The sequence below is a fragment of the Erythrobacter sp. RANMB8 genome, assembly GCF_056848235.1.
Map to the genome: position 1 here is coordinate 110,490 of NZ_JBREHG010000002.1, position 54,964 is coordinate 165,453.

The window sequence follows — 54,964 nt, forward strand, 5'->3', positions numbered from 1 at the left end:
TTGATCCACAGATCCTTCTCGGTGGACTTCTTCTCGGGCGCGAAGCCCAGCGAATTGCGGACGCGGGTGAACCAGTTCATGGGCGGTGTCCTAGAGTATTTCGCTCGTCATTGCGAGAAGCGCAGCGACGAAATTCTAGCGGGCGTTGTGAACCGCTTCGGCAAGCGCAGCGGTGAGTTCGCGAAGGTGTGCCGGAGCCTCGGCGCCATACTGCCCGCAAATCTCGACCAGCGCGCTGCCGACGACCACCCCATCAGCCACCTTGGCGATTTCCGCGGCCTGTTCGGGCGTGCGCACACCGAAGCCCACCGCCACCGGAATGTCGGTCGATTGCTTGATGCGAGCGACGTTCGCCTCGATGCTGGCGATCTGCGCCTGCTGCTTGCCGGTGATCCCGGCGACCGAGACGTAGTAGAGGAAGCCCTCGCTCCCCGCGAGCACCTGCGGCAGGCGCGCGGCGTCGGTGGTGGGGGTGGCGAGGCGGATCGGGGCGATGCCCTTGGCGCGCAAAGCCGGGCCGAGCGCGTCGTCTTCCTCGGGCGGAATGTCGACGCAGATGACGCCGTCCACGCCTGCAGCCGCCGCGGCCTCGGCGAACCATTCCGGCCCGCGGCGGACCATCGGGTTGGCATAGCCCATCAGCACCAGCGGCACTTGCGGGTGCCGGGCGCGGAACTCGGTGGCGTAGCGCAGCACGTCGGCGGTGGTCGTGCCCGCGCCGAGCGAGCGCAGATTGGCGCTCTGGATCGCGGGGCCATCGGCCATCGGATCGGTGAAGGGCATTCCCAGCTCGATCACATCCGCGCCGCCTTCGACCAGCGCATCGAGATTGGCCGCGGTATCGCCATCGCCTGCGGTGATGAAGCAGACGAGCGCGGGGCGGGGCTGGGCGAAGGTGGTGGAGAGGCGGGTCATCGACGAACTCGCAATGCAGCTAGAATAAGGAATCCTATGGCGCAAACCGGGAGCGCCAAAGTCAACGCTTCGAGGATCATGCCAAGCGAGGTCGTCAGGTCATCGATACATCCGATGCACGTCTTGATCCCGTCGCTTTCGAAGCAGTTGTCACCGGGCAAGAATTGGCCGTTGCAGGAGGCTTCCGCAAACGCGATCACCGACACAAAAAGCGCGATGCAGATCCCGAATGCAATCAAGGGTGGTTTCCATCCCTTAGTCAAAGCTCCACCCCCAGACGCTCCGCGACCGTAAAGATATCCTTGTCGCCGCGCCCGCACAGGTTGGCGAGGATGATGCTGTCCTTGGGCATCGTCGGCGCGACCTTCTTCACCGCGGCGATGGCGTGCGAGGGTTCGAGCGCGGGGATGATCCCCTCGGTCGCACAGAGCAGCTGGAAGGCGTCAAGCGCCTCCTCGTCGGTGACGGCGGTGTAATCGACCCGGCCGCTTTCCTTGAGCCACGCGTGCTCGGGGCCGATGCCGGGGTAGTCCAGCCCCGCGCTGATCGAGTGGCCTTCGGTGATCTGGCCGTCCTCGTCCTGCAACAGATAAGTGCGGTTGCCGTGGAGCACGCCGGGCGATCCGCCGAGCAGGCTCGCGGCGTGTTCATCGCCATCGAGGCCGTGGCCCGCCGCTTCGACGCCGAGCATCTTCACGCTCGGATCATCGAGGAAGGGATGGAACAGCCCCAGCGCATTCGACCCGCCGCCGATCGCCGCGACCAGCAGATCGGGCAGGCGGCCGGTGCGGTCGAGCATCTGGGCGCGGGCTTCCTTGCCGATCACGCTCTGGAAGTTCCTTACCATCTCGGGGTAGGGGTGCGGGCCGGCCGCGGTGCCGATGATGTAGAAGGTGTCGTGGACGTTGGCGACCCAGTCGCGCAGGCCCTCATTCATCGCGTCCTTCAATGTCGCCCCGCCGCTGGTGACGGGGACGACTTCGGCCCCGAGCAGCTTCATGCGGAACACGTTGGGCGATTGCCGCTTCACGTCCTCGGCGCCCATGTAGATCACGCAGGGCAGCCCGAAGCGCGCGCAGACCGTCGCGGTCGCCACCCCGTGCTGGCCCGCGCCGGTCTCGGCGATGATGCGGGTCTTGCCCATGCGGATCGCCAGCAGGATCTGGCCGATGCAGTTGTTGATCTTGTGCGCGCCGGTGTGATTTAGCTCGTCGCGCTTGAACCACACCTGCGCGCCGCCCCCAGGATTCCCTTGGGAATCCGCCAACAAACGAAGCTCTTCCGTCAGGCGCGGGGCGAAATAGAGCGGCGAGGGGCGGCCGACGTAATGCTCCAGCAGGTCGTCGAATTCAGCCTGAAACGCCGGATCGGCCTGCGCCTTGCGATACTCGCGCTCCAGATCGAGCACCAGCGGCATCAGTGTCTCTGCGACATAGCGCCCGCCGAACTGGCCGAAATGGCCGCGCTCGTCCGGCAGGTTGCGGAAGGAATTGAGAGGTGTGTTCATATGCGGGTCGCTTTGCAGAAGGCCGCGATCTTGTCCACGTCCTTGATACCGGGGGAACGCTCGACCCCCGAAGAAGTATCCACCAGACCTGCACCGGTCAGCCGGATCGCCTCGGCGACGTTGGCGGGGGTGAGGCCGCCTGCAAGGCCCCAAGGGGTCGGTGCCTTGTAAGCCCTGAGCAGACCCCAGTCGAAGCGGGTGCCATTGCCACCGGGAAGCCCGCTCGCCGGGGCATCGAAGAGCAGCAGGTCGGCAGCGCCATGGTAGCGCGCGGCATCGGCAAGGCTTGCGGCATCCTTCACGCCCAGCGCTTTCCACGCCGCGATGCCGGTCTCGGCGCGGACGCGGGCGAGGGTTTCGGGCGTTTCCTTGCCGTGGAACTGCACCACATCGGGCCGCACCTCGCGCACCGCTTCGGCCAGCAGTGCGGGCGAGGGGTCTACCAGCAGCAGCACCACTTTGGCATGGGGCGGCACTCCGGCGCGCAGCCGCGCCGCTTCGGCCAGCGCGACATGGCGCGGGCTGTTTTCGAAGTGCACCAGCCCGACATAATCCGCGCCTGCCTGCACGGCTGCCGCGAGGGTTTCAGGCGTTGAAAGCCCGCAGATTTTGACAAGAGCGCCAGCCATGCGAGCGCCCTTACGCGGGGCCGAGCGGCTTTTCCAGCACCGTGAAAGTGATCGGCGGATTGCGCAGCACGGGGAAGGGCCGTGTCTCGCCGGTGCGCAGATAGCCGCGCCGTTCGTACCACGCGATGAGGCTGGCACGGCTGTCGATCACGGTCATCTCCATCGCCGCGATGCCGAGGGCGCGGGCGTGATCCTCTGCCGCATCGAGCAACCGCCGCCCGAGGCCCGCCGATTGCAGGGTTGGCAGCACACACAGCATCCCGAGATAGGCGAGGGCGGTGTCTTTGCGAGTCACGGCAACGCAGCCGACAAGGCTTTCGCCATCCTGCGCCGTCAGGATCGTAACCGCCGGATCGGCAAGCATCGCCTCCAACTCGCCGGGCGCGATGCGTTCGTCATCGAGAATGTCGGCCTCGTGATTCCAGCCCTGACGCGCCGAATCGCCGCGATAGGCAGCTTCGAGAAGGGCCTTGAGCGCCGAAGCATCCGCAGGGGATGCTGCAAGTATTGCTGTCAAAGCGTCGCCTCGATCGCCCGCGCTGCGGCTTCGGGGTCGTCGGCGCGGCTGATCGGGCGGCCGATCACCAGCACGCTCGCGCCGTTGTCGCGGGCCTGACGCGGGGTGACAACGCGCTTTTGGTCGCCGGTGCCATTGCCGTTGGGGCGCAGGCCGGGGACGACGAAAAAGCCGTCCTTCCACGCCTTTTTCACCATGCCGACTTCCTGCCCCGAGCACACGATCCCGTCGAGGCCCGCCTCGTGCGCCAGTTCGGCCAGCCGCATCACCTGCGTTTCCGCACTGCCATAAACGCCGGTCGCGGTGAGATCGGCGGCATCGAGGCTGGTGAGCATCGTCACCGCCACCACCTTGCAGCCTTCCGCTGCTGCCGCCTTGGCATCCTCCATCATCGCGCGGCCCCCGGAAGCGTGGACCGTGACGATCGCGGGCTCATAGACATGGATCGCCTGCATCGCCTTGGCGACGGTGTTGGGAATGTCGTGGAATTTGAGATCGAGGAAGATCGGCAGGCCCATATGGGCAATTTCGTGCACCCCGTGCGCACCGTGGGCGCAGAAGAACTCCAGCCCCAGCTTGACCCCGCCGATATGCGATTTGACCTTGCTGACCAGCGCCTTGGCCGGTTCAAGGCTGGGCACATCAAGCGCGAGATAGACCGGATTGCTCACTTGCCACTGCCTCCATCGGCACCGCCATCCGCCGGACCCAGCGGATCGGTGCTGTCTCCCGCATTTTTGCCGGGCTTATCCACAGGTGTATCCGCCACCGGAGCCGCCGCCATTTCGGCCTGACGCGCCAGCGCGGTGTTCTTCAGCGAGGTTTCCAGCGCCCGCACGCGGCGGTTCAGACCCCATACCACGCTGCGATGCACCGCCCACATCGGCAGGAAACCTGCCGCAAAGGCCAGCAGCGCCAGCATCGGCACCTTGGTTTCCAGAACGAGGTTCTGCCACAGCGTCAGTTCGACCGGCCGCCAGTTGTAGATCGCGAAGATCAGGAACCCCAGCGCCACGAACACCCAGATGATGGTGCGAAGAATCTTCACGAAACCCGGCCCTCCCGTTGGCACGAATGCCGAGGAAACCTAGGCGATCTGGCGTTCATGTCCAGCACCGGCGGCGACTATCCGAACACCCGCGCGAAGATCGTATCGACATGGGCGAAGTGGTAGGCGAGGTCGAACTTGTCTTCCAGCTCGGCTTCCGAAAGCGCGGCGGTGACTTCGGCATCGGCTTTGAGCAGATCGAGCAGCGACAGCGCGCCGTCCGATTCCCACACCTTCATCGCGTTGCGCTGAACCAGACGGTAGGCATCCTCGCGGCTGACGCCGGCCTGCGTCAGCGCCAGCAGCACCCGCTGCGAATGGACAAGACCGCCCATCGCATCGAGGTTTTTCTGCATCCGTGCAGGGTAGATCAGCAGCTTCTCGACCACGCCGGTCAGACGGGCCAGCGCGAAGTCGAGCGTGATCGTCGCATCCGGCCCGATGAAACGTTCGACCGAGGAGTGCGAGATATCGCGCTCGTGCCACAGCGCCACGTTTTCCAGCGCTGGCAGGGCATAGGCGCGGATCATGCGCGCTTGCCCCGTGAGGTTTTCGGTCAGGATCGGGTTGCGCTTGTGCGGCATCGCCGAGCTGCCCTTCTGGCCGGGCGAGAAATACTCTTCGGCTTCCAGCACCTCGGTGCGTTGCAGGTGGCGGATTTCCACCGCGAGCCGCTCGATGCTGCCTGCGATCACGGCAAGCGTGGCAAAATACATCGCATGGCGATCACGCGGGATCACCTGCGTGCTGACCGGTTCGATGGCGAGACCGAGCTTTTCGGCGACATGCGCCTCGACCCGCGGATCGACATTGGCAAAGGTGCCGACCGCGCCGCTGATCGCGCAGGTGGCGATTTCCTTGCGCGCCGCGACCAGCCGTTCGCGGCAACGGTCGAACTCGGCATAGGCCTGCGCCAGCTTGAGGCCGAAGGTCACCGGCTCGGCATGGATGCCGTGGCTGCGGCCGATCGTCGGCGTGTATTTGTGCTCCTCGGCGCGCTTGCGGATGGCGGCCAGCAGCGCGTCCATGTCTTCCAGCAAAATATCGGTCGCGCGGGCGAGCTGCACCGACAACGTGGTGTCGAGCACGTCGGAGGAGGTCATGCCCTGATGCATGAAGCGCGCTTCATCGCCCACCTGCTCGGCAACCCACGTAAGAAAGGCGATCACATCATGTTTGGTCACCGCCTCGATCGCGTCGATCGCGGGAACGTCGATCGCCGGATTGGTCGCCCACCAGTCCCACAGCGCCTTGGCCGCAGAGGGCGGGACAACGCCGAGTTCGCCGAGCTTTTCGGTCGCATGCGCCTCGATCTCGAACCAGATGCGGTATTTCGCTTCCGGTTCCCACAGGGCGGTCATTTGCGGGCGGGCATAACGGGGGACCATCGGCGGCTCCGGACAAGGGGTCTGACTCGCGGCAGCGGCTAGGCGGGGCGGGCGCGGTTGGCAAGCCTGTCAGAGCAAGCCCTTCGCCCGCAACGAGGCGTGCCCCTCGCGCCCGATGATGACGTGATCGTGCACGGTCACGCCCAGCAGCCGTCCGGCCTCGGCGATGCGCTGGGTGATCTGGATGTCGGCGCGGCTCGGTTCGGGATTGCCGCTGGGGTGGTTGTGGACAAGGATCATCGCGCTGGCGCCCACATCCATCGCCCGGCGGATCACCTCGCGCGGGTGGATTGCGGCCTCGTCGATCGAACCGTCGCCCACGTGATGATCGTCGATCAACCGGTTCTTGGTATCGAGATAGAGCACCCGCACGCGCTCCACCGTCAGGTGCGCCATATCGGTGGTGAGATAATCGATCAGCGCCTGCCAGCTGCCAAGCACGGGCTTGCCCATGATTTCCCCCCGCGCCATGCGGCGGGCGGCGGTGGCGACCGCCTTCAATGCGGCAGCGGAGTTTTCACCCACGCCCTTGACGCGCTGCAAGGCCTTGGGGTCGGCGTTCATCACGCCGGCAAGACTGCCGAACTGCGCGAGCAGGGCCTTGGCTATCGGCTTGGTGTTGCCGCGCGGGATGGCTGCGAAGAGGAGGTATTCGAGCACCTCGTAATCGGCCAGCGCCTCTGCCCCGCCGGTCAGCAGCCGGGCGCGCAGGCGCGAACGGTGCCCCTCACCGGCGGCCTTGCCCGCGTCCCACGCCGGCGCGGCATCATCGAGAAAATCGAAACCCTCTTCAGCTTCCGGCAATGCGACCTCCGGGAATGGGATGAAACCCTTGTGCATCATTGCCTTTGGCCGATGATGCGCGCAAGGGTCGGGAGCGATGCCGGTGGCTGAAGAGCAGCAGATGGAGGGGCCGCAGGGCGGCGGCAAGCGGGGCTTCCGGCCGCGCCGCTGGCGCACCCGAATCGCGCTTGGCGTTGCTGCAATCGCGCTTGTGGGTGGTTCCGGCGCATGGATCGACCGGGAACGCATCGCCCGCGATGTGGTCGACGATTATCTCGCGCAGAACGGCGTCGCTGCGCGCTATGACATCGTCAGCATCACTCCCGATGTGCAGGTGGTCGAAAACCTCGTGATCGGCGATCCGGCGCGGCCCGACCTGACGGTGAAACGGCTGGTGATCGAACTCGGTCTCGGCTGGGGCGGGCCCGAGATTTCGCGGGTGACGGTGGAAGGCGCGCGCGCTTTCGGCAGCTACCGCGATGGCACCTTCAGCCTCGGCGCGCTTGATCCGCTGCTGTTCACCGATTCGGCAGAGCCGCCCGCGCTGCCCGCGCTGAACGTGGCCGTCCGCGATGGCCGCGCCTTGATCGAGAGCGATTTCGGACGGGTGGCGCTGGCATTGGACGGGGCCGGGCCGCTGGATGACGGCTTTGCCGGAACGCTCGCGGCCACTGCGCCCGGGATCGGGGTGGAAGGCTGCCGCGCCACCCGCGCCACGCTTTACGGCACACTGACGACCGACGACGGCGCGCCTGCTCTCGCCGGCCCGCTGAGGCTGCGCGATCTCGCGTGCGGCGGGGCGAGCCTTGCCAGCGCCGATATCGGCACGGACCTCTGGCTCGCCCGCGATTTTGCCGCAGCTACCGGCGATCTGCGGATCGAGGGCGGGGCGTTGTCCTTCGATTCGCTGGCGAGCGAAGGCCTGACCGGCACCGCCCGCCTGACCTGGGGCGAAGGCGGGCTGGGGCTTGCCCATGATCTGGCCCTGACCGGAGTGACCGCGCCGCAGGGCCGCATGGCGCGTCTCGCAGCCGAGGGCGCATGGCGCGGCCCGGCCGATGGCAGCCGCGGCCAGTGGGAAGGGCAGTTGCGCGGCACCGGACTTGTGCCCGACGCCAGCCTCGCCGCCAGCCTCGCCAGCGCGCAAAGGGGCCTCGAAGGCACACTGTTCGCACCGCTCATCGCCCGCGCCCGCACCGGACTGACCGGCGCGATCACCGGAGCAAGCCTGACTGCCGATGCCATCATCCGCCACAACGGGGAGGCAATCACCGTGCTCCTTCCCGAAGCGCGCCTTGCCAGCCGTTCCGGCACGCCGGTCGTTGCCCTGTCGCAGTTCAGCGCGGGGCTAGGCGCAAGCGGATTGACCGGCCTGCGCGGCAATATCCTCGCCGGCGGAGAGGGCCTGCCCGATATCAACGGCCGGATGGAGCAGGAGGCCGATGGCGGCTGGGCGCTGCGGCTGGCGATGGCGGAATACAGCGCGGGCCGGAACCGGCTGGCGATCCCGCGCCTTGCCGTGCGGCAGGTTCCGGGCGGAGCGATCCGGTTCGAGGGGCAGGCCAGCGCGAGCGGCGATCTGCCCGGCGGGGCTGTCACCGACCTGTCGCTGCCGCTAGAGGGCGCGTGGTCCGAAGGTTCGGGCCTTGCCATGGGCCAGCGCTGCTTGGCGCTGCGCTTTGCCGCGCTGTCGCTGTCGGGCCTCGCGCTCAGGGGGCAGGGGGTCACGCTCTGCCCGGAAGGCGCGGCTCCGATTCTCGCCTATGACGGCGCCTTGCGGTTTGGCGCGGCGACCGGCCCGGTCACTCTTGCCGGAACCATGGGAGACAGCCCCGCCAGCCTCGCCGCAGAAAGTCTGCGCCTGCGCTACCCTGCTCCCTTCGCGATCGAAGGCCTCGCCGCCCGCATCGGTGCGCCGGGCAGCGAGGTGCGGCTTTCCGCCGCGAGCCTCACGGGAAGCCTTGCCGGAGCGACCGGCGGCAGCTTCACCGGCGGCGCGGCGCGAATCGATGCCGTGCCGATGGATCTCGGCAACATGGCGGGACGCTGGGCCTTTGCGGACGGGGTGTTGCGGGTGGAGGACGGCGCCTTCACCCTCTCAGATCGCCCCGAAACCGGGCTGCCGCGTTTCAATCCGCTGGCGGCGCGGGGTGCGGGGCTCGTGCTGGCGGATAACCGTATCACCGCCGACGCCCTGCTGCGCCACCCGGCATCGGGCCGCGTGGTGGCGGGGGTAAGCATCGCCCACGATCTCGATACCGCCGCAGGCTCCGCGCGGCTCGATGTGCCGGGGATCACCTTCGGCGGCGATCTTCAGCCCGAAGACCTCTCCTACCTCGCCAAGGGCGTGATCGCCTTTGCCGATGGCACAGTGACTGGCAGGGGCCGGATCGACTGGCGCGGCGAATCGATCACCTCCTCGGGCACCTTCGGCAGCGACGGCGTGGACTTCGCCGCCGCCTTCGGGCCGGTGCGCGGCTTGCAGGGGCAGGTGGTGTTCACCGATCTGCTCAACCTCACCACCGCGCCCGACCAGACGGTGCGGATCGCCGCGATCAATCCGGGGATCGAGGTGCTGGACGGCACCGTGCGCTTCGAGGTCAGCGAGGGCACGCTGCTCAGCCTTGAGGATGCGCGCTTCCCCTTCATGGGCGGGCAATTGCAGATGCGTCCGCTGGTGATGGATTTCAGCCAGCCCGAAGAACGCCGCTATGTGTTCGAGATCACCGGGCTGGATGCCGCGATCTTCGTTGCACAGATGGAACTCACCAATCTTGGTGCGACCGGCGTGTTCGATGGCACGGTGCCGATCATCTTCGACAAGGACGGCAACGGCCGGATCGAGGGCGGGGTGCTGGTTGCGCGGCCCGGTGGCGGCAATGTCGCCTATATCGGCGAGCTGTCCTATGAAGACCTCGGCACGATGGGCAATTACGCCTTTCAGGCGCTGCGTTCGCTCGATTACCGCCAGATGCGGGTCGGGCTCGACGGCAATCTGGCGGGCGAGATCATCACCAATTTCGATTTCGACGGGGTGCGGCAGGGTGCCGGCACCAGTCAGAACTTTGTCACCCGCCGCCTCGCGAAGCTGCCGATCCGCTTCCGTGTGAATGTCCGGTCGGAGAATTTCTACGAACTGGCCACGATGGTGCGATCCTTCTGGGATGCCGATTACCTCGGCAATCCGGTCGACAAGGGGCTGCTGACCACCCGAAACGGCCGTTTCGTGCCTGCCAGCCCCGGCGGCAAACCCGTTCAACCTCCCGAAAGCGAAGACCAGCCATGATGCATCACGAATTGACCGCGCCATCACCCGCTGTCACATCCCCGCGACACAGCGGGGCAGGGGAGGCGGCGATGGCGCGGCAAGGCAGGAACAAGCGCCGGGCATTGATGGCCGGAGCCGCGATCCTATCGGCCACTCTGGGCGGATGCATCAACATCGCCGCGCCGGACGAACCGATCGTGATCGAGCTCAACATCAATATCCGGCAGGAAGTGATCTACCGGCTGGCGGAAGACGCGGCCAACACGATTGACGAGAACGCGGATATCTTCTGATCCCGCTCGTCGCATTGGAGGAATGATGATGCGCAAATCAGCTCTCGCCGCGATTGCCGTGCTGACGGTGGCCGGACTTGGCGCAGGTGCGGCCTATGCCCAGCGCGATCCTGCCTATGCCGCCGCGCGCGAGGCGGGCAAGGTGGGCGAGCAGGCCGATGGCTATCTCGGCATTGTCGGCGCGCCCGATGCCGCCTTGCAGCGGCTGGTCGATGATATCAACATCAAGCGCCGCGCCGTCTATGCCGAAAAGGCAAAGGAAAACAACGCCACGCTGGAAGCCTATGCGCTGACCGCCGGATGTCAGGCGGTGGCCCGCACCACGCCGGGCGAGAAGTATCGTGCGCCCGATGGCAGCTGGCAGACCCGAACAGCCGCACCCCCGATCCGCGACCCGCGTTGTCCCTGATATTCGCACTTGCACAAACTCGCCCCGCGCGATGTTGACTTGGCTGTGACCCCCTTCTAAGGGGGCGGCGCCCTCGGCGGGCACCTCGTAGCGCGTGCCTTGTCGTTCCCCTGACGGAGCATGGCATGAGCGACGAGAAACCTGCCCGAGAACCTGTCACAGAGGATGCGCGGATCGATGCGCTCGAAGCGCGGCTCAAGGCCGCACGCGAGCGTGAAGAACAGCGCAACCGGCCGAAAGTGCAGGGGGCCGATGCGAATTACCGCAGCGGCAACCGCGCCTTGGCCAATCTTCTGGGCGGGATTATCGGTGGTCTGGTGATCGGTTTTGCGGTGGATTCGCTGGCCGGCATTGCACCCTGGGGTCTGTTGACGGGATTGTTCCTCGGAACGGTGTCGGCCTTCAGAAGCATCATCATTGGCGCAAAGACGCGCCCCGAAGTCGAGGTCGAGCGGCCCGATAGCGAGGTTTAGACCCCCGCTAGACCGCTCCAGACCCCGTTTAGGGGCGTGTTTCACGTGAAACATTCGAGGACCGACAGACCGTGGCAGCCGAAGAAGGCAAGGTCGATCCGATGAAGCAGTTCACCATCGAACCGATTTTCGGTTCGGACTGGCAACTGGCTGACGGGATCAACATCGCATTCACCAATTCCGCGCTGTGGATGGCGATCACCGCCATTCTGGTGACGGTGTTCGTCGCCGGCGGCATGAAGCGGCAGGTGGTGCCGGGCCGCTGGCAGATGGCGGTCGAAAGCATGACCGGCTTCATCGACGATTTGCTTGAAGCCAATATCGGCAAGGCCGGGCGCAAGTATGTGCCTTACATCTTTACGCTTTTCATGTTCATCCTGTTCGGGAACCTGCTCGGCCTGGTGCCGGTCGGTCTAATCCCGGGGGTGCACGCCTTCACCTTCACCAGTCACTTCACGGTGACCGGTGTGCTGGCGATCATGAGCTTCTCGATCGTGCTGATCGTCGGATTCCTGCGCCACGGGTTCCACTTTTTCTCGCTGTTCGTGCCTGCGGGAACCCCGCTGCCGATGGTGTTCTTCATCGCCCCGATCGAGTTCATCTCGTTCATGGTCCGCCCCTTCAGCCTTGCCCTGCGACTGTTCGTCGCGATGATGGCAGGCCACGTGCTGCTTAAGGTGCTGGCGAGCTTCGTGATCGCGGGCGGCGCCGGTGGCCCTGCGCTTGGCGCGGCGGTGGGCGTACCCAGCTTCATCCTGATGGTGGCGATCAGCGCGCTCGAAATCCTGGTTGCGGGCATCCAAGCCTATGTTTTCGCGCTGCTGACCTCGCTTTACATCAACGACGCGGAAAACCTTCACTGAGGGCTGCGAGGCTCTCTCCAATACCCTCATCAACTATCCGATTTTTCTCAAGGAGTTTACTATCATGGACGCAACTGCAGCTGCTCTCCTCGGTGCCGGTCTCGCCGCGATTGGCGCCGGTCTGGCCGCGCTCGGCGTGGGCAACGTGTTCGCCTCGTTCCTCGAAGGCGCGCTGCGTAACCCGGGTGCTGCCGACGGTCAGCAGGGCCGCCTGTTCATCGGCTTCGCGGCCGCCGAACTTCTCGGCCTGCTCGCCTTCGTTATCGCCGTTCTGCTGATCTTCCGCTAAGATCCGGTGCGCCGGGCAGGGCGGGCGATTGCGTCCGGCCCGCCCGGCGCTCCTTTGCGAACAGCCGGTAACCCAATCGGTAACAAGGGCGACCAATGCCTCAGATCGAACAAATCGCTGCGACGCTGTCGAGCCAGGTTTTCTGGCTGCTGGTGTTCTTCGGCATCACCTTTGTCGTGGTTGGCCTCGGCATGGTGCCCAAGATCATGGGTACCGTTGACCTGCGCGACCAGCAGATCGCGGGCGACCTCGCCGCAGCCCAGGCTGCGCGCGATGCTGCCGACAGCGAGGAAGCTGCCTGGCGCAAGCGCGAGAACGAGAACCGTGCCAGCGCACAGGCTCTGATCGCAGAGGCGAAGGCCAAGGCGGCCAAGGCCGCCGAAACCAAGCTCGCCAAGGCACAGGCCAAGCTCGACACGCGTCTGGCCGAGGCCGAAGCCGCGATCGACGCCGCTCGCAACAGCGCGATGGCCGAGATCGAAGTCGTGGCTGCCGAAGCCGCGCGCGAAATCGTGGCCCGCATCGCCGGAACCGAAGTTGAACCCGCCGCTGCCGAGGCTGCGGTCAAGGAGGTAATGGCTCATGGCTGACATTCTCGCCCTGCTCGCCAGCGGTGCCGAAGGCCATGCAGAGCCTTCGATCCTCGGCCTCGATTCGTACCAGTGGGTCGCGCTCGCGATGGCGGTGCTGATCGCGGTTTTCATCTGGAAGAAGGTTCCCGGCCTGATCACCGGCGGGCTCGACGCCAAGATTGCCGAGATCCGCAATTCGCTCGACGAGGCAAAGTCGCTGCGTGCCGAAGCCGAGGCCCTGCGTGACGAATATGCCGCCAAGATTGCATCGGCCGAAAAGGACGCCGAAGCGATGCTGGCCGGTGCCCGCGAGGAAGCCGATGCGATCCTCGCTCGCGCCGAGGCCGACAGCGAAGTGATGGTGGCACGCCGCCAACGCATGGCCGAAGACAAGATTGCTGCTGCCGAGCGTGCCGCGGTGGCCGAGGTCAAGGCGAGCGCCGTGTCCGCTGCCGCTGCCGCCTCGCGCAAGCTGATTGGCGAGCGTCACGACAGCGCCGCCGACAGAAAACTGGCCGACGAGGTGATCGCATCGCTCTGAGCGATCGGTTTTCCGGTTACGGGGAATAGGGCGGTCCGGCGAGGCCGCCCTTTTTCTTTTGGGCGCGGGCAGTTATCTGTGGGCGATGCAGGAGGCTGGCATGGGGTATGTGACGAAGCGCTGGTTGATTGTCGCAGGCCTGCTGGCGGCCATACCGCCCGCGGCGCAGGCGGAGGGTCCCGTCGTGCTGTGGGGCCAGTTCACCACCGCCACGCCCAAGGCCGAGGTAAAGGCTTTCATGGACAGCCTTCCGAAACGCCAGATGGATGTGATCCCGGGATGCCCCGGGCCGTTCGGCTATCGCAGCGGTAAGGGCGGACTGGTGACGATCACCTTCATGGGCTCGCAGGCCCCGGCTGGCTGCTTCGAGAAATTGCGTGCCAAATTCGAAGCCGAACTGGGCGAGCCCGAGCTGGATACCGCTCCCTTCGGCTCGGTGACCGGTTACGGCGGCGGCGGGGTCATCGACACAACTTCAGACGGGCTGATGCTGATCTGGCGCGATGGCGAGAAGAAGACCAAGCTCATCCGGACGCCTTATGGCGGCTACAACCTGATCTTCACCGTGCGCGAGGACAAATACCTCTATTGAGGCGCGGCGCTATCGGCCGGGCACGAACACCACTTTGCCCACCAGTTCGCGGTTCGCCATCGCCGCGAAGCCTTCGCGCCACCGCGACAGCGGCAGGATGCGGTCGATCGCGGGGGTGATTTCACCTCCCTCGGCCAGCTTTGCGATAGCCTGCTGGATAGCGCGGCCCCGTTCGGGGAAGCGGCGGGCATATTCTCCGGCGCGCAGGCCAACGATGCTGAAGCCCTTGATCAGCGGGATATTGGTGGAAATGTCGGCAATCCGCCCGCTGGTGAAACCGACCACCACCAGCTTGCCGCCGAATGCGACGCAGCGCGTCGATTCGTCGAACACGTCGCCGCCCACCGGATCGAACACGATATCGGCGAGGCGGCCGCCGGTCAGTTCGGCCACCTGTTCGCGGAAGCGGCCCTCGGCAAGAATGACGGCATCGGGACGGGCGAGGGCGGCGATGCGGTCGACCTTGGCCGCGCTGCCGGTAGTGGCGATGACCTTGGCGCCCAGCGCCCGCGCCAGATCGCAGGCGGCAAGCCCGACCCCGCCGCTCGCGCCGTGGACCAGCACCCATTGGCCCGCCTGCAATCCGCCGAGCTCGACGAGGCCGGTATAGGCGGTCGAATAGGCCGCTCCCATCGCGGCGGCCTGCGGGAAATCCATGCCGCGCGGCATGGGGGAGAGCTTGTCGGCAGGCGTGCAGGCCAGTTCGGCGAAGGCACCGATCTTGTTGCCGCCCGTCACCCTGTCGCCTGGGGCAAAGCCGCTGGCCGCGTCGGCCTCCAGCACTTCGCCTGCGAATTCGAGGCCGCTGGTGAAAGGCACCGCGGGTTTGAACTGATACTCGCCTCGCGTCATCAGCAGATCGGGAAAGTTGAGCGATGCAGCCCGCACCCGCACCAGCACTTCGCCCGCTGCACGGGCAGGGGGTGGCAGGTCAGCCAGTATCACGCCGGACAGATCGTCCGACAGGCGCTCGACCCTGAGGGCCTGCATCGGCCTAGAAATTGTCCTTCGCCGCCCGCAGCGCCGCGAAGGTTTCGTGCGGGGCGGTCCCGCCCCACTTGGCCATCATCGCCGGATCGTCGGCGCGCAGGAAGGGGTTGGTCGCCAGCTCGCGTTCAAGCGTGGTCGGCACGGTCCATTCATCGCGGGCGCGCTTGGCCGCGATTTCCTCGGCATAGGCGGCGAGCGCCGCATTATCGGGGTCAGCATGGAGCGCGAACCTGGCGTTCGACGCGGTGTATTCGTGTGCGCAGTAGAGCAGCGTCTGCGGGGGCAGGGCCTTGATGCGGCTGAGGCTGCCCCAGAACTGCTTGGGCTCGCCTTCAAACATCCGCCCGCAGCCCAGCGCAAACACCGAATCGCCGACAAAGGCGACACCTGCTGTGGCGAGGTGGAAGGCGATGTGGCCGTTGGTGTGGCCCGAGACGTCGATCACCGCCGCCTCCACACTGCCCAGCATCACGGTATCGCCGTGGCCGACAATGCGGTCGATCGGGAACTTGCCTTCGATCTCGGCCGGGCCGGTGATGGTGCACCCGGTCGCCGCCTTGATCGCTTCGTTGCCTCCCGCATGATCGGGATGCCAGTGGGTGTTCCAGATCTGGGTGATGCGCCAGCCCTTCAGCTCTGCCTGCCGCAGGTACTCGGTGGCATCGGGGGTATCGATCGCCGCAGTCTCGTGGCTGTCGGTGTCGTGGACGAGGTAGCCGTAGTTGTCGCTAAGGCACGGGAACTGGTGAACATGGATCATGCCTGCGACCTTACGCCGCCCGGCCCCAAAGGAAAAGGCCCGCCTGCCGAAGCAGACGGGCCCTTTTTGTGTCCTATCGCTGCACTACCTGAGGACGGGGTCGACACCGCAGGTGTCGCAAGGCCGACTGGCCGTCCGCAGGTGCTCGCGCGAAGCGCGAAACGCACCGAGGACGCTCCCGCGGAGGCGGGAGCGCCTCAAGATCACTCCTGACCCTTCTTGAGGGCAGCGCCGAGGATGTCGCCGAGCGAAGCGCCCGAATCCGACGAACCGAACTGCGCCACGGCTTCCTTTTCTTCGGCGATCTGACGCGCCTTGATCGAGAAGTTCGGCTTCTTCGAACGGTCGAAGCCGATCACCATCGCGTCGACCTTGCTGCCGACCTGGAAGCGGTCGGGGCGCTGCTCGTCGCGGTCGCGGCCGAGGTCGCTGCGCTTGATGAAGCCGGTCGCGCCGTCTTCGCCAACCTGCACTTCGAGGCCGCCGTCGCGCACTTCGAGCACGGTGACGGTGACGGTCTGGTTCTTGCGCAGGCTGCCTGCGGTCGAGGCGCCTTCAGCCGACGGCGCACCCTTTTCGAGCTGCTTCATGCCGAGGCTGATGCGTTCCTTCTCGACGTCCACATCGAGCACCACGGCCTTGACCATTTCGCCCTTGCGGTGGAGCGCCAGCGCGTCCTCGCCCGAGATGCCCCAGGCGATGTCCGACATGTGCACCATGCCGTCGACGTCGCCATCGAGGCCGACGAACAGACCGAATTCGGTCGCGTTCTTGACTTCGCCTTCGACGACCGAGCCAACCGGATGCTTCTCGGCGAACTCGTCCCACGGATTGCGCTGGGCCTGCTTGAGGCCGAGGCTGATGCGGCGCTTGTCGCTGTCGACTTCGAGGACCATGACTTCGACTTCCTGCGAGGTCGAAACGATCTTGCCGGGGTGGACGTTCTTCTTGGTCCAGCTCATTTCCGAAACGTGGACGAGGCCTTCGATGCCGGCTTCCAGTTCCACGAAGGCGCCGTATTCGGTGATGTTGGTCACCTGGCCCGACAGCTTCATGCCGACCGGATACTTGGCTGCAACGCCATCCCACGGATCGCTTTCCAGCTGCTTCATGCCCAGGCTGATGCGCTGGGTTTCGGCGTTGATGCGCACGATCTGCACGGTCACGGTGTCGCCGATGGCGATCACTTCGCTCGGGTGGTTGACGCGCTTGTAGCTCATGTCGGTGACATGCAGCAGGCCGTCGATGCCGCCGAGGTCGACGAAGGCACCGTAATCGGTGATGTTCTTCACGACGCCGTCGATGATCTGGCCTTCGACCAGATCGTTGATCAGCTCGCTGCGCTGCTCGGCGCGGGTTTCTTCAAGCACGGCGCGGCGCGAGACGACGATGTTGCCGCGGCGACGATCCATCTTGAGGATCTGGAAGGGCTGCGGAACGTCCATCAGCGGGGTGACATCGCGCACGGGGCGGATATCGACCTGCGAGCCGGGCAGGAACGCCACGGCGCCATCGAGGTCGACGGTGAAGCCGCCCTTGACGCGGCCGAAGATGCGGCCTTCGACGCGCTTGCCTTCGCCGAATTCGTTTTCCAGCTTGTCCCACGCGGCTTCGCGGCGGGCACGGTCACGCGACAGCATGGCTTCGCCGTCGGCGTTCTCGACGCGGTCAACGAAGACTTCGACTTCACCGCCCACGGTCAGGCCGTGGTCGTCTTCGCCGCGCGAAAATTCCTTGAGAGAGATGCGGCCTTCGCTCTTGAGGCCGACGTCGATCACGGCAAAGCCGTTTTCGATTGCAGTGACGGTGCCCTTGACGACACGGCCTTCGAAGCCGTCTTCGCCGGCGCCGCCGAGCTGTTCATTGAGAAGCGCCTCGAAATCGGCGCGGGTGGGCATTTGCGTTGCCATAGTGGATCAAAGTCCTGTTTCGTTTTGCTACCGGCCGCCGGTTTTTCCGGGGTCTTTCTCCGCTTCCCAGGCACCATTGCCGGGGCTGGCGGGGCAAGAGGCAGACTTCTCCGCAAGGCCCCATGCCTGTGCGAAGGTTCCTTCAACCAGTGATGATTGGGCAGAACGGGGGCGCGCCTAGGCGAGAGCGGCGCAAAAAGCAAGGAAATAGACCTCAGCCGATCCGCGCCAGAACCGCCTCGATCGCAGCCTCGATCGCTGCGTCGCGGCCGAAGTGGGTGGTGTCGAGCACCAGTGCGTCGGCTGCGGCCACCAGCGGCGCATCCTTGCGGCCCATGTCGCGGGCGTCGCGGGCGGCGATGTCACGCTCGATTTCGGCGAGTGGAACCGCGATCCCGCGGCCCTGCATCTCCAGCCAGCGGCGGCGGGCGCGCTCTGTCACGCTCGCGGTGACGAACAGCTTCACCGGCGCTTCCGGGGCGATTACCGTGCCGATATCGCGCCCGTCGAGCACCGCGCCGCCTTCCTGAAGCGCAAAGGCGCGCTGGCGCTGGAAGAGCGCATGGCGCACCGCCGGATGGACCGAGACGCGGCTCGCAAACCCGCCGACCTCCTCCGAACGCAGGATGTCGTCGTCCAGCAGGGCATCGGGGAAGGCGCAGGCGGCGAGGGCGTCTTCGGGAGAGTCGGGATCAGCGGCGTTCAACTGCACTTGCCGACCGACAGCGCGGTATAACAGTCCGGTGTCGAGATGGGGCAGCCCGAAATGGGCGGCGAGCGCTTTGGCGATGGTGCCCTTTCCGCTCGCTGTGGGACCGTCGACAGCGATGATCATGCGGGCTGCTCCGCACGCCCGCGCCAGGCCCTAACCAGTCCGACAATCGCGATCCCTGCCCAGAAAAACTCGAGCACGAGACTGGCCCAGTTGGTGTGATAGACCAGCGAGACCGTGAGCAGACCCGCGCCCAGCAGGTTGGTGCCGTGGAGCAGGAAGGGGTTGGTCGCTTTGGCGAGCGTCAGATAGGCGTAGGCGGCGATGATGCAGGCGGTGCCGCAAAATCCGACCATGCTCGCCCAGTCCAGCGGTGCGTTCACGCCGCCGCCTCTGTCAGCAGGCCCATGAAAGTGGGGAAACTGGTGTTGATCGGGCTGGTGTCATCTACACGCACCCCGCCCACGCTGACGAGACCTGCCACTGCCATGCTCATGGCAATGCGGTGATCGAGTCGGGTGGCAACGCTCGCGCCTTCCGGCGTGCCGGGTAAGGGATCGCCGCCAGTGCCATGGATGGTGAGGCCGTCCTCGTGCTCTTCAACCCGTGCACCGGCCAGCGACAAGGCGGCTGCCATGGTGGCGAGGCGGTCGCTTTCCTTGACGCGCAGTTCCTCAAGTCCGGTGGTGCGGGTTGTGCCCGAGGCGAGAGCTGCGGCGACGAACAGCACGGGAAACTCGTCAATCATGGCAGGTGCGATGGCCGGATCGACATCGATTCCCGAAAGCTGCGCATGGCGCACGCGCAGATCGGCCACCGGCTCGCCGCCAACTTCGCGCGCGTCGACCTCGGTAATGTCCGCCCCCATCTGGCGCAGCACGTGGAGCAGCCCGGCACGGGTCGGGTTGAGACCGACGTTGCGGATCGTCAGGTCGCTGCCGGGAACCAGCGTCGCCGCGACCATAAAGAAGGCGGCGGAGGAGGGATCGCCGGGCACGGTCACATCCATCGGCTTCAGATCGGCTTCGCCGTGAATGGCGATCACTGTCTCGCCATTTTCCTCGCCCACTTCGAGACTGGCACCGAAGCCGGTCAGCATCCGCTCGGTGTGGTCGCGGGTAGGGACGGGTTCGATTACACGGGTGATGCCGGGGGTGTTGAGGCCCGCGAGCAGCACCGCACTTTTCACCTGCGCGCTCGCCACCGGCAGGCGGTAGGTGATCGGCACGGCGGGCGATGCACCGCGCAGCATCAGCGGCAGGGTGCCACCGGCAGAGGCTTCGATGCTGGCGCCCATCTGGCTCAGCGGATCGATCACCCGCTTCATCGGGCGCCCTGAAAGGCTGGCGTCGCCGGTAAAGGTGGCGGTAATCGCGTGGCTCGCGACCAGACCCATCAACAGGCGTGTGGAGGTGCCCGAATTGCCCATGTCGAGCGCTTGGCGGGGCTCCAGCAGGCTGCCCACGCCTGCGCCATGCACGGTCCAGATGCCATCGGCTCCGCGTTCGATCTGCGCGCCGAAGGCCCGCATGGCCGCGGCCGTGGCAAGCACATCCTCGCCTTCGAGCAGACCGGTAATCCGGCTTTCTCCCACGGCAAGGCCGGCAAACATCAACGAACGGTGGCTGATCGACTTGTCGCCGGGGACGTTGATCGTGCCGCGCAAAGGAGCGATATGGGCAAAGGTATGGCTGGTCATCAGGCCGCGGTCTTTGACAGCGACCCGCGCTTCTGGCAAGGCGCGCCGCGCATCCGGGAAGGCTCTTGATAAAGGGCTTGCCGGAACCCAGATTTGCTGGTCAATCCACCCACGACTTTCCAGCCGTTCCGCCCGCTTCATGCTTCGGGACCGGCCTGTTTTTGAGGAAGAATAATGGCGAAGCCTGAATGGGGTACCAAGCGTACCTGCCCCAAGTGCGGCGAACGATTCTACGATCTGGGCAAGGAAGACCCGGTCGCCTGCATCGAATGCGGCGAGACCTGGACGCCCGAGCCCGTGCTCAAGTCCAAGCAGCCGATTCCGTTCGAGGAAGCCGAGAAGAAGAAGGATGTCGATGCCGACGCCGATCTGGGCGGCGATGACGACATCGACGATCTGGAAGATATCGAGGACATCGACGAGGACGGTGATTCGCCCGACAACGACGTCGATCTCGGCGGTGACGATGATCTTGGCGTTTCGACCGGCACCGGCGACGACGACGATCACGAAAACTGATTTTTCCTCTTGCCAAGGGATGGCGGCCCTTCTAATGGCCGCCTCCCGCAAGCAGGGCGCAAGCGCGCTGTTTGCTCGATGACTGGTTCGGGGCCTTAGCTCAGCTGGGAGAGCGCAACACTGGCAGTGTTGAGGTCAGCGGTTCGATCCCGCTAGGCTCCACCAATCATCACCCGATCAAAGTCGGATTTGCTGGTCTCAGCTTGAGACGCATATTCGCAACGCTGGCCGACGAGGTTTCGTCCGCCGGCGTTTTTCGCATTTTCCGGGCGCCCCGGTGTCCGGCAGGAGAAGCAGGCGATGTTCGACACGCTGTCCGACCGTCTTGGCGGGGTCTTTGACAAGCTCAAGGGCCGTGGCGCGCTGCGCGAACAGGATGTGCGCGATGCCATGCGCGAAGTCCGCATCGCGCTGCTTGAAGCCGACGTTGCGCTGCCGGTCGCCCGCCGCTTCATCGATGCCGTCACCGAAAAGGCCGTGGGGCAGGACGTTCTGCGTTCGGTCACGCCCGGCCAGATGGTCATCAAGATCGTCCACGACGAGCTGGTCGAAACCCTCGGCGGGATGGAGGTCGAAGGCCTAAGGCTCGACGCCCGTCCGCCGGTCGTGATCATGATGGTCGGCTTGCAAGGCTCGGGCAAGACGACCACCACTGCCAAGCTGGCCAAGCTGATCCGCGAACGGCACGGCAAGAAGGCGCTGATGGCCTCGCTCGACGTCAACCGTCCGGCGGCGCAGGAACAGCTGGCGGTTCTGGGCAAGCAGGTCGATGTTGCGACTCTGCCGATCATCGCCGGCCAGCAGCCGGTCGACATTGCGCGCCGTGCGATGGAAACCGCGCGGCTCCAGAACTTCGACGTCCTGCTGCTCGACACCGCAGGCCGCCTGCATGTTGACGATGCGCTGATGGCCGAAATGAAGGCCGTCGCGGGCGTGTCGGCCCCCAACGAAGTGCTGCTGGTGGTCGATTCGCTCACCGGTCAGGACGCGGTCAATGTCGCGCAGAGCTTCACCAATGAGGTGCCGCTGACCGGCGTGGTACTGACCCGTATGGATGGCGATGCCCGCGGCGGTGCGGCGCTCTCGATGCGTGCGGTTACCGGCAAGCCGATCAAGTTTGCCGGCACCGGCGAGAAGCTCGACGCGATCGAACCCTTCCGTCCCGGTTCGGTCGCCGACCGCATTCTTGGCATGGGCGACGTTGTCAGCCTGGTCGAAAAGGCTGCGGCGACGATCAAGGAAGAGGACGCCGAAAAGCTCGCCCGCAATATCGAGAAGGGCAAGTTCGACCTCAACGATCTGGCCATGCAGTTGCGCCAGATGCGCAACATGGGCGGCCTCGGGATGCTGGCGGGCATGATGCCGGGCATGAAGAAGGCCAAGCAGGCGATGCAGGCCAGCGGCATGGACGATAAGGTGCTGATCCATATGGAGGCGATCATCTCCTCGATGACCGCCAAGGAACGCGCCAACCCCGATCTGATGAACGCCAAGCGCAAGAAGCGCGTTGCGGCGGGCAGCGGCACCGATGTGCAGACGGTGAACAAGCTGCTGAAGATGCATCAGGAAATGGCCCGCGCCATGAAGCAGATCAAGAAAATGGGCGGCCTCAAGGGCCTCGCCGCGATGTTCGGTGGTGGCGGTATGGGCGGCATGGGCGGTTTGCCCGGTGCTGGCGCCGGCGGCCTGCCCGGTCTGGGCGGCGGCGGCCTTCCTCCGGGCCTGCCCGGCTTGCCGCGCAAGAAATAATTTCAAGTCAATCGTTTCGGTTCAAAAATTCAATTCACTCGAAAGGTAAGATCACATGTCCATTTCCATCCGGCTTTCGCGCGGCGGTGCCAAGAAGCGTCCGTACTACCGCATCGTTGTCGCCAACAGCCGCTCGCCCCGCGACGGCAAGTATCTCGAGCAGATCGGCACCTATAACCCGCTGCTCGCCAAGGACTCGCCCGAGCGCGTCAAGATCAACGAAGATCGCGCCCGTTACTGGATCGGCGTCGGCGCGCAGCCGACCGACCGCGTTGCCCGTTTCCTCGACGCCGCCGGCGTGAAGGAGCGTGCGGCCCGCAACAACCCGAAGAAGGGTGAACCTGGCGACAAGGCCAAGGAGCGCGCCGAAGAGCGTGCCGCCAAGATCGCAGAAGCCGAAGAAGCCGCACGCGCCGCTGAAGAAGAAGCCAAGGCCGCTGCTGCTGCACCGGCTGCCGAAGAAGCGCCCGCCGCTGAAGAAGCTGCCGCCGAAGAAGCTCCGGCTGCCGAAGACACTGCCACCGAAGAACAGGCCGAAGGCTGAATTCGGTCATGACCAAGCCCGTTACCCTTGCGGCCATTGCCGGCGCGCACGGGGTGACGGGCGAGGTCCGCCTGAAGCTGTTTGGCGAGGGCGTGGCTGCGCTCGCGCAGCACAAGCGCTTCAATGACGGCGCGCTGACGCTGGTCAAGGTGCGCGATGACGGCAAGGGCGGCGCGGTTGCCCGATTTGCCGAAAGCGCCACCCGTGCCGACGCAGAACGCCTGCGCGGCACCGCGCTCACGGTTCCGCGCGAAGCCCTGCCGCCGCTGGCCGAGGGCGAATTCTATCATGCCGACCTGCTGGGGCTGCCGGTCGTCACCGATGCGGGCGTAGCGATCGGCACCGTGCTCGCGATCGAGAACTTCGGCGCGACCGATATCATCGAAATCACCCGTGAACCCGCGCCCGAAAAGGGCCCGAAGACTTTCATGGTGCCCATGATTCCCGCAGCGGTGATCGAATGGGACGAACACCGGCTTGTGATAGGCGCCGCTTTCGCCGAAGACTGACGCCATGGTTGTCGGACTTCTCGCGTTCATCCTTGTCCTCGTCTTCCTTGTCATGGTGACACTTGGGGCTGTGTTGCTCGCCCGGTTCGTACTGGGCGCGGGCAATGCTGCGGGGCGGATCATCACTGCGGCCATCGGCGGGCCGCTGGCGATACTGCTGCCGGTGTTCGCCATTGCCCTGATTGACGATGGCCGGCGAGCGGGGGCGGGGCTGGGCGTTTCCTTTGTCGTGGTGTCCGCGCTGTTGAGCTTCGTCGCCTGGCCGGTGGCGCATCTGGCTACGCGCAAGCTTGACGGGTTGCTCAGATTCGACCCGCAAGTGTTCGAGTAGTTCGGCGGTGCGGGCCGAAGGCTCTGCCTTGTGGCAGCGCATCAGTGCCCACATCATCGGCCCCGATGATGCCCCGCTCACTTTCGCGGCCAGACTTGCTCGCGAAAACCGCTGGAGCCTGCCCTTCGCCGAGCGGGTGATCGGGGAATACCGGCGCTTCTGCTATCTCGCGATGACCGCCGGGCATGAAGTCACGCCGCCTGATGCTGTTGATCAGGCCTGGCACCTCCACCTCACCTACAGCCGCGATTACTGGCAGACCTTCTGCCCCATGGTGCTGGAAGGCGAACTGCACCACGGCCCGACAAGGGGCGGACCGGCAGATCGCGCACGCTTCTATCACCAGTATGCCGCAACGCTCGCCGCCTACGAGGCGGCTTTCGGCGCGCCGCCGCCTGTCGATATCTGGCCGGCGGCGCACCGGCGCTTTGCGGTCGGCAGCTTGGGGGTGCGTATTAACCTTTCGGGTGTTATCCTTCTCCCACGCCGGGTCGCGCTGGCGCTGGGACTGGCCCTCCTGACGGTGGGCTGGCTCGCGGGAAGGATAATGTAATGCAGCTGTTCTCGTCGTGGACGGGCAGCGATTTCCTGCTGTTTTACATCGCGCTGCTGGGGTTTTGCGGCCTCGCTGCGTGGTGGATACCGGCCAACCTGCGCCCGGCCGGTCGCCGAATCGAATCATTGGAGGCAGAAGACCTCGCGGTGCTTGCAGGCGGTCGCGAACGGTTCGCCGATTCGGTTCTGGCTGATCTCTACGCCCGGGGGGGGCTGATCACGACTGGCAGTGGCAAACTCGAAGCGGTGCGAGAGAATCTGCCTGCGACCCCGGTCGGCAAGGCTCTGCTGGTGCAGGACGCGCCTCTTTCAGTAAAGGCCGCGCATCGGCTGCTGGCGGTTCATGGTGACCGCGTTGCGGCGCGATTGCGGCGCGGCGGGCTGTTGATGCGGCCCGATGAGTTGACGCGGCTTCGCTGGCTGTCGGTCACTCCGTTCATCGCCCTTCTGCTGCTCGGCATTTACAGGCAGCGGGCAGGCAGCGCGCTGGGTGAGCCGACCGGCTTTCTGGTGATCTTGCTGGTGCTGACTTTGGCGATCGGGCTTGTGCGTCTGGTCAAGGCCGATCCGCGCACCCGCGAGGGAATGGCGGTGCTGATTAGGGAGCGCAAGCGGTCAGACCGGCTCGCCCGTGCGCCCCGCGCCGAGGAAGTCGGGCTTGCAGTGGCGCTGTTCGGGACAGCAGTGCTTGTCGGGACGCCGTGGGCACCGGTTCACGCCATGCGCCAGCAGGGCGGGGACAGCGGCGGCGGGGGCGGTGACAGCAGCAGCGACAGCGGCGGCGGCGACGGGGGCAGCGGCTGCGGTGGTTGCGGGGGCTGACCGGCGCGGGTAAGCGCACGGGCATGACGAAGCTTCCTGTCGCCGTTGTCCAAGCCGCGCCTGTCCCGCTCGATTTTCAGGCGGGGATCGACAAGGCGCTGCGTCTGGCGCGTGCGGCTGTGGAGAGCGGGGCGAAGGTCGTCGCTTTCGGCGAGACCTTTCTGGGCGGCTATCCCCTGTGGCTCGACGAGGCGCCGGGCGCGGCCTTGTGGGATCATCCGGGGGCGAAGGCGCTGCACCGTATCATGCTCGAACAGGCAGTCGTGGCGAATGACGAGCGGCTCTTGCCCTTGCAGGAACTCGCCGATGCGAGCGGGGCGATCATCTCCATCGGCGCGCATGAGCGGGTGCGGCGCAGCCTCGTCAACAATCAGCTGACTTTTCGGCCGGGCCTGCCGGTGCTCGACCACCGCAAGCTGGTGCCGACCCATGGCGAGCGCCTGATCTGGGCGCGCGGCGATGGTTCGACCTTGGGCGTGCATCAGGCCGAGTGGGGCCGCCTCGGCACGCTGATCTGCTGGGAGCACTGGATGCCCTTGGCGCGCGCGGCGATGCACAATCTCGGCGAGGATGTGCACATCGCCGCCTGGCCGACGGTGCGCGAGAGCCACGCGATCGCCTCGCGCCACTATGCGATGGAGGGCCGGTGCTTCGTGCTGGCGGCGGGGCTTGTGCAGGCGAAGGACGATCTATTCGACGGCTTGGCGCGGGTGGGCGGCAATCCCGAAGTCAAGGCGCTGTTCGAAGCGATCCCGAGCGAGGTGCTCAACCGCGGTGGCTCTCTGATCGCCGCCCCCGACACCCGCGTCATCGCGCAGGCGGGCGAAGGGGAGGAGACGCTCTTCGCCGACCTCGATTTGGCCGAGGTCTCCGAGGGATTGGCGAACCTTGATACCGATGGGCACTATTCGCGGCCCGATGTGTTCGAGCTGACGGTGGATACGCGGGCGAAGGATGGGGTGGCGTGGTCTTGAGCTTTGAACCCCCTACGAATGAGCCGTCCTTGTTGCTCGGCGTGATCGGGTTCGGTTCGATAGTTCTGGTTGCTGCCGTGGTGTCGTGGCTGGCAGCGCGATATCTCGCCTGGGCCATGGCGCCGCGTCGCTTCTGGTTGCGCGTGGCGATAGCGGGAGCATTGCCGGTTAGCATCATTATCGGAGTATTTGTCGCCGTCGACCTCTCGCGGGGACACGAAATCCTGTCGGCTGTAGCCAAGCTCGGCAGGGTCACTCTCATCGGCCAACTTCTTATGCTGGCGTTGCTTTTGACGGGTATGGGCGCTTCTTGGTTGACGGCGTTGCGCAGAAGACGTCGCGATTTAGACCGAGCCCACGCTGCATACGAGATCTTCCAGTGACCTTCGCCGCCACCATCCTCACGCTCTACCCGGAGATGTTCCCCGGGCCGCTCGGGCATTCCATCGCGGGGCGCGCGCTGGCTGAGGGCAAGTGGGCCTGCGAGACGGTGCAGATCCGCGACTTCGCCACCGACAAGCACCGCACGGTCGACGATACGCCTGCGGGCGGCGGGGCCGGGATGGTTCTGAAGTGCGATGTGCTGGGGAGGGCTTTGGATAGTGTGGCGGGTGAAGAAGAACTCCGTTCGTCTCGAGCGAAGTCGAGAGACAGCGACGAAGAGCCCGCCCAAGGTGTCTCGACTTCGCTCGACACGAACGGGCAAAGGGCTCCGGATCGCCCCATCCTCGCCATGACCCCGCGCGGAAAACCCATTACCCAACAGCGCATCCGCGAGCTTGCCGCTGGCCGCGGCGTCATCATCCTGTGCGGGCGGTTCGAGGGGTTCGATGAACGCCTGTTCGAAGCCCGGCCCGAGATCGAGCAGGTCTCCCTCGCCGACATCGTCCTCTCGGGCGGCGAGATGGCGGCGCTGACCATCCTTGACGCTTGCATTCGGCTCATTCCCGGCGTAATGGGCGCGGCCTTGAGCGGGGCAGAGGAGTCGTACGAAAACGGCCTTCTCGAATACCCGCACTATACCCGACCTCAGGAATGGGAAGGGCGCACGATCCCCGAAGTGCTGCGATCGGGGGATCATGCGAAGATCGCTGCTTGGCGCAAGGCAAGGAGCGAAGACGATACTCGGTCACGCAGGCCGGACTTGTGGGAACGCTATAGTGGCGATCCGGTCCAACCTGCCTCTGGCGCGCGGCGAAAAGACAAGGAACCGGACCAGTGAACCTGATCCAGCAGATTGAAGCCGAAGAAATCGCCAAGTCCGGCAAGGACATCCCCGAATTCCGCGCAGGCGACACCGTCCGCGTCGGCGTGAAGGTGAAGGAAGGCAACCGCGAGCGTATCCAGGCCTATGAAGGCGTGGTGATCGCCCGCTCGAACCGCGGCATGGGTTCGAACTTCACCGTGCGCAAGATGAGCTTCGGCGAAGGCGTCGAGCGCGTCTTCCCGCTCTATTCGCCGATCGTCGAGAGCATCACCGTGGTTCGCCGCGGCGTGGTGCGTCGCGCCAAGCTCTATTACCTGCGCGGCCGCACCGGCAAGAGCGCGCGTATCGTCGAGCGCAAGGCCTCTGCGCCCAAGGCGTAAGGCTTCCAATCAAGAAAATCGCCAAGGGCGGCCCCGCAACGGGCCGCCCTTTTGCATTGCGGCCAATTTTTCGTCATTGCGAGCGTCAGCGAAGCAATCCATGAACCGCCATGGATTGCCACGCCGCCTGTCGGCGGCTCGCAATGACGAGGTGATTGTTGAATGCGTTTGATTTTTGCTGCTGCCGCCTTGTGTGTCTCGACCTGTCTGACAACCCCGGTGCTAGCGGAGACGATCACCATGCCTGAGACTGCTGCCTCTCCGCTCTCCTTCGAGCGTGTCTTTGCCTCCCCCGGTCTCGATGGCCCTGCGCCGCGGCAGGTGAAGCTGTCGCCGGACGGCCGCTATCTCACGCTGCTGCGCAATCGCGCGGACGATCGCGACCGCTATGACCTGTGGGGCTATGACATCGAAACCCGCGAATGGCGGATGCTGGTGGATTCGCTCAGCCTCGGCAGCGGGCGCGAATTGTCCGAGGACGAGAAGATGCAGCGCGAACGCGCGCGCGTTGGCAGCCTCAAGGGGATCATTTCCTACCAGTGGGCGAGTGACGGCAGCGGCGTGCTGGTGCCGCTGGATGGTGATCTGTTCCTCGCCAAGCTCGATGGCAGCGTTACCCGCCTGACCGATACCGAAGGCACCGAACTCAACCCCAAGCTTTCCAGCAAGGGCGGCTTTGTCAGCTTCGTGCGTGACCGGCGCCTGTGGGTCGGGCCGGTGGGCGGTGAGGCGCAGCCGGTCACCCCGCAGGAAGCCGACACCATCCGTTGGGGCGAGGCTGAATTCGTCGCACAGGAGGAAATGGCGCGGCTGCAGGGCTATTGGTGGTCGCCCGATGACAGCCGCATCGTTGTGCAACGCACCGATGAGGCCAGTGTCGGCATCGTCACCCGCGCCGCGATCGGCGCCACAGGCACCAAGGTGTTCGATCAGCGCTATCCCGCGGCGGGCACCGATAATGCGGTGGTCGAGCTTTACGTGATGAACCCGGATGGCAGCGGGAGCGTGAAGGTCGATCTTGGGCTCAATATCGACATCTATGTGGCGCGGGTCGACTGGGCGCCTGATGCTTCCGCAATCTACGTCCAGCGGCAGGACCGGGCGCAGACGAAGATCGACGTGCTGCGGGTTGATCCGGCGACGGGCGCTTCGCAGGTATGGTTCACTGAGAAAGCGGCGCGACCCGATTACTGGGTGAACCTCAGCGACAATTACCGCTTCCTCAAGGATGGTAGCCTGCTGTGGTGGTCGGAGAGGGACGGTTACGGCCATTTCTACCGCTTTGCTGGCGGTCAGTGGCAGCAACTGACGCGCGGAACTTCGCCCACGACAACGCTGGTCGGCGTCGATGAGGCGGCGGGCACCTTCACCTATCAGGCGACCAAGGATGTGCTGACCCAGCAGATCTACCGCGCACGGCTGGACGGGACGGGGGAGCCGGAACTGCTCACCGATCCCGCTTTCAGCAACAGCGCCAGCATGGATGGCGCGGCGCGGCTGCTCTATGTCACCCGTTCGAGCCCGAACCAGCCGCCGCAGTCCTATCTGGCGACGCCCGATGGCAAGCAGGTTGCATGGATCGAGGAGAACGCGGTTGCCGGCGATCACCCCTATGCACCCTTCCTCGCCAGCCACGTGACGCCCGAATTCGGCACGCTTCCCGCAGAGGACGGCACGCCGCTTCACTGGATGATGCTCAAGCCCAGGATGGAGAAGGGCAAGCGTTACCCGGTATTCTTCAGCCACTATGGCGGCCCCGGCCCCCAAATGGTGACCAGGGGCTGGGGCGGGGCGCTCGCGCAGGCGGTGGTCGACAAGGGCTATATCTATTTCGTGCTCGACAATCGCGGCTCGGCCAACCGGGGCGTGGACTTTGAACAGCCGCTCTACCGCGCCATGGGCGGAGCCGAGGTGCGCGACCAGAAGGCGGGGGCCGAATTCCTCAAGAGCCTCGATTTCGTCGATCCCGCCAAGGTGGCGATCTACGGCTGGTCCTATGGCGGCTACATGACGCTCAAGCAGCTGGAGGCTGACCCCGGCCTCTATGCCGCTGGCATCTCGGGCGCGCCGGTGACGCGGTGGGAATTGTACGACACCCACTACACCGAACGCTACATGGGCGATCCCCGCGAGGTACCGGAGGCTTACGAGAAAGCCAGCGCCATTCCCGATGCCACGAAAATCACCGATCCGCTGCTGCTGATCCACGGCATGGCGGATGACAATGTGGTGTTCGAGAATTCGTCCGAACTGATTTCGGTGCTGCAGGAAAACAACGTGCCGTTCGAGATGATGCTCTATCCCGGCTACACCCACCGCGTGTCCGGCCCGAAGATCGGCCCGCACGTCTGGAACAGCATCTTCCGCTTCCTCGAAAGTCACGGGGTAACCCCGCCCGAGTGATCGCCGGGCGCGAATAGGTCTGCAAGGCGCGGTTTGCAGTTGCGCTGGCCGCGCCCTTCGCTATTTCGCAGCTGCGAAATCATAGGAGAATGCCAAGTGGGTTACCGGGTGGCAGTGGTCGGCGCGACCGGCAATGTCGGGCGCGAGATGATGCAGGTCTTGGCCGAGCGCGAGTTTCCGTGTGACGAGGTGGCCGCGGTCGCTTCGCCGCGGTCGACCGGCACCGAAGTCGAATTCGGCGATACTGGCAAGATGCTCAAGTGCAAGAACATCGAGCATTTCGACTTCGCCGGCTGGGATATTGCCCTGTTCGCTGCTGGCTCCGGCCCGGCCAAGGAATATGCGCCCAAGGCCGCCGCTGCGGGCTGCATCGTGATCGACAACTCGTCGCTCTACCGCATGGACCCCGACATTCCGCTGATCGTGCCGGAAGTGAACCCCGACGCGATTGATGATTACACAAAGCGCAACATTATCGCCAACCCCAACTGCTCGACCGCGCAGCTGGTGGTGGCGTTGAAGCCGCTGCACGATGCCGCCACGATCAAGCGCGTGGTGGTCAGCACCTACCAATCGGTCTCCGGCGCGGGCAAGGCGGGCATGGACGAGCTGTTCCAGCAGAGCCGCGCGATCTTCGTCGGCGATCCGGTCGAACCGGCCAAGTTCACCAAGCAGATCGCCTTCAATGTGATCCCGCACATCGACACCTTCCTTGATGATGGTTCCACCAAGGAAGAATGGAAGATGGTGGTCGAAACCAAGAAGATCCTCGACCCGAAGATCAAGCTGACCGCGACCTGCGTGCGCGTGCCGGTGTTCGTCGGCCATTCCGAAGCGGTGAACATCGAGTTCGAGAACGAACTCAGCGCCGAGGCGGCGATGGACATCCTGCGCGAGGCGCCCGGCGTGATGCTGATCGACAAGCGCGAGGATGGCGGATACGTCACCCCGATCGAATGCGTCGGCGATGCCGCCACCTTCGTGAGCCGCGTGCGCGAAGACCCGACGGTGGAGAACGGCCTGACCCTGTGGTGCGTTTCGGACAACCTGCGCAAGGGCGCGGCGCTGAACGCGGTGCAGATCGCCGAATTGCTGGGGCGGCGTCACCTGAAGAAGGGGTAATCCGAGGGGTGCCGCCGCTGGCGAGGGCGCAAGGCTGGATGCTTGCGGCGGTAGCGCTGGGTGTTCCACTGAGCGCATGGGGTGCGATCTATCCGACCAACACCTGGTTGCAGGTTGGTCCGGTCGCTTTGCTGCTTCCCGCTGCCTACCTTACGTTGCGGCGATGGCCCGTCAGCGACCGGTCGGCAGCATGCATGACAGCCTTCGTGCTCCTGCATCTGTTCGCAGCGCGCTGGTCTTACAGTTTCGTCCCCTATGATGCGTGGATGGGCGAAGGATTCAGCGCGGCGTTGGGGTTCGAGCGCAACATGTTCGATCGGCTGGTGCATTTTCTGTTCGGCGTCTTCGCAATGCCGCCGGTGGTGGAATTGGGTGTGCGCTATTGGCGGCTTGCACCGCGGATGGCAGTGATCTTCGCGCTTCTGTTCGTGCTGGCTGTGGGCGGGCTTTACGAGATTTTTGAGTGGTGCCTGACCCTCGCGCTCGCGCCCGCCGATGCCGGCGCCTATAATGGCGAACAAGGCGACATGTTTGACGCACAGAAGGATATGGCGCTAGCCGGGTTCGGAGCCGTTCTTGCCGTGCCTTGGGTTAGTGGTGCCGGTTGGTGGAAAGGGACGCATAAATGAACCGTGGTTTTGCCCTCCTTGCGATCTCCTGCGCGCTGGCCCTTTCGGCTTGTGACAGCGGCACGGTGCCAAGTCCGGCAGAACGCCAGCAGGGCGAGGCATCGCAGGCTCCGGTGGCGGATAATGTCGTCGAACTGCGCGGCGAGGGGCTGGTAGCGGGGCCGGAGGCGTTCTTCTTCGCAGCCGGCCAGAAAGAGGTCGAGGCTGCGCTCGCCAAGGCTTTGGGCGCACCCTTGCGCAGCGGCGAGAATGGCGAATGCGGGGCGGGGCCGATGGTGTTCACCGATTTCGCCGGCGGCCTGACAGTGCATTTCCAGGAAGGCCGTCTGGTCGGCTGGAACTGGCATCTGGCGCAGGATGGCGACCGGCCTGCCAGCGGTATCGTGAGGATGGCGGGCGAAGTGCAGGTCGGCAGCGCCCGCAGCATTGCCGAGGCGGCACCCGGTTTTGCTCCGGTCGAAGGCAGCACGCTGGGAGAGGAATTCGCGCTGGGCGATGCCATCGGCGGTTTTGTCGCAGGCGATGCGGTCGAGATGCTCTATGCCGGGACGCAGTGCTTCTTCCGCTAGGCACCACCCGCACTATTCGGACAGCACGACCGGCCCTGCAGGGCGCGTGCCGCCGCGCATCAGGAAAGCGAGCGGCGCGGCGGCCAGCGTGATCCACATCATCAGCCAGAAATCGTCCACATAGGCGATCATCGCCGCCTGCCGGTTGACCTCGGCATCGATCAGCACCAGCGCGCTGTCTCCCAGCGCCTGAAACCGGTCGATGGTGGAAAAATCGACGAGGTTGCCGCTGCCTGCAGTCACGTGGGTGGCAAGATCGGCATGGGCGGTCTGGATGTTGCGCGCCAGCAGCACTGTCATCCACGAAATTCCCGCCGATGCGCCCAGCGAACGGAACAGGTTAAGCAGGCTTGATCCGTCTGTGCGCAGTGCCGGCTTCAGGGTGGCGAAGGCGCTGACCTGGAGGGGGATGAACACCAGCCCCATGCCAAGGCCCTGCAGCAATCCGCTGACGATCACGTGGAATTCATCCACATCGAGCGACCATTGCGCCATCTGCCACAGCGAAAAGGCGCAAATCAGAAAGCCGCTTGCGACCACGGGCCGGGCATCGACCCCCCGCCGCATCAGCAGGCCCGAGACCTGCATCGACACGAGAATGCCCACGCCGCGCGGCATCAGCACGATACCGGTGTCGATCACGCCATAGCCGAACAGGTTCTGCAGCATCGGCGGCAACAGCGCCATCACCGCGAACATCACGATCCCGATCACCACCATGAAGGAAAGGGCGATGGCGAAGTTGCGATCGGCAAACAGGGCCCGCTCGAACATCGGGGCTGGGGCGGCGGCGAAATGCACCACCACCATCCAGCCCGCAGACAGGGTCAGCAGCAGGTAGATCCAGATCTCTGCCGAAGCGAACCAGTCGGCATGGGCACCGCGGTCCAGCATCAGCTGGAATGCGGCAAGTGCCACGGCGAGCAGCAGGAACCCGGTAATGTCGAACCGCCGCTCGCGCTGCGGACGCTTGGGCAGGTAGGCGATCAGCGTGACGAGCGAGGCAATGCCGACCGGCAGGTTGACATAGAACACCCAGCGCCAGTTCGCGGTCTCGGTCAGCCAGCCGCCGAGGATGGGGCCAAGGATCGGGCCGATCATGATCCCCATGCCCCAGATTGCCATGATCTGCGGATGGCGGCTCGGGCGGGTGGAATCGAGCATGAAAGACTGGCTGAGCGGGGCGATGAAGGCGCCGGCCACGCCTTGCAGGACGCGGAACACCACCATCTCCTCAAGGCTCTGCGCAAGGCCGCACAGCATCGAGGCGATGATGAACCCCGCCACCGAAAGGATGAACAGCCGGCGTGCACCGATCCGGTCGGCCAGCCAGCCGGTAATCGGCAGGGCGACGGCGGAGGCGATGATGTAGCTGGTCAGCACCCAGCTGATCGAATCGACCGTCGCCCCGAGCGAGGATTGCATATGGGGCAGGGCGACATTGGCGATGGTGGTGTCGAGGATCTGGAGCAGCGATGCCGCCATCACGCCGACGATCATCAGCGGGTAGTTGCCCGAAGCCAGCTCGGGCACATCCTGCACGGGACTTGCCTCCGCCTGAGGCGCGCTCGGGGCGGGTTCAGCCCGGCTTGCCATGTCAGTGGGCCGGGGTCTTGCCGGTGAAAACGGTCACTTCGCTGGACAGCCCGGCGATCAGCCGCCGCGGGCTTTTGCCGGTGATCGCGATCCGCACCGGCACCCGCTGGGTTACCTTCACCCAGTTACCGGTCGCATTCTGCGCCGGCAAAACCGAAAACTCGGCGCCCGTGCCCGCTCCGATTGTTGCGACCCGGCCTTTGAGAACAAGGTCGGGATAGGCATCGAAACGCACCTCGGCAGGCTGGCCGACTGCCATGTCGGCAAGGTCGGTCTCCTTGAAATTGGCTTCGACATAGGTCGATTCCTCGCGCACCAGCGTTAGCACGGGCAGATTGGGGACGACCTGCTGGCCGATCTGCAAGCGTTCCGCCTGTGCGATGCGTCCCGCGGCAGGCGCCCGCACTTCGGTGCGGCGCAAAGCCAGTTGCGCGGCAGCGCGGCTGGCACGGGCAGCGGCAATCTGCGGGTTGACACCCGGCACTGCCGATCCGGTTGCGAGCCGCGCCCGGGCCTCGCGCTGGCGGGCCTCGGCCTGCCGCACGGCCTCGCGCGCCTGCAGCACGGCCTGCTGCGCCGCCTCGAAATCGGCCTTGGTCGAAAAGCCCTTGTCCCGCAGTGCCTGCACCCGCTCGAACCGCGCCTCGGCAAAGCCGACATCCTGCCGCGCCGCGGCGATATCGGTGCCGGTCAGCGCGGCATCATTACTGAGCGCGATGACATTGGCCTGCGCGCCCGCGATGGCGGCATCCGCTTCGGCCACCTGCAAGCGGAACGGTTCGGGATCGATGCGGAACAGCAGCTCGCCCGCTGCCACTTCGCTCCCCTCTTCGACCATGACCGCGATGATCCGCCCGCCGACTTCGGCGCTGACTGCGACCATATCCTGCTTCAGATAGGCGTTGTCGGTCGAGACCTTGCCTTGCAGGCTTTGCCAATAGAGCACGGCCCCGGCGAGCAGCGCCAGCGGCACCACCAGCATCAGCGCCCAGCGTCGCCACGCCTTGCGCGCAGGGGCGGCCTGGGTGGCACTATCGAAGGTGCGGGCGGGATCGGCTTCAGCCATTGGCGGCTTCCTGCTGGCGGGCGGCGGCAAGATTGGTCCCGATGCGTTCCAGCATGCCGGCAAACACAGTGCGCTCGGCCGGATCAAAGCCTTCGAGCATGTCTTCGAACAGGCCCGCGACAATGCCCCGCAGGCGCGTGACGATGCTGCGGCTCTTGTCGGTCAGATGCAGGATGCGGGCGCGCCGGTCAGCCGGATCGCTGCGGCGTTCGATCCATCCGGCCTCTTCCAGCCGGTCGATTATGCGGGTGAGGGTGATCGGCTCGATTTCCAGCCGGTCGGCATAGAAGACCTGGTTTTCATCCGGGTTGTGATCGAGCGCCAGCAGCAGCCGCGCCTGCGGGGCGGTCAGGCCGAGGCTGCGCACCCGTTCATCGAACAGGCGGCGCAGCAGGCGCGAGTTATCGGCGAGTCGGTATCCGGTTTCAAATGACATGATCGGACACATAATAAGCAGGCTTATTATTAGCAAGCCGTCTGGCCGTTGCGGCGAATTCGGGCTAGCAGCCGCTGGATGAGCATTTCGACCGAGCACTTCACCACCTTCGACGGCACCCGCCTTGCGATCCATTCGACCGGCGAGGGGCATCCTGTCATCCTGCTGCACGGGCTGTTTTCATCGGCGCAGATGAACTGGATCAAGTGGGGCCACGACCAGCGGTTGGCCGCGGCGGGCTTCCGGGCAATCATGCCCGATTTCCGCGTTCACGGAGACAGCGAGGCACCACAGGATGCCGCTGCCTATCCTGCCGGCGTGCTGGTGCGCGATGTCGCGGCGCTGATCGACCATCTCGGGCTGGGCGAGGGCGAATATGATCTGGCCGGTTTCTCGCTGGGCGCGCGCACGGCGGTGCATGGCTGCGCCAATGGCGTGTTCGCCCCGCGCAAGCTGGTGCTGGCAGGTATGGGCGTTGCGGGCCTTGCCGACTGGCAGCGGCGTGCGGGCTTCTTCAAGCGCGTGATCGACGAATTCGACACCATCACCCGCGACGATCCTGCATGGCTTTCGCGTCAGTTCCTGAAGTCGCAGGGTGTTGACCGTGTGGCCGCAAGGCTGCTGCTGAATGCGTTCGAGGATCTCGATCAGGCGAGCCTCGCCCATGTTACCGTGCCGACGCTGGTGATCTGCGGCGATCGCGATCAGGATAACGGCTCGGCCAAGGATCTGGCCGCGCTGTTGCCCCATGCCACCTATGCCGAAATCCCCGGCGGACATCTCGACAGCGCGACGAAGCCCGAGCTGGGAGAAGGGATCGTGCGCTTCCTCGCGGCTTGATTCCGGCGCGCCACAGGTTCAAACCCGCCGCCATTGTCAAACGACAGACCGACGGGAAATTTGACCGATGAAATTTGCTGCCCCCTTCCTCAAAAGCGCCGCTGCCGCGCTTGCGATTGCCGCTGCCGCACCGCTTGCCGCGCAGGATGCGCCCGCGCCTGCTGCCGAAGCCGCTCCGCAATATCCGCTCACCCCGCAAGGCGCGAAGGACTGGCTGGCCGCGGTCGAGGCCGATTATGCCGCTTTTGCCGAGGAATACGGCCATATCTCGTGGATCAACGCGACCTATATCAATCACGATAGCGACACGATGGCGGCGCGGTACGGCGCGCAGCTGACGCTCAAGCAAGTGGGCTGGGCCAACGAAGCGGCGCGCTATGCCCGTGTCGAGGGTCTGGACGCCGAGACTGCGCGCAAGCTCGATATGCTGCGCAACGGCATCTCCATGCCTGCGCCTTCCACCCCCGGTGCGGCGGAGGAGATGAATGATATCGCCACCCGCCTCGGCTCGGCCTACGGACGCGGCAAAGGCACCCTCAATGGCCAGCCGATCAACGGCAGCGATATCGAGGCCGAAATGGGCAACCTCGAACGCACGCCCGAAGAGCTCAAGGAAATGTGGGCCAGCTGGCACGACAATGTCGGCGGCCCGATGCGCGCCGATTACACCCGTATGACCGGCATCGCCAACGCGGGCGCCAAGGAGCTGGGCTTTGCCGATCTCGGCGCAATGTGGCGATCGGGCTATGACATGAGCCCCGACCAGTTCGCCGCCGAGACCGAGCGGATGTGGCAGGAAGTGAAGCCGCTCTACGTGGCGCTTCACACCTATGTTCGGCGCAAGCTGAACGAGAAGTATGGCGATGCCGTGCAGCCCCGCACCGGCCCGATCCGCGCCGACCTGCTCGGCAATATGTGGGCGCAGGAATGGGGCAATATCTACCCGCTGGTCGCCCCCGAGGGCGCGGGTGATATCGGCTATGACCTCACCGATCTGATCGCGAAGAAGAACCTCGACGCCAAGGGCATGACCCGCGTGGGCGAGCAGTTTTTCTCGTCCCTCGGCTTCGAACCCCTGCCGGCCACCTTCTGGGAACGCAGCCAGTTCGTGAAGCCCGCCGACCGCGAGGTGGTGTGCCATGCCTCGGCCTGGAACATCGACAATGTCGATGACCTGCGCATCAAGATGTGCATCAAGCAGAACGGCGACGATTTTATCGTGATCCACCACGAACTGGGCCACAACTACTACCAGCGCGCCTATAACAAGCAGGACTTCCTGCACATGAACGGCGCCAATGACGGCTTCCACGAAGCCATCGGCGACATGATCGCGCTCTCGATCACGCCCGAATATCTGGTGCAGATCGACATGCTCGACCCCAAGGATGTGCCCAGCGCCGACAAGGATATTGGCCTGTTGCTGCGGCAGGCGATGGACAAGGTGGCATTCCTGCCGTTCGGCCTGCTGCTCGATCGCTATCGCTGGGGCCTGTTCGACGGGTCGATCCCCGAAAGCGCCACCAACACCGGCTGGAACGACCTGCGCCGGACCTATCAGGGCGTGGTGCCCCCGGTGGAGCGCCCGGCGGACGGGTTTGACGCAGGGGCGAAGTATCACATCCCCGGCAATGTCAGTTACACCCGCTACTTCCTTGCACGGCTGCTCCAGTTCCAGTTCTACAAGGCCGCTTGCGATACCGCCGGGTGGAAGGGGCCGCTGCATCGTTGTTCGTTCTACGGCAACAAGGAAGTCGGCGCGAAGCTCAATGCGATGCTGGAAATGGGCGCGTCCAAGCCCTGGCCCGATGCGCTGGAGGCTTTCACCGGCGAGCGGCAGATGAACGGCACCGCGATGGTCGAGTATTTCGCGCCGCTGATGAAGTGGCTGGAAAAGCAGAACAAGGGCGAGAAGAAGGGCTGGTGATGCAGCGCGCAGGCTTCGTGGCGGGGGCGCTGCTGGCGCTCGCCGCCTGCGCACCGGTGGAGGCGCCGGACAGGGCGGGGGCAGCGATGCCGCCGACCCTGTTCGTCGCGGCCAAACGCGGCAACACGCTCTCGAAGATCGATCTGGCGACCGGCAAGGAAGTGCTGCGCCTGCCAAGCTGCACCAACCCGCACGAGTTGGCGACCTCGCCCGATGGCCGGCACGTCGCGCTCGCCTGCTATGGCGGGACGACAGTGGACATCTTCGCCACGGCCACGCTCGCCAAGGTGGCCAGCATCGACCTTGGCGAAAACGCCCGGCCACATGGCATCGCGTGGCACGCAAGCGGCGATCTCTATGTCACGGCCGAGGGACGCCGGTCGATCTTCCGGTTGCGCGCCCCGCTGACGGACGGGCGCGAGCTGTTCGAATTCGGCACCGGCAAGCAGGGCAGCCACATGCTCGCGGTCAGCCCCGATGCGCGCACGGCATGGACCACCGACCTTGGTTCGCGCACCGTAACCCGCATCGACCTCGTGACCCGCCGCGCCCCGCTGTCGGTGACGGTGGGCGAGGAGCCCGAGGGCATTTCCCTGTCGCCCGACGGCAAAACCCTGTGGGTCTCGGCACGCGGCTCCAATCAGGCCTTTGCGCTCGATCCGCAGACGATGGAGGTGCGCCGCACCGTCGAAACAGGGCGCTTCCCGCTGCGCATCGCGGTGCGCCCGCAGGGCGATGTCGCGGCCACCTCCGATCTTCAGGACGGCAGCCTCAGCGTGATCGATACGGCCACGGCCAAGGTGATCCGCACCATCCCCGTTTCCAGCCCGGCCGAGGCCGAGACGCGGTTTCAGGTGACGATCCTGTGGTCGAAGGACGGCAGCCGCATCTACGTCGCCGAAACCGCCAGTGATACCGTGGCCGAGGTCGATTACGCCACCGGCACCGTACTGCGCAGGCTTGGCGCGACCGGCGGCGGGGACGGGATGGCGATCCTGCCTTGACGCTGCCCAAACCCTTGAAAGTGGTGGGCTGGCGCGAGCTTGTGGGGCTGCCCGATCTTGGCCTTGCGGGCATCCCGGCCAAGATCGACACCGGCGCGCGCACCTCCTCGCTGCATGCCCATGTGCTCGACGAGTTCCGGCGAGAAGGGCGGCGATTCCTGCGCTTTGCGGTCGACTGGGGCGGGGTGCGCCACGTGTGCGAGGCGGTGCATGTCGATGTGCGCGGCATCACCAGTTCGATGGGCGAGCGGCAGGAACGCTTTGTCATAAAGACGCCGCTTGCGATCGGTAAGTCCATCTTCCGGGCGGAAATCACCCTGGCAGACCGGTCCCAGATGCAATTCCCGATGCTGATCGGGCGCACCGCGCTCAGGAGGCGTTTCGTCGTTGATAGCGGTCATTCGTGGCTGCAATCGCCGGCAAATGCGGATATGGGGCCGCTCCGCCGGTAGATCGCCGGTTTCGAAAGGTCTTTCATGAAAATCGCGATGCTGGCGCGCAACGCCAACCTCTATTCGCACCAGCGGCTGAAGGAGGCTGCCGAGGCGAGAGGGCACACGCTCGACATCCTCAACACGCTGCGCTGCACGGTGCATATCGCCAGCCACCGGCCGCAGGTGTTCTACAACGGCGCGCCGATTGCGAACTATGACGCGGTGATCCCGCGCATCGGGGCCTCGATCACCAATTATGGCCTCGCGATCCTCCGCCAGTTCGAAATGCGCGGGATCTGGTCGCTGAACGAGAGTGTCGCCATCGGTCGCAGCCGCGACAAGCTGCGCAGTTTGCAGATCCTCGCCAAGCACGGGCTGGGGCTGCCGCTCACCGCCTATGCCAATGATCCCAAGGCCGCAGAGGAGATCATCAAGGCGGTCAAGGGCCCGCCGGTGGTGATCAAGCTGATCGAAGGCACGCAAGGCATCGGCGTGGTGCTGGCCGAGACCATGAGCAGCGCCAAGTCGGTGATCGAGGCGTTCCGCGGAGCCAACGTCAACATTCTGGTGCAGGAGTTCATCAAGGAAGCGGGCGGCACCGATATCCGCGCGCTGGTGGTGGGCGGCAAGGTGGTCGCCGCGATGCAGCGCACCGGCGCGCCGGACGAATTCCGTTCGAACCTGCACCGCGGCGGTTCGGCGCAGGTGATCAAGATCACGCCGGAAGAACGCTCCACCGCAGTGCGGGCGGCCAAGCGCATGGGGCTGAACGTGTGCGGGGTGGATATGCTGCGGAGCAATCACGGCCCTGTCATCATGGAGGTCAATTCCTCTCCCGGCCTCGAAGGGATCGAGAGCGCGACGGGCAAGGATGTGGCGGGCATGATCATCGATTTCATCGCTGCCAATGCCAAGGACGGGGCAACCAAGACCAAGGGCAAGGGGTAAGCCACTCTGGCCTTGCCGACCGGGCAATGTTTCACGTGAAACATGCCGACAAAAGGGCCTAAAAGGGGTCTAGAGGGGGTCTAGAGCGGTCTAGAAGGGGTCTGGGAACAGTCTCAGGCGTTGCGCGCCATCAGCCCCCCATCGACCGGAATCGCCACGCCGGTGATGTAACTTGCCGCCGGCAGCACCAGCGACAGGGTGATGTGCGCGACCTCCTCCGGCTCGCCATAGCGTTTGAGCGCGGTGCGGCGCTTGGCGAAGATCGCCTTGTGTTCTTCGGCCACGGCATCGGTCATCGCGGTGCGGATCGGGCCGGGGCAGATGCAGTTGACCGTGATCCCTTCGGGGCCGAGATCGACCGCAAGGCCGCGGGTCAGGCCGATCACGCCGGTCTTGGCCGCGACATAGGGCGTATCGCCGGGGGTCGCGCCCAAGCCTTCGGTGCTGGCGATGTTGACGATCCGCGCTGCATCGCTCTGCCGCAGCCACGGCAGGGCGGCGCGCACCATGCGCTGGTGGGCGGTGAGCATCACCGCGATGGCGCGGTGCCATACCTCCTCGTAGGCGGGATCATCGAGGCCGCAGAAGCTGGAGACACCGGCATTGTTCACCACAATGTCGATCCCCCCGAAATCGCCCGCGATCTGCGCGACGACCCGCGCAATCGCCGCGCCATCGGCCACATCGAGTGCATAGCCCTTCGCGCCGCTGCCACACTCTGCCGCCACGGCTTCGCAGGCGGCGGGATCGAGGTCGATCACCGCCACGCGCGCCCCCTCGCTGGCGAACAGCCGCGCGGTGGCCCGTCCCATGCCGCTCGCCGCGCCTGTGACGATCGCGACGCGGCCCGCGATGGAGCGCGTGCGCGTCACCGGAACGGCGGCTCGTTGAACGCCCGCAGTTTGCGGCTGTGCAGCCGGTCGCCCTCGTCGCGCAGTCTGGCGCAGGCGACGATGCCCATTTGCAGGTGCGCGGCGATGGCTTCCTCGTAGAACTTGTTGGCCTGCCCCGGCAGCTTGATCTCGCCGTGCAGCGGCTTGTCCGACACGCACAGCAGCGTCCCATAAGGCACGCGGAAGCGGTAGCCCTGCGTGGCGATGGTCGCGCTTTCCATGTCGATCGCGATCGCGCGGCTTTGCGAGAAGCGCTTGGCCGAGGAGGAATAGCGCAGCTCCCAGTTGCGATCGTCGGTCGTCACCACCGTGCCGGTGCGCATCCGCTGCTTGAGGTTGGCACCCTGCACGCCCGCGACTTCCTCGGCTGCCAGCGCCATCGCCTGCTGCACTTCGGCAATCGGCGGGATCGGCACTTCGGGCGGGAGCACGGGATCGAGCACGTGATCATCGCGCAAGTAAGCGTGGGCGAGCACGAAGTCGCCTATCTTCTGCGTGGAGCGCAGGCCGCCGCAGTGGCCGATCATCAGCCATGCGTGGGGGCGCAGCACCGCCAGGTGATCGCAGATCGTCTTGGCGTTGGACGGGCCGACGCCGATGTTGACGAGAGTGATCCCGCGCCCGTCCTCGCGGATCAGGTGATAGGCGGGCATCTGGTGGCGCCGCCATGCGGTGTCGTTCAACTGGTCCTGCGCGTGCGGGGTGGGCTCGCGGATGTCGAGGCCTGCCGCACCGGTCAGCGCGACATAGCCATCCTGCCCGATCCGCGCCGCGCCCCAGTTCACGAATTCATCGACATAGCGGTGATAGTTGGTGAACAGGATGAAGTCCTGAAAATCGCTCACCTCGCTGCCGGTGTAATGCTTCAGCCGCGCCAGCGAGTAATCGGTGCGCAGGCCATCGAACAGCGACAGCGGCATGTCCTGATCTTCGGCAAATTCGATCCCGTCGGCCAGTTCGTCACCGATCAGCGCCAGATCGGTCGAGGGGAAATGGCTGGCGATATCCTGCGGCGAAATGCCGACCATCGCCGCGCCGGCCTCGCCATCGAGGACATAGGGGAAGGGGATTTCCTGCCGCGAACGTTCCACCGTCACATCGACTTCATACTCGCTGCCGATCAGTTGCAGCTGTTCGGTCAGGTAATGCGCGAAAAGATCGGGGCGGGTGATGGTGGTGGTGTAGGTGCCCGGCATTTCCAGCCGGCCGAAAGCGCGGCTGCGATCACGCGGCGCGCCGACCCCGGCATAGCGCAGGGTGATCTGCGGATAGGCATAGGAGCCGTCCTCGCGCTTGCGGGCCGGCGGGATGGTGCCATCGCGCCCGAAGGCGATCACATCGTCGCGCAGGGACCGCACGGCGTCGTCATAATGCTGCTGCAGCTGGGTGAGGATGGCGGGAATGTCGATCATGGCAGTTGCTCTGCTCCTTTGTTGTTATGGTTCTATGGCAGCACCTTTGCGCGGACCGGCGCTGTTTACAAGAAGGGCGCGGAGATCATGCCGATCGCCGCGCCCCTGATGCGTTGGTCCGGTGAGACGAACTTAGTCGTCGCCGCGATCTTCGAGCAGCTCGGCCGGAATTTCGCCCGGTTCGAGGTTGGCTTCGATGCGGGTGGCATCGGCCTGTTCTTCGATGGCGCGCTGTTCGTCTTCGAACATCGCGGCCAGCACGTCGACGCCTTCGCTCTGCAGCTTGGCTTCGTCGTCCGAACGGGCGACGTTGGCCTTCACCGTCACGCGGACTTCGGGGTGCAGGGCAACGGTGACGTTGTGCATCCCGATGTTCTTGATCGGCGCGCCGAGGATCACCATGCGCTTGTCAACGCTGTGGCCCTGTTCGGCGAGCCCGGCGACGATGTCGCGCACGCTGACCGAGCCATAGAGCTGGCCGGCGTTCGAGGCGGCACGGATCAGCACCACTTCGGCGCCTTCGACCTTTTCGCCCTGCTTTTCGGCGTCCGAGCGACGCGCGGCGTTTTCGGCCACGAGACGTTCACGGTTGGCTTCGAACACCTTTTTGTTGGCTTCGTTGGCGCGCAGGGCCTTCTTCTGCGGGAGCAGGAAGTTGCGGGCGTAGCCATCCTTGACGGTGACGATGTCGCCGATCGCGCCGAGCTTCTCGATGCGTTCGAGGAGAATGATATCCATGTGTCCTGCTCCTCTTACTTCACGATGAAGGGCAGCAGACCGATCTGGCGGGCGCGCTTGATCGCCTGGGCCAGTTCACGCTGCTTCTTCGCCGAAACGGCGGTGATGCGCGAAGGCACGATCTTGCCACGCTCGGACATGAAGCCCTGCAGCAGGCGCACGTCCTTGTAATCGATCTTGGGGGCATCCTTGGCCGCGAACGGGCAGGACTTGCGGCGGCGGAAAAACGGGCGGGCCATCAGTCGCGCTCCTCACGGGTTTCGCGGCGCTTCCGCTCGCGTTCGTTCTTGCGCATCATGACGCTGGGGCCTTCCTCGTGGGCGTCCACGCGGATGGTCATGTAGCGGATGATGTCTTCGTTGATACGGGTCTGACGCTCGAGTTCGGCGACCACCGAGCCGGGGGCGTCGATGTTGAGCAGCACGAAATGCGCCTTGCGGTTACGCTCGATCTTGTAGGCGAGCGACTTGAGGCCCCAGGTTTCGGTCTTGGTGACCTTGCCGTTGTTGGCTTCGATGATTTCGGTGGCTTGCGCCGCCAGCGCGTCAACCTGAGCCTGGCTCAGATCCTGACGCGCAAGAAAGACGTGCTCGTAGAGCGCCATCTTGCGTCCTTTCACTACCTGCCGATCGCTGGCTTGTCCGTCCGGTATACGACGGGGCCCCTCCGGCTTTCTTCGACAATCGCAAGGGCGCATCCCAAGCGAAGCGCGGGCCCTTACAGCTTTGGCGTGCAATTGCAAGTCTTGCCGTGCGGGAACCGGAAGGGCAGGCGGCGGATTAGGGTTTCACGATTCGCAACAGGGGGTTTGCCGTGCCATCAGGACTGGTCGCGCTGCTGGATGATATTTCGGTGATTGCCAAGGCGGCGTCAGCCTCGATCGACGATGTCGCGGTCGCCGCGGGCAAGGCCGGCACCAAGACCGCAGGCGTGGTGATCGACGATGCGGCGGTGACGCCGAGCTATGTCACCGGCCTTTCCCCTGCGCGCGAATTGCCGATCATCTGGAAGATCACCAAGGGCAGCCTGAAGAACAAGCTGCTGTTCCTGCTGCCGGGCGCTTTGCTGCTGTCCGAATTCCTGCCGGGCGCGATCATCTGGCTGCTGATGCTGGGCGGGGCCTTCCTGTGCTATGAAGGCGCGGAGAAGGTGATGGAGAAACTCGGCGCGGCCAAGCATGGCGCGACGCTGGAGGACGAGATCACCGATCCGGTCGCCTTCGAGGACGCCCGGGTGGGCGGGGCGATCCGCACCGATTTCATCCTGTCGGCGGAAATCATGGCGATTGCGCTTAACGAGGTTTCGACTGAAACGCTGGTGATGCGCGGCGTTGTGCTCGCTGTGGTCGCGATCGCGGTGACGGTGGCTGTCTATGGCGCGGTTGCCGGGATTGTGAAGATCGACGATGTCGGACTTTATCTCACGCGGCAGGCAAGCACTGCCAAGCAGGCCTTCGGACGGTTCCTGTTGCGCTTCGTTCCCAAGTTGCTGACCGCGCTGTCGGTGATCGGCACGCTGGCGATGCTGTGGGTGGGCGGTGGCATTATCGTGCACGGCACCCACGAAGTCGGCTTCCATGCTATCTATGACATCATCCACGGCGCGGAATATGCGGTGAAGGGTGCTGCGGGCGGGGTGCTGGGCTGGCTGACCTATGCATCGCTGTGCGCGGTGCTGGGACTGGTGTTGGGCGCGTTTATCGCCTTTGTCCTGCACAAAGTGCTGGGTGTGGGCGCGGGCGAGGGGCATTAAGCCGCCTGCCATGACCGCACCTGTCCTGTACACCTGCGCCCGTTCCCGCGGGCTGCGCGCCACCTGGGCGGCGGAGGAAGCGGGGGTCGATATCGACCTCAGGATCCTGCCGTTCCCGCCGCGCTACCTTGCGCCCGAATACATGGCGGTGAACCCGCTCGGCACCGTGCCGATGCTGGTCGATGGCGACACGCAGCTGACCGAAAGCTGCGCCATCGCCCACTATCTCGCCACCCGCGATGGCCAGACCCCGCTCGCGGTTCCGCCGGGGGAGCGCGATTACGGCGCCTATCTGGATTACACCTACCACGCCGACGCCACGATCACCTTCCCGCAGACGGTCTATATGCGCTTCTGCCTGTTCGAGAAGGACAAGGGGTTGCAGGAGGCCGGTCAGTCTTACGCCAAGTGGTTCCACAAGCGCCTGATCAAGGTCGAGCAGCGCCTTGAGGGCCGCGAATACCTCTGTGCCGACCGCTTCACCATCGCCGATATCTGCGTCGGCTACGCGCTGATCCTCGCCGAAAGCGTGGGGCTGGACGAGGGCGTGCCGGAGAGCCTCAAGGCCTATCGCGCGCGCCTGACCGCAAGGCCTGCCTATCAGCGGGCGCTGGCGCGAGAGGAAGCGGGGCGGGCGGCGTTGGGGAGCACCGGCGGCTGAATTCTTCGTCATCCCGGCGAAAGCTGGGACCTCAAGCGGCAAAGACTGGTTTATGACGCTCTGGGCCCCAGCTTTCGCTGGGGTGACGGTTGCCGCTCGCTCACACCGCCTGATCGGGCGTCACGGGCCTCGCCGACAGCTCCCGCCGCAGCAGCTTGCCGATGGGATCGCGCGGGAGGCTCTCGACGAATTCGATGTAGCGCGGGCGCTTGTATCCGGCGATCTGCCCCTTGAAGCGGGCCGTGATCTCCTCGCGGGTCAGCTGCATTCCCGGCTTCAGCACCACGAAGGCCTTCACCGCCTCGCCCCATTGCCTGTCGGGCACCCCGCAGCAGCCCGCGTCGGCCACTTCGGGCATGGCCGCGAACACCGCATCGACTTCCGCCGGATAGACATTCTCGCCGCCGGTCTTGATCAGTTCCTTGGCGCGGCCGAGCAGGTAGCCGCGACCCCTTTCGTCCATCGTGCCAAGGTCGCCGGTGCGCAGCCAGCCGTGGCCGAGCGCGGCCTCGCTCGCTTCCGGATTGCGCCAGTAGCCGAGCATGACCGAAGGCCCGCGCAAGGCAAGCTCGCCTTCCTCGCCCGGCGGCAGTTGATTGCCGTCCGGATCGAGCACCGTCATCTGCACATGCGGCAGCGTCCAGCCGATCGAGCGCGGGGCTTCCAGCATGTCGGGATAGTCGATGAAGGTGGCAAAGCCGCAGATTTCGGTCTGGCCGTATCCGCCGACAACCCGCGCATCCCAGTCCTTCTCGATGAATTCATACATCTGCGGGCGGCCCATGCCCGCCCCGCCGGTGTAGTTGGTGAGCGGCATCCGCCCCTCGCGCACCGGGTTCATCGCGGCCCACGGAAAGCAGATCGTGGGAAAGGCGCTGGTGGTGGTGCAGCCTTCGCGGTGGAGCAGATCGAGGATCGCGGCGCTATCATCGTCGCGGCCCGCGAAGACGCTCGTGCCCCCGCAGGCAAGCATCGCGGCGACCTGCTGCATTCCGACCACGTGGAACAGCGGGTTGACCGAGAGCAGCACCTCGTCCGCGGTGAAGCGGCGGTGCTGCGCGAAGCCCAAGGCGGAGGCGGCGACCGCGCTGCCGGCTTGCAGGCACCCTTTGGGCTTTCCGGTCGTGCCGCTGGTGTACATCATGTACACCGCCCGCTCCCGCTCCAGCGGCAGGCCGGGCAGGGCCGGTTGCGGCGCGGTGATGATGCTCTCGAAGGCGCCGTGCGGATCGTGGCGCTCGTCCACCGTGATCACTTCGCCCGCATCGGCTTCGGCCAGCAGCGCGGCAAAGCGCGGGCTTGCGAAGGTCATCGCAGGCCCGGCATTGCCGCAGATCCACGCAATCTCGGCAGGCGCAAGCCGCCAGTTGAGCAGCACCGCAATCGCCCCGATTCGTGCCGAGGCGAGCAGCGTGGTGAGGAACGGCGCGCCATCGGTCAGCAGCAGGGCTACGCGGTCACCCGGCGCGATGCCCTTTGCCAGCAGCCATCCCGCGAGGCGGGTGACGCGGGCATCGAGATCTGCCCATGTCAGGCGCTGGCTTCCGTCAACCGTGGCCAGCCGGTGGGCATGGCGGGCCGCGCAGTTGGCCAGCAGCGTATCGAGCGAGAAGTCGCGGGGGTGCATGGAGGAAAGGCTACCTGCGGTCACGCGCCCGGACCATCAGCGATTTTGGGAAGGCGGCGCGTCGAGATCGAGCCCGCAGCGCGTGCAGTGGCGGTTCGGCCAGAACACCGCGAAGCGCCCGCGGAAAAAGGCATTCTTGCCGCAGCGCGGGCAATTGAAGCCGAGGATCGGGCGGTTGACGATGAACAGCAGCACGATCGCCGCGACAAAGGCGAGGGTCGAGTGGCCGAACAGCTGGTCGGATGTCGCGATCAGCAGCATGGCAAGGACGAGCGCGCCCGCCATCTGCCACGCATGGCGCACTGCGCGGGCATAGAGCGTCACGGCAGGCGGGCGAGGATCGATCGGGCGAACTCCGTCAGCGTATCGTCGCGCGCGCCCATCACCGCGATCCGGTCGCCCGGGCGGGCGAGGGCGGCGATGCGGTCGGCGCAGGCGTCACGGTCGGGGATGTGTTCGGCTGTGCCGCCGGCCTCGTTGATCAGCCGCACGATCCGCTCGCTCCCCTCGCTGCGGTCCACGGTGCCGCCGAAATAGACCGGGTCGCAGAACATCGTGATGTCCTCCGGCCCCAGTTCGCGCGCGAAGGTCTGGGCGAGCTCGGCCCCCATCTGGCGCAAGGGGCCGTAGCCGTGGGGCTGGAAAAAGGCGATCACGCGCCCCGGCGTGGCCTTCAATGTGCGCAGGGTGGCGGCGCATTTTTCCGGGTTGTGGCCGAAATCGTCGATCACGCTGATGCCCGCAGGCGAGGTGCCGATCACATCGAACCGGCGGGCGAGCCCGGCAAAGCTGCGCAGCGCGTAGGCAGCATGGCCCACCCCGATCCCGGCGGCGCTGGCAGCGGCAATCGCGGCGAGCGCGTTGGAGAGGTTGTGCAGCCCCGGCATCGGCAGGATCAGCGGGAACACCTCGCGCTTGCGATTGTCGATCACGGCGGCGCGGATGCCGAGTTCGCTCTGGTCGATCGAATCCGCCTCCACCGTGATGTCAGCCTTGGCGTTGCGGATGCCGAAGGTGACCTTGTCCCTTGCGCGGGCGGCCAGATAGGCAGCTTCGGGACTGTCGAGATTGATCACTGCGGTATCCGACGCGGCGAGGTAATTGCCGAAAAGGACGCGCAGTTCCTCGATGCTCTTGTGATCGAGGCTGACGTTGAGCAGCACGCCCACGGTGGGCCGGTAAAGCGCGATCGACCCGTCGCTTTCGTCCACCTCGCTGACGAACAGGCCGGGCTGGCCGATGCGGGCGCTGGCAAAGGGGTTGGCGGGCGAGACGAAGTTCTTCATCACCGCGCCGTTCATCACGGTGGGATTGTGGCCGGCCTCGTCAAGGATCCATGCGATCATGCCGGTCACCGTCGATTTGCCCGAGGTGCCGCCCACCGCCACCGAGAAACCGGCGGCGTTGAACAGGGTGGACAGCAGTTCGGCGCGGCTCAGCCGGGTGCAGCCGAGTTCGCGCGCGCGGGCGACTTCGGGCACGGTGTCCTCGATCGCGGCAGAGGCGATCAGCACCTGATCGGGCGAAGTGATGCCGCTGCCGTCCTGCGGGAACAGGGCAAAGCCGTTGGCTTCGAGCCAGGCGAATTTCTCTGGCGTGCGCCCTGCATCGCGGCTGCGATCCGACCCTGCGACCGGGTGGCCGCACGCCTGCGCGATCTGCGCAAGCGGCAGCATGCCCGATCCGCCAATGCCGCAAAAGAACAGCGGCCGCCCGTCGAGCGTCCCGGCTTCGATCCCGTGGTCCATAATCCGGGTGGTTATTGTCTTGCGCCGGACCTGACAAGCGCCATAGGCTGGCGCGCATGACGAATATCGCGATCTGTGCCCCGGCCACTCCGATCACCCTTGAACAGCAGGCCGCGCTCGAAGCGCTGGTCGCGGCGGAATTCCCTGCGCACCGCGTGACCTTTCACGACCAGTGTTTCGAGCGGCAGGGGCATTTTGCGGGCGATGATCTGCGCAGGCTGACCGCACTGCTCGAATGCGCCAATGATCCGGCCTTCGATGTCGTGTGGTTTGCCAAGGGCGGTTATGGCTCCAACCGCATCGCCGAAGCGGCGGTGGCGCAGATGAATGCCGCAGCCCGCGCCAAGACTTACGTGGGTTTTTCCGATTGCGGCTATCTGCTCGCCGCGCTCTATCGCGCCGGGATCGGGCAGAGCGTGCACGGTTCGATGCCGGTCAGCGCCCGTTCCGAAGGCGGGCGCGAGGCGATCCGGCGGGTGCTGAACTGGCTTCAGGGGGACACCAGCGGGGTCGAACCGAGCCTTGACGGCACCACCCCCGCCGCCGCCTTCAACCTGATCACGCTGGCGATGCTGGCAGGCACGCCGCTGATGCCCGACCTGACCGGCCATGTGGTGATGGTGGAAGAGGTGTCCGAACATCTCTATGCGATCGACCGGATGTTCTTCCACCTTGCCGGAACCCTGCCGCGCATTGCCGGTCTCAGGCTGGGGGCGATCACCGATGTGCCGGAAAACTACGTCGAATTCGGTCAGAGCGAGGAAGACATTGCCCGATACTGGTGCGACCGCGCCGGTATTCCCTATCTCGGGCGGGCGCTGATCGGGCACAATTCTGCCAACAGGGTTGTGCCCTTCGGACTTGCCAGCCCGCCCGCGCGGACGTAACGGCGCGCCCCAATTCACAAGGATGGGGTCTGACATGCGCGCATTCGTTTTTCCGGGGCAGGGCAGCCAGAAGGTCGGCATGGGGGCAGAGCTTGCCGCCGCCAGCGAAGCCGCCCGTGATGTCTTCGGCGAGGTGGACGAGGCGCTGAAGCAGAACCTTTCGGCGCTGATGCGCGAAGGGCCGGAAGACCAGCTGACCCTGACCGAGAACGCGCAACCCGCGATCATGGCCAACGCCATCGCCACGCTGCGGGTGCTGGAACGCGATTTCGGTGTCAGCCTGACGGCGGCGGCCCATTGCGTCGCGGGCCATTCGCTGGGCGAATACACGGCGCTGTGCGCGGTCGGGGCCTTCGGGCTGTCCGACACCGCCCGGCTGCTGAAGCTGCGCGGGCAGGCGATGCAGGCGGCCGTGCCGGTGGGCGAGGGCACCATGGCGGTGCTGCTGGGCGCGGATATCGCGCAGGCAACGGCGCTGGCGGAGGCTGCCGCGCAGGGTGACGTGTGCGAGGTCGCCAATGACAATGACCCCTCGCAAGTCGTGATTTCCGGCCACACCGCTGCGATCGAGCGCGCCGTGGCGCTGGTGAAGGAGCATGGCATCAAGCGCGGGATGATCCTGCCGGTATCGGCCCCGTTCCACTGTTCGCTGATGGCTCCTGCCGCCGCGCGCATGGCCGAGGCACTGGCCGAAACCCCGCCGCAGGCCTTCACCCTGCCGCTTTACGCCAATGTCACCGCTGCCGCCGTGACCGATCCCGAGGCCGAGCGCACCCTGCTGGTCGAACAGGTCACGGGCCGCGTGCGCTGGCGCGAAAGCGTGATGCAGATGCGCGCCGACGGGGTGGAACACTTCGTCGAACTGGGCGGCAAGGTGCTTGGCCCGATGGTGGGCCGGATCGACAAGGACGCGCAGGTGACCAGCCTTGTCACCATGGCCGACCTTGAAAGCTTTGCCAAATCGCTGTGATCGCATAGACTTGCCCCCGGCCCCATAATGGGCGCGAGGGGAGAGGTTGCTTGCAGTCATCGGATTCCCGGCCCTTGTCATGGGCGGCGCTGGCGGTGTTGCTGGGCATCGCGCTGGCGATCGGCGCTGCGGTGTCCCTCACCGCGCCATCGGGCCGCGCCGCTGCGCTGACCTCAGGGGACAGTCTGCGCGGCTTTGACAGCGAGCAGGGGCTGGCGGCTTTCGCCCGCACCATGGCGGTGCGCGAAGGCGAGGCCTTTGCGGTTTACGAAGCGGCGATGGATGCGGCCCCGTCGGTGAGCTACAGCATCACCGTTCCCGCAGATGAACCGCCCCCGCCACCCGAAGAAAGTGCGGGCAGCGAAAGCATCACCAACACGCAGGAAGCGGGCGTCGATGAAGGCGGCATCGTCAAGCGGGCGGGCGATTATCTGGTGGTGCTGCGGCGCGGGCGGCTGTTCACGATCCGCGTGGGCGGCGATGCGCTGGCCCCGGTGGCGATGGTCGATGCCTTCCCGCCGGACAAGCGCGATCCGGATGAAACCTGGTATGACGAAATGCTCATCCACGGCAGCCAGATCATCGTCATCGGCTATTCCTACGGCGATTTCGGGACGGAGGTGAACCGCTTCGATCTCGGCGAGGATGGCGCGCTGGCATGGCGCGATACGCATTACCTGCGGTCGGGGGATTACTATTCCTCGTCCAACTATGCCTCGCGCCTGATCGGGGACGAGCTGGTGCTCTACACCCCGGTCTATGCCCGCTGGGCAGAGTTCGACGCGATGCTGCCCGCGATCCGTGAACGTGATCCCAAGGCCAGGCCCAAGGTGCTGGTGGAGCCGGAGGATTTCCTCGTCGCGCAGCCCTATCGCAGCGGCCGCTATCCGCTTGATATGCTGCATGTGGTGACGCGCTGCGATGTGTCGGCGGCTGACCTTGAATGCAGCGCCACCGCGATTGCGGGCACGTGGAGCCATGCGTTCTATGTCTCGCAAACGGCGGTCTATGCGTGGACGGGTCTGAGCGAGGCGACCTCCGGCACATTCCGGGGCATGACGGCGGGACAGCTTTACCGCATTCCGCTGGATGGCGGGCGTCCGGCAGGGGTGCAGGTGCGCGGTTCGCCGACCGACCAGTTTTCCTTTGCCGAAGATGCCGCAAACGGCGTGCTGCGCGTGCTGCTGCGCGATCAGGGCGCGGGCGAGGGGATGTGGGCGAGCGAGGGCGGCGCGGGGCCGGTGCGGCTGGCCACCATTCCGCTCGGCAGTTTCGGCGATGGATCGGGCGTGCTTGGGGCAGACCGCTATCGCACCCTGCCACAGCCGCCGGAGGGGCGCATTTTCAACCGCTTTGCAGGCGATTACCTGCTCTATGCCGCCGCACCCTATTACGGCGACGGGGCCGAACAGGGCACGGTGTTTGCCGTGCCGCTGGGCGGGGGTACCGTGCAGGACATCGCGCTGCCGCACGGTGTTTCGCGCTTCGACCGGATGGGGAGCGATGCGGTGGTGATCGGCCCTGCACAAGGCGATGCCCGCGGCGACGCGCTCGGCTTCAGCGCCCTGTCGCTGGGCGCGGCTGTGCGGATCGAGGACACCTACGTGCTCCCCGCCGCCAGCGAGGGCGAGAGCCGCAGTCAGGCGTTCTTCTACCGCCCCGATCCCGGCAGCGACGGCGGGCAATCGGGCATGCTCGGCCTGCCGGTGATGCGCGGGGATGACGCCAGCGCCGCGATTGTCTTCCTGCGGCGCAATGCCCGCACATTCGATCCCGCAGGCGCACTGGCCGCGGCTGCGGGCAGGGGCCGCGATGATCGCTGCAAGGCCTCCTGCGTCGACTGGTACGGCAATGCCCGCCCGATCTTCACGGGCGATCGCATCATGGCGCTGATGGGATACGAACTGGTCGAGGGCAGCCTCGCCGCAGGGCGCATTACCGAGCGCCGCCGGACGAGTTTTGCCCCGTGAAAGCTGCAATCCGGCGTTGACCCCCGCGTGCACCCGGCGCAACAGGGGGGCAAAGATCACCCTGTCGAGGAAGAGACGATGTTTTCACTTAAGGGCATGAACGCGCTGGTCACCGGCGCATCGGGCGGGATCGGATCGAGCATCGCCCACGCGCTCACCGCGCAAGGCGCACGCCTCGCGCTGTCGGGATCGAACGCGGCCAAGCTGCGCGCCTTCCGCGACGAGCTGAACGAAGCCTATCCGCACCACGATCACGATGGCCATGTCGAGATCACCTGCGATCTGGGCAATGCGACGCAGGTGGAAGAACTGGTGCCCGCCATGCTCGATACGCTCGGCACGATGGATATTCTCGTCAACAATGCCGGCATCACCCGCGACAATCTCGGCATGCGCATGAAGGACGAGGAATGGGATCAGGTGATCCGCATCAACCTCGAAGCCAGCTTCCGCCTGATGCGCGCCGCCGCCAAGCCGATGATGAAGGCGCGGTTCGGCCGGATCGTCAACATCACCTCCGTAGTGGGCGCGACCGGTAATCCCGGGCAGATGAACTATTGCGCCGCCAAGGCGGGCCTCACCGGCATGACCAAGGCCTTCGCACAGGAAGTCGCCAGCCGCGGGATTACCGCCAATTGCGTCGCCCCCGGCTTCATCCGCACCGCAATGACCGCTGCGCTCGATGAAAAGCAGCAGGCCGCGATCAATGGCCGCATTCCGATGGGCCGGATGGGCGAGGGCGCGGAAATCGGCGCCGCTGTCGCCTTCCTCGCCAGCCGCGAAGCCGCTTACGTGACGGGTGAAACCCTGCACGTGAACGGCGGGATGGCGATGCTGGGATAAGTGCAGGGGCGCTTTGCACCCCCTTATCCCCAGCCCAGTCACCCCGCGCATGGCCGTCCGCTTGCCCGTATTGTCTGCGGCGTTAAGGTTTCGGGGACTTTCCGGCGCTTGAGGGCGATTCCTTCGCCCCCCGGCCATATTGAGGAACGATAGGGACACGCGATGAAGGCCACAATCGAACGCGCGACGCTGCTGCGGTGCCTCTCCCATGTGCAATCGGTGGTGGAACGGCGCAACACCATCCCCATCCTGTCCAACGTGCTGATCGATGCCAGCGACGGCGGATCGGTGCGCGTGATGGCGACCGATCTCGATCTGCAGGTGGTGGAAACCATGTCGGCCTCGTCGGTCGATCAGCCCGGCGCGATCACCGTGTCGGCGCACCTCCTGTTCGACATCGCCCGCAAGCTGCCCGAAGGCAGCCAGGTGAGCCTCACCACCAATGACAACCGTCTGGAGGTCAAGGCGGGCCGTTCGAACTTCAAGCTGCCGACCTTGCCGCGCGATGATTTCCCCGTGATCGTCGAGGGCGATCTGCCCACCAGCTTCGAACTGCCGGCGCGCCTGCTGGCCGAACTGATCGACCGCACCCGCTTTGCGATCTCGACCGAGGAAACCCGCTATTACCTCAACGGCATTTTCCTGCATGTGACGGACGAGGACGAACCGCTGCTCAAGGCCGCCGCGACCGACGGTCACCGCCTCGCGCGCTTCACCCTGCCGCGCCCCGAAGGCGCTGCC

General features: G+C 65.6%; 62 protein-coding genes and 1 tRNA gene (2 of these 63 only partly in view). 37 read left to right on the forward strand and 26 right to left on the reverse strand.

Features of this window, described 5'->3' with window-relative positions; translation table 11 throughout:
* From accD to radC, 9 genes are all read right to left on the reverse strand, one after another.
* On the reverse strand, positions 1-80 hold the start of the coding sequence (gene accD / locus ACU0AG_RS03585; RefSeq protein WP_482780893.1) for an acetyl-CoA carboxylase, carboxyltransferase subunit beta. It extends 772 nt beyond the left edge of the window; the window shows 80 of its 852 coding nt (coding positions 1-80); the start codon lies at positions 78-80; its stop codon lies off the left edge, out of view.
* A gap of 55 nt (positions 81-135) precedes the next feature.
* Complete coding sequence (gene trpA / locus ACU0AG_RS03590) at positions 136-915, reverse strand: tryptophan synthase subunit alpha (RefSeq protein ID WP_482780894.1); 780 nt, start codon at positions 913-915, stop codon at positions 136-138.
* Positions 916-1,174: 259 nt separating this feature from the next.
* Positions 1,175-2,422: a tryptophan synthase subunit beta gene (gene trpB / locus ACU0AG_RS03595; protein WP_482780895.1), complete on the reverse strand. Its 1,248-nt coding sequence runs from the start codon at positions 2,420-2,422 to the stop codon at positions 1,175-1,177.
* Positions 2,419-3,051: a phosphoribosylanthranilate isomerase gene (locus ACU0AG_RS03600; protein ID WP_482780896.1), complete on the reverse strand. Its 633-nt coding sequence runs from the start codon at positions 3,049-3,051 to the stop codon at positions 2,419-2,421. Before ACU0AG_RS03600 ends, trpB begins: the two co-directional genes overlap by 4 nt.
* Positions 3,052-3,061: 10 nt before the next feature.
* Positions 3,062-3,568: a GNAT family N-acetyltransferase gene (locus ACU0AG_RS03605; protein ID WP_482780897.1), complete on the reverse strand. Its 507-nt coding sequence runs from the start codon at positions 3,566-3,568 to the stop codon at positions 3,062-3,064.
* Entirely contained in the window at positions 3,565-4,239 is a 675-nt protein-coding gene (gene pyrF, locus ACU0AG_RS03610) for an orotidine-5'-phosphate decarboxylase (protein ID WP_482780898.1), read from the reverse strand. The genes ACU0AG_RS03605 and pyrF overlap by 4 nt, the downstream gene beginning before the upstream one ends.
* A complete protein-coding gene (locus ACU0AG_RS03615) occupies positions 4,236-4,616 on the reverse strand; it encodes a LapA family protein (RefSeq protein WP_482780899.1) in 381 nt (126 codons plus the stop codon). Before ACU0AG_RS03615 ends, pyrF begins: the two co-directional genes overlap by 4 nt.
* A 77-nt stretch (positions 4,617-4,693) precedes the next feature.
* Positions 4,694-6,004, reverse strand: a complete 1,311-nt coding sequence (gene purB, locus ACU0AG_RS03620; RefSeq protein WP_482780900.1) for an adenylosuccinate lyase — start codon at positions 6,002-6,004, stop codon at positions 4,694-4,696.
* 69 nt (positions 6,005-6,073) lie between these two features.
* Positions 6,074-6,808: a RadC family protein gene (gene radC / locus ACU0AG_RS03625; protein WP_482780901.1), complete on the reverse strand. Its 735-nt coding sequence runs from the start codon at positions 6,806-6,808 to the stop codon at positions 6,074-6,076.
* Positions 6,809-6,884: 76 nt separating this feature from the next.
* Between radC and ACU0AG_RS03630 the strand changes: the two genes are divergently transcribed.
* From ACU0AG_RS03630 to ACU0AG_RS03670, 9 genes are all read left to right on the forward strand, one after another.
* Positions 6,885-10,073, forward strand: coding sequence for an intermembrane phospholipid transport protein YdbH family protein (locus ACU0AG_RS03630; protein WP_482780902.1), 3,189 nt, complete (start codon positions 6,885-6,887; stop codon positions 10,071-10,073).
* A 107-nt stretch (positions 10,074-10,180) separates the two neighbouring features.
* Complete coding sequence (locus ACU0AG_RS03635; protein WP_482780903.1) at positions 10,181-10,348, forward strand: YnbE family lipoprotein; 168 nt, start codon at positions 10,181-10,183, stop codon at positions 10,346-10,348.
* A gap of 25 nt (positions 10,349-10,373) precedes the next feature.
* Positions 10,374-10,757, forward strand: coding sequence for a YdbL family probable chaperone protein (locus tag ACU0AG_RS03640; RefSeq protein ID WP_482780904.1), 384 nt, complete (start codon positions 10,374-10,376; stop codon positions 10,755-10,757).
* A gap of 125 nt (positions 10,758-10,882) precedes the next feature.
* The gene (locus tag ACU0AG_RS03645) at positions 10,883-11,230 is read left to right on the forward strand and encodes an AtpZ/AtpI family protein (protein WP_482780905.1); all 348 of its coding nucleotides are present in this window, start codon (positions 10,883-10,885) and stop codon (positions 11,228-11,230) included.
* Positions 11,231-11,331: 101 nt separating this feature from the next.
* A complete protein-coding gene (locus ACU0AG_RS03650) occupies positions 11,332-12,093 on the forward strand; it encodes a F0F1 ATP synthase subunit A (RefSeq protein ID WP_482781391.1) in 762 nt (253 codons plus the stop codon).
* Positions 12,094-12,157: 64 nt separating this feature from the next.
* Entirely contained in the window at positions 12,158-12,382 is a 225-nt protein-coding gene (locus ACU0AG_RS03655; protein WP_054118254.1) for a F0F1 ATP synthase subunit C, read from the forward strand.
* 95 nt (positions 12,383-12,477) lie between these two features.
* The gene (locus ACU0AG_RS03660; protein ID WP_482780906.1) at positions 12,478-12,972 is read left to right on the forward strand and encodes a F0F1 ATP synthase subunit B family protein; all 495 of its coding nucleotides are present in this window, start codon (positions 12,478-12,480) and stop codon (positions 12,970-12,972) included.
* Positions 12,965-13,495 carry a F0F1 ATP synthase subunit B family protein gene (locus ACU0AG_RS03665; protein WP_482780907.1) on the forward strand — a complete coding sequence of 177 codons (531 nt, stop codon included), beginning with the start codon at positions 12,965-12,967 and terminating at the stop codon, positions 13,493-13,495. Before ACU0AG_RS03660 ends, ACU0AG_RS03665 begins: the two co-directional genes overlap by 8 nt.
* Positions 13,496-13,595: 100 nt before the next feature.
* Entirely contained in the window at positions 13,596-14,087 is a 492-nt protein-coding gene (locus ACU0AG_RS03670) for a hypothetical protein (protein WP_482780908.1), read from the forward strand.
* A 9-nt stretch (positions 14,088-14,096) separates the two neighbouring features.
* Here ACU0AG_RS03670 and ACU0AG_RS03675 read toward each other — a convergent pair whose 3' ends face one another.
* From ACU0AG_RS03675 to aroA, 6 genes are all read right to left on the reverse strand, one after another.
* Complete coding sequence (locus ACU0AG_RS03675) at positions 14,097-15,077, reverse strand: NADPH:quinone oxidoreductase family protein (protein WP_482780909.1); 981 nt, start codon at positions 15,075-15,077, stop codon at positions 14,097-14,099.
* Between the two features lie 4 nt (positions 15,078-15,081).
* Positions 15,082-15,837, reverse strand: a complete 756-nt coding sequence (gene gloB / locus ACU0AG_RS03680) for a hydroxyacylglutathione hydrolase (RefSeq protein WP_482780910.1) — start codon at positions 15,835-15,837, stop codon at positions 15,082-15,084.
* Positions 15,838-16,040: 203 nt separating this feature from the next.
* Positions 16,041-17,747 carry a 30S ribosomal protein S1 gene (gene rpsA, locus ACU0AG_RS03685; protein ID WP_482780911.1) on the reverse strand — a complete coding sequence of 569 codons (1,707 nt, stop codon included), beginning with the start codon at positions 17,745-17,747 and terminating at the stop codon, positions 16,041-16,043.
* 214 nt (positions 17,748-17,961) lie between these two features.
* The gene (locus tag ACU0AG_RS03690) at positions 17,962-18,582 is read right to left on the reverse strand and encodes a (d)CMP kinase (protein ID WP_482780912.1); all 621 of its coding nucleotides are present in this window, start codon (positions 18,580-18,582) and stop codon (positions 17,962-17,964) included.
* Entirely contained in the window at positions 18,579-18,842 is a 264-nt protein-coding gene (locus ACU0AG_RS03695; RefSeq protein ID WP_482780913.1) for a CBU_0592 family membrane protein, read from the reverse strand. The genes ACU0AG_RS03690 and ACU0AG_RS03695 overlap by 4 nt, the downstream gene beginning before the upstream one ends.
* On the reverse strand, positions 18,839-20,158 hold the full coding sequence (gene aroA, locus ACU0AG_RS03700; protein WP_482780914.1) for a 3-phosphoshikimate 1-carboxyvinyltransferase: 1,320 nt from the start codon (positions 20,156-20,158) through the stop codon (positions 18,839-18,841). The genes ACU0AG_RS03695 and aroA overlap by 4 nt, the downstream gene beginning before the upstream one ends.
* Positions 20,159-20,332: 174 nt before the next feature.
* Between aroA and ACU0AG_RS03705 the strand changes: the two genes are divergently transcribed.
* From ACU0AG_RS03705 to ACU0AG_RS03780, 16 genes are all read left to right on the forward strand, one after another.
* Positions 20,333-20,677, forward strand: a complete 345-nt coding sequence (locus ACU0AG_RS03705) for a TIGR02300 family protein (protein WP_482780915.1) — start codon at positions 20,333-20,335, stop codon at positions 20,675-20,677.
* 89 nt (positions 20,678-20,766) lie between these two features.
* Positions 20,767-20,842 (forward strand) — tRNA-Ala (locus tag ACU0AG_RS03710).
* A gap of 135 nt (positions 20,843-20,977) precedes the next feature.
* Positions 20,978-22,426 carry a signal recognition particle protein gene (gene ffh / locus ACU0AG_RS03715; RefSeq protein ID WP_482780916.1) on the forward strand — a complete coding sequence of 483 codons (1,449 nt, stop codon included), beginning with the start codon at positions 20,978-20,980 and terminating at the stop codon, positions 22,424-22,426.
* 55 nt (positions 22,427-22,481) lie between these two features.
* Positions 22,482-22,970, forward strand: a complete 489-nt coding sequence (rpsP, locus tag ACU0AG_RS03720; protein ID WP_482780917.1) for a 30S ribosomal protein S16 — start codon at positions 22,482-22,484, stop codon at positions 22,968-22,970.
* An 8-nt stretch (positions 22,971-22,978) separates the two neighbouring features.
* Positions 22,979-23,479, forward strand: coding sequence for a ribosome maturation factor RimM (rimM, locus tag ACU0AG_RS03725; RefSeq protein WP_482780918.1), 501 nt, complete (start codon positions 22,979-22,981; stop codon positions 23,477-23,479).
* Between the two features lie 4 nt (positions 23,480-23,483).
* Positions 23,484-23,810 (forward strand): hypothetical protein, encoded by a 327-nt coding sequence (locus ACU0AG_RS03730; RefSeq protein WP_482780919.1) that lies wholly within the window; start codon positions 23,484-23,486, stop codon positions 23,808-23,810.
* Between the two features lie 28 nt (positions 23,811-23,838).
* Complete coding sequence (locus ACU0AG_RS03735; protein ID WP_482780920.1) at positions 23,839-24,363, forward strand: glycine-rich domain-containing protein; 525 nt, start codon at positions 23,839-23,841, stop codon at positions 24,361-24,363.
* Entirely contained in the window at positions 24,363-25,187 is an 825-nt protein-coding gene (locus ACU0AG_RS03740; protein WP_482780921.1) for a TIGR04222 domain-containing membrane protein, read from the forward strand. Before ACU0AG_RS03735 ends, ACU0AG_RS03740 begins: the two co-directional genes overlap by 1 nt.
* Positions 25,188-25,210: 23 nt before the next feature.
* Positions 25,211-26,161: a carbon-nitrogen hydrolase family protein gene (locus tag ACU0AG_RS03745; RefSeq protein WP_482780922.1), complete on the forward strand. Its 951-nt coding sequence runs from the start codon at positions 25,211-25,213 to the stop codon at positions 26,159-26,161.
* Between the two features lie 32 nt (positions 26,162-26,193).
* Positions 26,194-26,544, forward strand: coding sequence for a hypothetical protein (locus ACU0AG_RS03750; RefSeq protein WP_482780923.1), 351 nt, complete (start codon positions 26,194-26,196; stop codon positions 26,542-26,544).
* The gene (gene trmD, locus ACU0AG_RS03755) at positions 26,541-27,383 is read left to right on the forward strand and encodes a tRNA (guanosine(37)-N1)-methyltransferase TrmD (protein ID WP_482780924.1); all 843 of its coding nucleotides are present in this window, start codon (positions 26,541-26,543) and stop codon (positions 27,381-27,383) included. Before ACU0AG_RS03750 ends, trmD begins: the two co-directional genes overlap by 4 nt.
* Positions 27,380-27,748 (forward strand): 50S ribosomal protein L19, encoded by a 369-nt coding sequence (gene rplS / locus ACU0AG_RS03760; RefSeq protein ID WP_017665507.1) that lies wholly within the window; start codon positions 27,380-27,382, stop codon positions 27,746-27,748. The genes trmD and rplS overlap by 4 nt, the downstream gene beginning before the upstream one ends.
* A 162-nt stretch (positions 27,749-27,910) precedes the next feature.
* Positions 27,911-30,151: a S9 family peptidase gene (locus tag ACU0AG_RS03765; RefSeq protein ID WP_482780925.1), complete on the forward strand. Its 2,241-nt coding sequence runs from the start codon at positions 27,911-27,913 to the stop codon at positions 30,149-30,151.
* A gap of 96 nt (positions 30,152-30,247) precedes the next feature.
* Positions 30,248-31,273, forward strand: coding sequence for an aspartate-semialdehyde dehydrogenase (locus ACU0AG_RS03770; RefSeq protein WP_482780926.1), 1,026 nt, complete (start codon positions 30,248-30,250; stop codon positions 31,271-31,273).
* Positions 31,274-31,311: 38 nt separating this feature from the next.
* Positions 31,312-31,902 (forward strand): DUF2238 domain-containing protein, encoded by a 591-nt coding sequence (locus tag ACU0AG_RS03775; RefSeq protein ID WP_482780927.1) that lies wholly within the window; start codon positions 31,312-31,314, stop codon positions 31,900-31,902.
* Positions 31,899-32,471, forward strand: a complete 573-nt coding sequence (locus ACU0AG_RS03780) for an aspartate-semialdehyde dehydrogenase (RefSeq protein ID WP_482780928.1) — start codon at positions 31,899-31,901, stop codon at positions 32,469-32,471. Before ACU0AG_RS03775 ends, ACU0AG_RS03780 begins: the two co-directional genes overlap by 4 nt.
* A 12-nt stretch (positions 32,472-32,483) precedes the next feature.
* On the opposite strand, the gene ACU0AG_RS03785 is transcribed toward ACU0AG_RS03780, so the two are convergent.
* From ACU0AG_RS03785 to ACU0AG_RS03795, 3 genes are read right to left on the reverse strand one after another with little or no spacing between them, the layout of a single operon-like run.
* Positions 32,484-34,067, reverse strand: a complete 1,584-nt coding sequence (locus tag ACU0AG_RS03785) for an MDR family MFS transporter (RefSeq protein ID WP_482780929.1) — start codon at positions 34,065-34,067, stop codon at positions 32,484-32,486.
* A 1-nt stretch (position 34,068) separates the two neighbouring features.
* Positions 34,069-35,133 carry an HlyD family secretion protein gene (locus tag ACU0AG_RS03790; RefSeq protein ID WP_482780930.1) on the reverse strand — a complete coding sequence of 355 codons (1,065 nt, stop codon included), beginning with the start codon at positions 35,131-35,133 and terminating at the stop codon, positions 34,069-34,071.
* Positions 35,126-35,569 (reverse strand): MarR family winged helix-turn-helix transcriptional regulator, encoded by a 444-nt coding sequence (locus tag ACU0AG_RS03795; protein ID WP_482780931.1) that lies wholly within the window; start codon positions 35,567-35,569, stop codon positions 35,126-35,128. Before ACU0AG_RS03795 ends, ACU0AG_RS03790 begins: the two co-directional genes overlap by 8 nt.
* A gap of 78 nt (positions 35,570-35,647) precedes the next feature.
* On the opposite strand from ACU0AG_RS03795, the gene ACU0AG_RS03800 reads away from it, so the two are divergent.
* The 5 genes from ACU0AG_RS03800 to rimK all read left to right on the forward strand — a co-directional run bounded on the left by ACU0AG_RS03800 (position 35,648) and on the right by rimK (position 40,722).
* A complete protein-coding gene (locus tag ACU0AG_RS03800; RefSeq protein ID WP_482780932.1) occupies positions 35,648-36,409 on the forward strand; it encodes an alpha/beta fold hydrolase in 762 nt (253 codons plus the stop codon).
* Between the two features lie 67 nt (positions 36,410-36,476).
* Entirely contained in the window at positions 36,477-38,336 is a 1,860-nt protein-coding gene (locus tag ACU0AG_RS03805; RefSeq protein ID WP_482780933.1) for a M2 family metallopeptidase, read from the forward strand.
* Positions 38,336-39,340: a YncE family protein gene (locus tag ACU0AG_RS03810; RefSeq protein ID WP_482781392.1), complete on the forward strand. Its 1,005-nt coding sequence runs from the start codon at positions 38,336-38,338 to the stop codon at positions 39,338-39,340. Before ACU0AG_RS03805 ends, ACU0AG_RS03810 begins: the two co-directional genes overlap by 1 nt.
* Complete coding sequence (locus ACU0AG_RS03815; RefSeq protein WP_482780934.1) at positions 39,337-39,792, forward strand: ATP-dependent zinc protease family protein; 456 nt, start codon at positions 39,337-39,339, stop codon at positions 39,790-39,792. The genes ACU0AG_RS03810 and ACU0AG_RS03815 overlap by 4 nt, the downstream gene beginning before the upstream one ends.
* Positions 39,793-39,816: 24 nt before the next feature.
* A complete protein-coding gene (gene rimK / locus ACU0AG_RS03820) occupies positions 39,817-40,722 on the forward strand; it encodes a 30S ribosomal protein S6--L-glutamate ligase (RefSeq protein WP_482780935.1) in 906 nt (301 codons plus the stop codon).
* Between the two features lie 113 nt (positions 40,723-40,835).
* Here rimK and ACU0AG_RS03825 read toward each other — a convergent pair whose 3' ends face one another.
* The 5 genes from ACU0AG_RS03825 to rpsF all read right to left on the reverse strand — a co-directional run bounded on the left by ACU0AG_RS03825 (position 40,836) and on the right by rpsF (position 44,369).
* Positions 40,836-41,594 carry an SDR family NAD(P)-dependent oxidoreductase gene (locus ACU0AG_RS03825; RefSeq protein WP_482780936.1) on the reverse strand — a complete coding sequence of 253 codons (759 nt, stop codon included), beginning with the start codon at positions 41,592-41,594 and terminating at the stop codon, positions 40,836-40,838.
* Positions 41,591-43,027 (reverse strand): AMP nucleosidase, encoded by a 1,437-nt coding sequence (locus tag ACU0AG_RS03830; protein ID WP_482780937.1) that lies wholly within the window; start codon positions 43,025-43,027, stop codon positions 41,591-41,593. The genes ACU0AG_RS03825 and ACU0AG_RS03830 overlap by 4 nt, the downstream gene beginning before the upstream one ends.
* Positions 43,028-43,159: 132 nt before the next feature.
* Complete coding sequence (rplI, locus tag ACU0AG_RS03835; protein ID WP_482780938.1) at positions 43,160-43,765, reverse strand: 50S ribosomal protein L9; 606 nt, start codon at positions 43,763-43,765, stop codon at positions 43,160-43,162.
* A gap of 14 nt (positions 43,766-43,779) precedes the next feature.
* Positions 43,780-44,004: a 30S ribosomal protein S18 gene (gene rpsR, locus ACU0AG_RS03840; RefSeq protein ID WP_017665523.1), complete on the reverse strand. Its 225-nt coding sequence runs from the start codon at positions 44,002-44,004 to the stop codon at positions 43,780-43,782.
* On the reverse strand, positions 44,004-44,369 hold the full coding sequence (gene rpsF, locus ACU0AG_RS03845) for a 30S ribosomal protein S6 (protein WP_482780939.1): 366 nt from the start codon (positions 44,367-44,369) through the stop codon (positions 44,004-44,006). The genes rpsR and rpsF overlap by 1 nt, the downstream gene beginning before the upstream one ends.
* Before the next feature lie 209 nt (positions 44,370-44,578).
* Between rpsF and ACU0AG_RS03850 the strand changes: the two genes are divergently transcribed.
* Together ACU0AG_RS03850 and ACU0AG_RS03855 are read left to right on the forward strand one after the other, a co-directional pair.
* Positions 44,579-45,517 (forward strand): DUF808 domain-containing protein, encoded by a 939-nt coding sequence (locus ACU0AG_RS03850; protein ID WP_482780940.1) that lies wholly within the window; start codon positions 44,579-44,581, stop codon positions 45,515-45,517.
* A gap of 10 nt (positions 45,518-45,527) precedes the next feature.
* On the forward strand, positions 45,528-46,178 hold the full coding sequence (locus ACU0AG_RS03855) for a glutathione S-transferase family protein (RefSeq protein ID WP_482780941.1): 651 nt from the start codon (positions 45,528-45,530) through the stop codon (positions 46,176-46,178).
* A gap of 100 nt (positions 46,179-46,278) precedes the next feature.
* Here the strand turns inward: ACU0AG_RS03855 and ACU0AG_RS03860 are convergent, their stop codons facing one another.
* From ACU0AG_RS03860 to ACU0AG_RS03870, 3 genes are read right to left on the reverse strand one after another with little or no spacing between them, the layout of a single operon-like run.
* Positions 46,279-47,805, reverse strand: a complete 1,527-nt coding sequence (locus tag ACU0AG_RS03860) for a class I adenylate-forming enzyme family protein (protein ID WP_482780942.1) — start codon at positions 47,803-47,805, stop codon at positions 46,279-46,281.
* Positions 47,806-47,841: 36 nt separating this feature from the next.
* Positions 47,842-48,129 (reverse strand): hypothetical protein, encoded by a 288-nt coding sequence (locus tag ACU0AG_RS03865; protein WP_482780943.1) that lies wholly within the window; start codon positions 48,127-48,129, stop codon positions 47,842-47,844.
* Positions 48,126-49,553, reverse strand: coding sequence for a glutamate ligase domain-containing protein (locus ACU0AG_RS03870; protein ID WP_482780944.1), 1,428 nt, complete (start codon positions 49,551-49,553; stop codon positions 48,126-48,128). The genes ACU0AG_RS03865 and ACU0AG_RS03870 overlap by 4 nt, the downstream gene beginning before the upstream one ends.
* 56 nt (positions 49,554-49,609) lie before the next feature.
* On the opposite strand from ACU0AG_RS03870, the gene ACU0AG_RS03875 reads away from it, so the two are divergent.
* From ACU0AG_RS03875 to dnaN, 5 genes are all read left to right on the forward strand, one after another.
* Positions 49,610-50,440 carry an LD-carboxypeptidase gene (locus ACU0AG_RS03875; protein ID WP_482780945.1) on the forward strand — a complete coding sequence of 277 codons (831 nt, stop codon included), beginning with the start codon at positions 49,610-49,612 and terminating at the stop codon, positions 50,438-50,440.
* 34 nt (positions 50,441-50,474) lie between these two features.
* A complete protein-coding gene (gene fabD, locus ACU0AG_RS03880) occupies positions 50,475-51,410 on the forward strand; it encodes an ACP S-malonyltransferase (protein ID WP_482780946.1) in 936 nt (311 codons plus the stop codon).
* A 50-nt stretch (positions 51,411-51,460) separates the two neighbouring features.
* On the forward strand, positions 51,461-53,380 hold the full coding sequence (locus ACU0AG_RS03885; protein WP_482780947.1) for a beta-propeller domain-containing protein: 1,920 nt from the start codon (positions 51,461-51,463) through the stop codon (positions 53,378-53,380).
* A gap of 78 nt (positions 53,381-53,458) precedes the next feature.
* Positions 53,459-54,223: a 3-oxoacyl-[acyl-carrier-protein] reductase gene (fabG, locus tag ACU0AG_RS03890; RefSeq protein WP_482780948.1), complete on the forward strand. Its 765-nt coding sequence runs from the start codon at positions 53,459-53,461 to the stop codon at positions 54,221-54,223.
* A gap of 162 nt (positions 54,224-54,385) precedes the next feature.
* Positions 54,386-54,964: the 5' portion of a DNA polymerase III subunit beta gene (gene dnaN / locus ACU0AG_RS03895; RefSeq protein WP_482780949.1), read on the forward strand. 549 nt of this gene lie beyond the right edge of the window; 579 of the gene's 1,128 nt are visible here — the first part of the coding sequence; its start codon is at positions 54,386-54,388; its stop codon lies off the right edge, out of view.

Coding starts and splice junctions, on each gene's coding strand:
- trpA (WP_482780894.1), bottom strand. CDS start 915: ATGACCCGCCTCTCCACCACCTTCGCCCAGCCCCGCCCCGCGCTCGTC.
- trpB (WP_482780895.1), bottom strand. CDS start 2,422: ATGAACACACCTCTCAATTCCTTCCGCAACCTGCCGGACGAGCGCGGC.
- ACU0AG_RS03600 (WP_482780896.1), bottom strand. CDS start 3,051: ATGGCTGGCGCTCTTGTCAAAATCTGCGGGCTTTCAACGCCTGAAACC.
- purB (WP_482780900.1), bottom strand. CDS start 6,004: ATGGTCCCCCGTTATGCCCGCCCGCAAATGACCGCCCTGTGGGAACCG.
- ACU0AG_RS03630 (WP_482780902.1), top strand. CDS start 6,885: ATGCCGGTGGCTGAAGAGCAGCAGATGGAGGGGCCGCAGGGCGGCGGC.
- ACU0AG_RS03635 (WP_482780903.1), top strand. CDS start 10,181: ATGGCCGGAGCCGCGATCCTATCGGCCACTCTGGGCGGATGCATCAAC.
- ACU0AG_RS03640 (WP_482780904.1), top strand. CDS start 10,374: ATGATGCGCAAATCAGCTCTCGCCGCGATTGCCGTGCTGACGGTGGCC.
- ACU0AG_RS03645 (WP_482780905.1), top strand. CDS start 10,883: ATGAGCGACGAGAAACCTGCCCGAGAACCTGTCACAGAGGATGCGCGG.
- ACU0AG_RS03650 (WP_482781391.1), top strand. CDS start 11,332: ATGAAGCAGTTCACCATCGAACCGATTTTCGGTTCGGACTGGCAACTG.
- ACU0AG_RS03655 (WP_054118254.1), top strand. CDS start 12,158: ATGGACGCAACTGCAGCTGCTCTCCTCGGTGCCGGTCTCGCCGCGATT.
- ACU0AG_RS03660 (WP_482780906.1), top strand. CDS start 12,478: ATGCCTCAGATCGAACAAATCGCTGCGACGCTGTCGAGCCAGGTTTTC.
- ACU0AG_RS03665 (WP_482780907.1), top strand. CDS start 12,965: ATGGCTGACATTCTCGCCCTGCTCGCCAGCGGTGCCGAAGGCCATGCA.
- ACU0AG_RS03670 (WP_482780908.1), top strand. CDS start 13,596: ATGGGGTATGTGACGAAGCGCTGGTTGATTGTCGCAGGCCTGCTGGCG.
- ACU0AG_RS03675 (WP_482780909.1), bottom strand. CDS start 15,077: ATGCAGGCCCTCAGGGTCGAGCGCCTGTCGGACGATCTGTCCGGCGTG.
- gloB (WP_482780910.1), bottom strand. CDS start 15,837: ATGATCCATGTTCACCAGTTCCCGTGCCTTAGCGACAACTACGGCTAC.
- rpsA (WP_482780911.1), bottom strand. CDS start 17,747: ATGGCAACGCAAATGCCCACCCGCGCCGATTTCGAGGCGCTTCTCAAT.
- ACU0AG_RS03690 (WP_482780912.1), bottom strand. CDS start 18,582: ATGATCATCGCTGTCGACGGTCCCACAGCGAGCGGAAAGGGCACCATC.
- aroA (WP_482780914.1), bottom strand. CDS start 20,158: ATGACCAGCCATACCTTTGCCCATATCGCTCCTTTGCGCGGCACGATC.
- ACU0AG_RS03705 (WP_482780915.1), top strand. CDS start 20,333: ATGGCGAAGCCTGAATGGGGTACCAAGCGTACCTGCCCCAAGTGCGGC.
- ffh (WP_482780916.1), top strand. CDS start 20,978: ATGTTCGACACGCTGTCCGACCGTCTTGGCGGGGTCTTTGACAAGCTC.
- rpsP (WP_482780917.1), top strand. CDS start 22,482: ATGTCCATTTCCATCCGGCTTTCGCGCGGCGGTGCCAAGAAGCGTCCG.
- rimM (WP_482780918.1), top strand. CDS start 22,979: ATGACCAAGCCCGTTACCCTTGCGGCCATTGCCGGCGCGCACGGGGTG.
- ACU0AG_RS03730 (WP_482780919.1), top strand. CDS start 23,484: ATGGTTGTCGGACTTCTCGCGTTCATCCTTGTCCTCGTCTTCCTTGTC.
- ACU0AG_RS03740 (WP_482780921.1), top strand. CDS start 24,363: ATGCAGCTGTTCTCGTCGTGGACGGGCAGCGATTTCCTGCTGTTTTAC.
- ACU0AG_RS03745 (WP_482780922.1), top strand. CDS start 25,211: ATGACGAAGCTTCCTGTCGCCGTTGTCCAAGCCGCGCCTGTCCCGCTC.
- ACU0AG_RS03765 (WP_482780925.1), top strand. CDS start 27,911: ATGCGTTTGATTTTTGCTGCTGCCGCCTTGTGTGTCTCGACCTGTCTG.
- ACU0AG_RS03775 (WP_482780927.1), top strand. CDS start 31,312: ATGCTTGCGGCGGTAGCGCTGGGTGTTCCACTGAGCGCATGGGGTGCG.
- ACU0AG_RS03780 (WP_482780928.1), top strand. CDS start 31,899: ATGAACCGTGGTTTTGCCCTCCTTGCGATCTCCTGCGCGCTGGCCCTT.
- ACU0AG_RS03785 (WP_482780929.1), bottom strand. CDS start 34,067: ATGGCAAGCCGGGCTGAACCCGCCCCGAGCGCGCCTCAGGCGGAGGCA.
- ACU0AG_RS03790 (WP_482780930.1), bottom strand. CDS start 35,133: ATGGCTGAAGCCGATCCCGCCCGCACCTTCGATAGTGCCACCCAGGCC.
- ACU0AG_RS03795 (WP_482780931.1), bottom strand. CDS start 35,569: ATGTCATTTGAAACCGGATACCGACTCGCCGATAACTCGCGCCTGCTG.
- ACU0AG_RS03800 (WP_482780932.1), top strand. CDS start 35,648: ATGAGCATTTCGACCGAGCACTTCACCACCTTCGACGGCACCCGCCTT.
- ACU0AG_RS03805 (WP_482780933.1), top strand. CDS start 36,477: ATGAAATTTGCTGCCCCCTTCCTCAAAAGCGCCGCTGCCGCGCTTGCG.
- ACU0AG_RS03810 (WP_482781392.1), top strand. CDS start 38,336: ATGCAGCGCGCAGGCTTCGTGGCGGGGGCGCTGCTGGCGCTCGCCGCC.
- rimK (WP_482780935.1), top strand. CDS start 39,817: ATGAAAATCGCGATGCTGGCGCGCAACGCCAACCTCTATTCGCACCAG.
- ACU0AG_RS03830 (WP_482780937.1), bottom strand. CDS start 43,027: ATGATCGACATTCCCGCCATCCTCACCCAGCTGCAGCAGCATTATGAC.
- rplI (WP_482780938.1), bottom strand. CDS start 43,765: ATGGATATCATTCTCCTCGAACGCATCGAGAAGCTCGGCGCGATCGGC.
- rpsR (WP_017665523.1), bottom strand. CDS start 44,004: ATGGCCCGCCCGTTTTTCCGCCGCCGCAAGTCCTGCCCGTTCGCGGCC.
- rpsF (WP_482780939.1), bottom strand. CDS start 44,369: ATGGCGCTCTACGAGCACGTCTTTCTTGCGCGTCAGGATCTGAGCCAG.
- ACU0AG_RS03855 (WP_482780941.1), top strand. CDS start 45,528: ATGACCGCACCTGTCCTGTACACCTGCGCCCGTTCCCGCGGGCTGCGC.
- ACU0AG_RS03860 (WP_482780942.1), bottom strand. CDS start 47,805: ATGCACCCCCGCGACTTCTCGCTCGATACGCTGCTGGCCAACTGCGCG.
- ACU0AG_RS03870 (WP_482780944.1), bottom strand. CDS start 49,553: ATGGACCACGGGATCGAAGCCGGGACGCTCGACGGGCGGCCGCTGTTC.
- ACU0AG_RS03875 (WP_482780945.1), top strand. CDS start 49,610: ATGACGAATATCGCGATCTGTGCCCCGGCCACTCCGATCACCCTTGAA.
- fabD (WP_482780946.1), top strand. CDS start 50,475: ATGCGCGCATTCGTTTTTCCGGGGCAGGGCAGCCAGAAGGTCGGCATG.
- fabG (WP_482780948.1), top strand. CDS start 53,459: ATGTTTTCACTTAAGGGCATGAACGCGCTGGTCACCGGCGCATCGGGC.